The organism is Actinoplanes siamensis (genome assembly GCF_016862395.1).
Taxonomy (GTDB): Bacteria; Actinomycetota; Actinomycetes; order Mycobacteriales; family Micromonosporaceae; genus Actinoplanes; species Actinoplanes siamensis.
Genome location: NZ_BOMW01000058.1, coordinates 1 through 57671 on the forward strand (window position 1 = coordinate 1; position 57671 = coordinate 57671).

At 71.3% G+C, this 57671-nt stretch carries 51 protein-coding genes and 1 pseudogene; 24 read left to right on the forward strand and 28 right to left on the reverse strand.

Annotated elements, in window-relative coordinates:
* Positions 1-258 precede the first annotated feature (258 nt).
* Entirely contained in the window at positions 259-474 is a 216-nt protein-coding gene (locus Asi03nite_RS27645; RefSeq protein ID WP_203683401.1) for a DUF3073 domain-containing protein, read from the forward strand.
* Positions 475-598: 124 nt separating this feature from the next.
* Here the strand turns inward: Asi03nite_RS27645 and amcA are convergent, their stop codons facing one another.
* From amcA to Asi03nite_RS27670, 5 genes are all read right to left on the reverse strand, one after another.
* Entirely contained in the window at positions 599-790 is a 192-nt protein-coding gene (amcA, locus tag Asi03nite_RS27650) for a multiple cyclophane-containing RiPP AmcA (RefSeq protein WP_203683469.1), read from the reverse strand.
* A 67-nt stretch (positions 791-857) separates the two neighbouring features.
* Positions 858-1961 (reverse strand): cyclophane-forming radical SAM peptide maturase AmcB, encoded by a 1104-nt coding sequence (amcB, locus tag Asi03nite_RS27655; protein ID WP_307834032.1) that lies wholly within the window; start codon positions 1959-1961, stop codon positions 858-860.
* A gap of 185 nt (positions 1962-2146) precedes the next feature.
* Positions 2147-3295, reverse strand: a complete 1149-nt coding sequence (purM, locus tag Asi03nite_RS27660) for a phosphoribosylformylglycinamidine cyclo-ligase (RefSeq protein ID WP_203683403.1) — start codon at positions 3293-3295, stop codon at positions 2147-2149.
* A 34-nt stretch (positions 3296-3329) separates the two neighbouring features.
* Positions 3330-4937: an amidophosphoribosyltransferase gene (gene purF / locus Asi03nite_RS27665; RefSeq protein WP_203683404.1), complete on the reverse strand. Its 1608-nt coding sequence runs from the start codon at positions 4935-4937 to the stop codon at positions 3330-3332.
* Between the two features lie 130 nt (positions 4938-5067).
* Entirely contained in the window at positions 5068-5430 is a 363-nt protein-coding gene (locus Asi03nite_RS27670) for a sterol carrier family protein (RefSeq protein WP_203683405.1), read from the reverse strand.
* A 360-nt stretch (positions 5431-5790) separates the two neighbouring features.
* Here Asi03nite_RS27670 and Asi03nite_RS27675 point away from each other — a divergent pair, with 360 nt between their 5' ends.
* The gene (locus Asi03nite_RS27675; protein ID WP_203683406.1) at positions 5791-7395 is read left to right on the forward strand and encodes a carboxypeptidase regulatory-like domain-containing protein; all 1605 of its coding nucleotides are present in this window, start codon (positions 5791-5793) and stop codon (positions 7393-7395) included.
* A gap of 103 nt (positions 7396-7498) precedes the next feature.
* On the opposite strand, the gene purL is transcribed toward Asi03nite_RS27675, so the two are convergent.
* From purL to purS, 3 genes are read right to left on the reverse strand one after another with little or no spacing between them, the layout of a single operon-like run.
* Positions 7499-9898: a phosphoribosylformylglycinamidine synthase subunit PurL gene (gene purL, locus Asi03nite_RS27680; RefSeq protein ID WP_203683407.1), complete on the reverse strand. Its 2400-nt coding sequence runs from the start codon at positions 9896-9898 to the stop codon at positions 7499-7501.
* Positions 9895-10605, reverse strand: coding sequence for a phosphoribosylformylglycinamidine synthase subunit PurQ (purQ, locus tag Asi03nite_RS27685; RefSeq protein WP_089298002.1), 711 nt, complete (start codon positions 10603-10605; stop codon positions 9895-9897). Before purQ ends, purL begins: the two co-directional genes overlap by 4 nt.
* Complete coding sequence (purS, locus tag Asi03nite_RS27690; protein WP_203683408.1) at positions 10602-10853, reverse strand: phosphoribosylformylglycinamidine synthase subunit PurS; 252 nt, start codon at positions 10851-10853, stop codon at positions 10602-10604. Before purS ends, purQ begins: the two co-directional genes overlap by 4 nt.
* Positions 10854-11096: 243 nt before the next feature.
* Between purS and Asi03nite_RS27695 the strand changes: the two genes are divergently transcribed.
* Positions 11097-11777 carry a S1 family peptidase gene (locus Asi03nite_RS27695; RefSeq protein ID WP_203683409.1) on the forward strand — a complete coding sequence of 227 codons (681 nt, stop codon included), beginning with the start codon at positions 11097-11099 and terminating at the stop codon, positions 11775-11777.
* A 60-nt stretch (positions 11778-11837) separates the two neighbouring features.
* Here the strand turns inward: Asi03nite_RS27695 and purB are convergent, their stop codons facing one another.
* From purB to Asi03nite_RS27710, 3 genes are read right to left on the reverse strand one after another with little or no spacing between them, the layout of a single operon-like run.
* Positions 11838-13259, reverse strand: a complete 1422-nt coding sequence (gene purB, locus Asi03nite_RS27700) for an adenylosuccinate lyase (protein ID WP_203683410.1) — start codon at positions 13257-13259, stop codon at positions 11838-11840.
* On the reverse strand, positions 13256-14506 hold the full coding sequence (locus Asi03nite_RS27705) for an MFS transporter (protein WP_203683411.1): 1251 nt from the start codon (positions 14504-14506) through the stop codon (positions 13256-13258). Before Asi03nite_RS27705 ends, purB begins: the two co-directional genes overlap by 4 nt.
* Positions 14503-14997: an ArsR/SmtB family transcription factor gene (locus Asi03nite_RS27710; RefSeq protein ID WP_203683412.1), complete on the reverse strand. Its 495-nt coding sequence runs from the start codon at positions 14995-14997 to the stop codon at positions 14503-14505. The genes Asi03nite_RS27705 and Asi03nite_RS27710 overlap by 4 nt, the downstream gene beginning before the upstream one ends.
* A gap of 131 nt (positions 14998-15128) precedes the next feature.
* Between Asi03nite_RS27710 and Asi03nite_RS27715 the strand changes: the two genes are divergently transcribed.
* Positions 15129-15578, forward strand: a complete 450-nt coding sequence (locus Asi03nite_RS27715) for an SCP2 sterol-binding domain-containing protein (RefSeq protein ID WP_203683413.1) — start codon at positions 15129-15131, stop codon at positions 15576-15578.
* Positions 15579-15892: 314 nt separating this feature from the next.
* Here the strand turns inward: Asi03nite_RS27715 and purD are convergent, their stop codons facing one another.
* Positions 15893-17134 (reverse strand): phosphoribosylamine--glycine ligase, encoded by a 1242-nt coding sequence (gene purD / locus Asi03nite_RS27720; protein ID WP_203683414.1) that lies wholly within the window; start codon positions 17132-17134, stop codon positions 15893-15895.
* A gap of 97 nt (positions 17135-17231) precedes the next feature.
* Between purD and Asi03nite_RS27725 the strand changes: the two genes are divergently transcribed.
* On the forward strand, positions 17232-18524 hold the full coding sequence (locus Asi03nite_RS27725; protein WP_203683415.1) for an adenylosuccinate synthase: 1293 nt from the start codon (positions 17232-17234) through the stop codon (positions 18522-18524).
* Positions 18521-19471, forward strand: a complete 951-nt coding sequence (locus tag Asi03nite_RS27730) for a diacylglycerol kinase family protein (RefSeq protein WP_203683416.1) — start codon at positions 18521-18523, stop codon at positions 19469-19471. The genes Asi03nite_RS27725 and Asi03nite_RS27730 overlap by 4 nt, the downstream gene beginning before the upstream one ends.
* Before the next feature lie 18 nt (positions 19472-19489).
* Here Asi03nite_RS27730 and Asi03nite_RS27735 read toward each other — a convergent pair whose 3' ends face one another.
* Both Asi03nite_RS27735 and Asi03nite_RS27740 read right to left on the reverse strand, forming a co-directional pair.
* A complete protein-coding gene (locus Asi03nite_RS27735; RefSeq protein ID WP_203683417.1) occupies positions 19490-19912 on the reverse strand; it encodes a DUF3151 domain-containing protein in 423 nt (140 codons plus the stop codon).
* A gap of 221 nt (positions 19913-20133) precedes the next feature.
* Positions 20134-21126 (reverse strand): ADP-ribosylglycohydrolase family protein, encoded by a 993-nt coding sequence (locus Asi03nite_RS27740; RefSeq protein ID WP_203683418.1) that lies wholly within the window; start codon positions 21124-21126, stop codon positions 20134-20136.
* 135 nt (positions 21127-21261) lie between these two features.
* Between Asi03nite_RS27740 and Asi03nite_RS27745 the strand changes: the two genes are divergently transcribed.
* Entirely contained in the window at positions 21262-22449 is a 1188-nt protein-coding gene (locus Asi03nite_RS27745; protein ID WP_203683419.1) for an LOG family protein, read from the forward strand.
* Between the two features lie 44 nt (positions 22450-22493).
* Positions 22494-22850 (forward strand): hypothetical protein, encoded by a 357-nt coding sequence (locus Asi03nite_RS27750; protein ID WP_203683420.1) that lies wholly within the window; start codon positions 22494-22496, stop codon positions 22848-22850.
* 73 nt (positions 22851-22923) lie between these two features.
* On the opposite strand, the gene Asi03nite_RS27755 is transcribed toward Asi03nite_RS27750, so the two are convergent.
* Positions 22924-23445 carry a hypothetical protein gene (locus Asi03nite_RS27755; RefSeq protein WP_239102972.1) on the reverse strand — a complete coding sequence of 174 codons (522 nt, stop codon included), beginning with the start codon at positions 23443-23445 and terminating at the stop codon, positions 22924-22926.
* Between the two features lie 130 nt (positions 23446-23575).
* On the reverse strand, positions 23576-24601 hold the full coding sequence (fbaA, locus tag Asi03nite_RS27760; RefSeq protein WP_203683421.1) for a class II fructose-bisphosphate aldolase: 1026 nt from the start codon (positions 24599-24601) through the stop codon (positions 23576-23578).
* 318 nt (positions 24602-24919) lie between these two features.
* Between fbaA and Asi03nite_RS27765 the strand changes: the two genes are divergently transcribed.
* The 4 genes from Asi03nite_RS27765 to Asi03nite_RS27780 all read left to right on the forward strand — a co-directional run bounded on the left by Asi03nite_RS27765 (position 24920) and on the right by Asi03nite_RS27780 (position 30055).
* Positions 24920-25147, forward strand: a complete 228-nt coding sequence (locus tag Asi03nite_RS27765; protein WP_203683422.1) for a hypothetical protein — start codon at positions 24920-24922, stop codon at positions 25145-25147.
* A 120-nt stretch (positions 25148-25267) separates the two neighbouring features.
* Positions 25268-26629: a 3' terminal RNA ribose 2'-O-methyltransferase Hen1 gene (locus Asi03nite_RS27770; protein WP_203683423.1), complete on the forward strand. Its 1362-nt coding sequence runs from the start codon at positions 25268-25270 to the stop codon at positions 26627-26629.
* Positions 26626-29118, forward strand: a complete 2493-nt coding sequence (locus tag Asi03nite_RS27775) for a polynucleotide kinase-phosphatase (RefSeq protein WP_203683424.1) — start codon at positions 26626-26628, stop codon at positions 29116-29118. Before Asi03nite_RS27770 ends, Asi03nite_RS27775 begins: the two co-directional genes overlap by 4 nt.
* A gap of 118 nt (positions 29119-29236) precedes the next feature.
* Positions 29237-30055, forward strand: a complete 819-nt coding sequence (locus tag Asi03nite_RS27780) for a DedA family protein (protein WP_239102973.1) — start codon at positions 29237-29239, stop codon at positions 30053-30055.
* 500 nt (positions 30056-30555) lie between these two features.
* Here the strand turns inward: Asi03nite_RS27780 and Asi03nite_RS27785 are convergent, their stop codons facing one another.
* The 5 genes from Asi03nite_RS27785 to Asi03nite_RS27805 form a co-directional block, all read right to left on the reverse strand.
* A complete protein-coding gene (locus tag Asi03nite_RS27785; protein WP_203683425.1) occupies positions 30556-31233 on the reverse strand; it encodes a class II aldolase/adducin family protein in 678 nt (225 codons plus the stop codon).
* 96 nt (positions 31234-31329) lie between these two features.
* Positions 31330-31707, reverse strand: a complete 378-nt coding sequence (locus Asi03nite_RS27790) for an ArsR/SmtB family transcription factor (protein WP_014440216.1) — start codon at positions 31705-31707, stop codon at positions 31330-31332.
* Positions 31708-31991: 284 nt separating this feature from the next.
* Positions 31992-32156, reverse strand: a complete 165-nt coding sequence (locus Asi03nite_RS27795; RefSeq protein WP_203683426.1) for a hypothetical protein — start codon at positions 32154-32156, stop codon at positions 31992-31994.
* Between the two features lie 393 nt (positions 32157-32549).
* Positions 32550-34061 carry a hypothetical protein gene (locus tag Asi03nite_RS27800; protein ID WP_203683427.1) on the reverse strand — a complete coding sequence of 504 codons (1512 nt, stop codon included), beginning with the start codon at positions 34059-34061 and terminating at the stop codon, positions 32550-32552.
* 156 nt (positions 34062-34217) lie between these two features.
* Positions 34218-35825, reverse strand: coding sequence for a hypothetical protein (locus Asi03nite_RS27805; RefSeq protein WP_203683428.1), 1608 nt, complete (start codon positions 35823-35825; stop codon positions 34218-34220).
* 347 nt (positions 35826-36172) lie between these two features.
* Here Asi03nite_RS27805 and Asi03nite_RS27810 point away from each other — a divergent pair, with 347 nt between their 5' ends.
* Positions 36173-36349 carry a hypothetical protein gene (locus Asi03nite_RS27810; protein WP_203683429.1) on the forward strand — a complete coding sequence of 59 codons (177 nt, stop codon included), beginning with the start codon at positions 36173-36175 and terminating at the stop codon, positions 36347-36349.
* Between the two features lie 45 nt (positions 36350-36394).
* Here Asi03nite_RS27810 and clpB read toward each other — a convergent pair whose 3' ends face one another.
* Positions 36395-38980, reverse strand: coding sequence for an ATP-dependent chaperone ClpB (gene clpB / locus Asi03nite_RS27815; RefSeq protein ID WP_203683430.1), 2586 nt, complete (start codon positions 38978-38980; stop codon positions 36395-36397).
* Positions 38981-39137: 157 nt separating this feature from the next.
* Here clpB and Asi03nite_RS27820 point away from each other — a divergent pair, with 157 nt between their 5' ends.
* The 4 genes from Asi03nite_RS27820 to Asi03nite_RS27835 all read left to right on the forward strand — a co-directional run bounded on the left by Asi03nite_RS27820 (position 39138) and on the right by Asi03nite_RS27835 (position 42744).
* Positions 39138-40340 (forward strand): sugar efflux transporter, encoded by a 1203-nt coding sequence (locus Asi03nite_RS27820; protein WP_239102974.1) that lies wholly within the window; start codon positions 39138-39140, stop codon positions 40338-40340.
* Between the two features lie 42 nt (positions 40341-40382).
* Positions 40383-40880: a cation:proton antiporter regulatory subunit gene (locus tag Asi03nite_RS27825; RefSeq protein ID WP_203683431.1), complete on the forward strand. Its 498-nt coding sequence runs from the start codon at positions 40383-40385 to the stop codon at positions 40878-40880.
* Positions 40881-40889: 9 nt separating this feature from the next.
* Positions 40890-42077 (forward strand): cation:proton antiporter, encoded by a 1188-nt coding sequence (locus tag Asi03nite_RS27830; protein ID WP_203683432.1) that lies wholly within the window; start codon positions 40890-40892, stop codon positions 42075-42077.
* Between the two features lie 220 nt (positions 42078-42297).
* On the forward strand, positions 42298-42744 hold the full coding sequence (locus Asi03nite_RS27835; RefSeq protein ID WP_203683433.1) for a hypothetical protein: 447 nt from the start codon (positions 42298-42300) through the stop codon (positions 42742-42744).
* Positions 42745-42797: 53 nt separating this feature from the next.
* On the opposite strand, the gene Asi03nite_RS27840 is transcribed toward Asi03nite_RS27835, so the two are convergent.
* From Asi03nite_RS27840 to dnaK, 4 genes and pseudogenes are all read right to left on the reverse strand, one after another.
* Positions 42798-43241 (reverse strand): heat shock protein transcriptional repressor HspR, encoded by a 444-nt coding sequence (locus Asi03nite_RS27840; protein ID WP_203683434.1) that lies wholly within the window; start codon positions 43239-43241, stop codon positions 42798-42800.
* Positions 43242-43262: 21 nt separating this feature from the next.
* Positions 43263-44462 carry a molecular chaperone DnaJ gene (dnaJ, locus tag Asi03nite_RS27845; RefSeq protein ID WP_203683435.1) on the reverse strand — a complete coding sequence of 400 codons (1200 nt, stop codon included), beginning with the start codon at positions 44460-44462 and terminating at the stop codon, positions 43263-43265.
* A gap of 73 nt (positions 44463-44535) precedes the next feature.
* Positions 44536-44973 (reverse strand): annotated as a pseudogene (grpE, locus tag Asi03nite_RS27850) (nucleotide exchange factor GrpE); the annotation flags it as partial.
* A gap of 161 nt (positions 44974-45134) precedes the next feature.
* The gene (gene dnaK / locus Asi03nite_RS27855; protein ID WP_203683437.1) at positions 45135-46988 is read right to left on the reverse strand and encodes a molecular chaperone DnaK; all 1854 of its coding nucleotides are present in this window, start codon (positions 46986-46988) and stop codon (positions 45135-45137) included.
* Between the two features lie 354 nt (positions 46989-47342).
* On the opposite strand from dnaK, the gene Asi03nite_RS27860 reads away from it, so the two are divergent.
* From Asi03nite_RS27860 to Asi03nite_RS27870, 3 genes are read left to right on the forward strand one after another with little or no spacing between them, the layout of a single operon-like run.
* Positions 47343-49109, forward strand: coding sequence for an ABC transporter (locus tag Asi03nite_RS27860; protein WP_203683473.1), 1767 nt, complete (start codon positions 47343-47345; stop codon positions 49107-49109).
* Entirely contained in the window at positions 49106-50773 is a 1668-nt protein-coding gene (locus Asi03nite_RS27865; protein WP_203683438.1) for a GTPase family protein, read from the forward strand. The genes Asi03nite_RS27860 and Asi03nite_RS27865 overlap by 4 nt, the downstream gene beginning before the upstream one ends.
* A 35-nt stretch (positions 50774-50808) precedes the next feature.
* Positions 50809-52014, forward strand: a complete 1206-nt coding sequence (locus Asi03nite_RS27870) for a hypothetical protein (RefSeq protein WP_203683439.1) — start codon at positions 50809-50811, stop codon at positions 52012-52014.
* Between the two features lie 139 nt (positions 52015-52153).
* Here the strand turns inward: Asi03nite_RS27870 and Asi03nite_RS27875 are convergent, their stop codons facing one another.
* Together Asi03nite_RS27875 and Asi03nite_RS27880 are read right to left on the reverse strand one after the other, a co-directional pair.
* On the reverse strand, positions 52154-52408 hold the full coding sequence (locus Asi03nite_RS27875) for a hypothetical protein (RefSeq protein ID WP_203683440.1): 255 nt from the start codon (positions 52406-52408) through the stop codon (positions 52154-52156).
* A complete protein-coding gene (locus Asi03nite_RS27880) occupies positions 52405-53124 on the reverse strand; it encodes a hypothetical protein (RefSeq protein WP_203683441.1) in 720 nt (239 codons plus the stop codon). Before Asi03nite_RS27880 ends, Asi03nite_RS27875 begins: the two co-directional genes overlap by 4 nt.
* A gap of 412 nt (positions 53125-53536) precedes the next feature.
* Here Asi03nite_RS27880 and pdhA point away from each other — a divergent pair, with 412 nt between their 5' ends.
* The 4 genes from pdhA (at position 53537) to Asi03nite_RS27900 (ending at position 57410) form a co-directional block, all read left to right on the forward strand.
* A complete protein-coding gene (gene pdhA / locus Asi03nite_RS27885) occupies positions 53537-54694 on the forward strand; it encodes a pyruvate dehydrogenase (acetyl-transferring) E1 component subunit alpha (protein WP_203683442.1) in 1158 nt (385 codons plus the stop codon).
* Positions 54691-55680 (forward strand): alpha-ketoacid dehydrogenase subunit beta, encoded by a 990-nt coding sequence (locus Asi03nite_RS27890; RefSeq protein ID WP_203683474.1) that lies wholly within the window; start codon positions 54691-54693, stop codon positions 55678-55680. Before pdhA ends, Asi03nite_RS27890 begins: the two co-directional genes overlap by 4 nt.
* A gap of 5 nt (positions 55681-55685) precedes the next feature.
* Complete coding sequence (locus Asi03nite_RS27895) at positions 55686-57074, forward strand: dihydrolipoamide acetyltransferase family protein (protein ID WP_373872175.1); 1389 nt, start codon at positions 55686-55688, stop codon at positions 57072-57074.
* Positions 57075-57272: 198 nt separating this feature from the next.
* Positions 57273-57410, forward strand: a complete 138-nt coding sequence (locus Asi03nite_RS27900; protein WP_203683444.1) for a hypothetical protein — start codon at positions 57273-57275, stop codon at positions 57408-57410.
* The last annotated feature ends 261 nt before the right edge of the window (positions 57411-57671 follow it).

Genomic DNA, 57671 nt, shown 5'->3' on the forward strand with positions numbered 1-57671 from the left:
CCGACCGCCTTGCCCGCCGCGTCCCCGCCGACCGGCCTGCTCCGGCCTGGTCGCACCCCCGGCCAGCTCCCGAAATAGGCGCTTTGGGGCACGCCGCGTCACGCCTTTCAAGAACAACCGCGACGCGCGGCAGTGTCACACGCAACCCGAGGTGCCGAAGACGGCATCGTCCATGTACCGTAAGACCCACGAGAGATGCCTGACGTCATCGGGGCCCGCCTTCGGGCTGCCCCGAATTCTGTGCGAGGGGGTCGAGCCATGGGGCGCGGCCGTGCTAAGGCCAAGCAGACGAAGGTGGCCCGGGAGTTGAAGTATCACTCCCCGAACACCGACCTCACCGCCTTGCAGCGCGAACTGGCCGGGACACGCCAGTCCGACCGTCATTTCGACGACGACAACGAAGAGTTCGTTGACGATGACGAGGATGACGCTGACGACGACCAGGATTCCTGGTCGCCTCCAAGGCGTATTTGACCCGTATTGCACAGAGCACGCGGCATGACCTGCGTGCTCTGTTGTGTCGTGGTCATGAACTCCTAGCGGTCACAGCTGGAGCCCACGCGGGCGATGTCCGCGTGGGCTTCGACCGAGCCTCGCTTCAGCGTGGCCGGTTGTTCCAGTTGTAGAACGTAGGAATGTTCTCGAAGTGGTTCCAGGCGCAGACCGCCGAGCCGCTGTCGGGCGAAGCCTCCTCGGCGCGCTGCCGTCGGGCCGTTTCCGCCTCCGCGATGAGCGCGGCCAGCCCGTGCCGGGTGTCGTGCACCCGGGACGTCACCGGATCCGCCTCCACGACCAGCGCGGCCAGCCCGTCCCGAGCGTCGTGCACCCGGGACGCCACCGGATCCGCCTCCACGTCGTCAGACAGCCGTGGGCTCGTGATCTCGGGCATGGTCCAGCACTCCCTCCAGTAGGCGAATCTTGCTGTTCCGGCAGTGGTTCGTCTCGGTGACGTCGAACCTGCCGTGCTCGAAGTAGCGGTTGGCCGCGTGGGCGCCGCCACAGAAGCCGAAGTACGGGCAGCTCTGCCGGCACGCCTCGACCCCGCGCAGGAATTCGCCGATCCAGGGCGTGTCCGCCGCGGTCGCCAGGATCCGCCGCAGCGGGGTGGTCAGGACGTTGCCGCTGGTGAAGTCGCCGTACCGGGGATCGTGGAAACCGGCCAGCTCGGGGGAGAGCAACACCACCGAGCCGTCGTACGCGATGGTCGGGATCGGATCCAGCCGACGGGGCAGCAACTCGTCGGCGGTGCCGTCGAGGACCGCCGCGGCGTACCGCAGCGTCCACTCCACCTCGCGCAGATGTATCCGGGGCGCCTTGCGCCACGCGCCGACCAGCTCGGCCCAGAAGGCGCTGACCGCTGCCGGGTCGTGCCGGTTGAGCCGGAGGTTGACCCCCTCCTGCTCTTCCACGTTGATGCCGAGCACCTCGCAGCCCAGATCCAGGAAGTACTCGTAGAGCTCGGTGGCCACACCGGGTCGCGGGTCAGGCACCACGCAGAGTGTGGAGAACGGGATGCCGTGCCGCCGCAGCGCGCCGATCCCCTTGGCGATCAGGTCGTAGGCCGGCTTGCCGGCCCGGTCCACCCGGTCGCCGTTGCGCACCGGCGGGCCGTCCACGCTCACGCTCACCCGGACGTCGTGCGCCCGGAAGAACTCGCACCAGGCGTCGTCGATCAGCGTGGCGTTGGTCTGCACGTGGTGCTCCACGCCTGCACCGAACGGCGCGAAGAGGGCGGCGAGGTGGGCCGCTCCGGCGGCCAGCGGCTCGCCGCCGTGCCAGACCACCGAGAAACGGCCGGCCCGGGCGTAACCGGCGACCTCGGCGGCCACCGCCTCGGCGACGGCCACCGGCATCCTCCGGTTCTCCCGGCGGAACGGCAGGTAACAGTATTTGCAGGCTAGGTTGCACAGAGTAGTCGGCTGCATGACGACGTAACCTGGTTCCGCCGAGATGCCCCGCATCCCGTTCCACGCGTCCGCCATCGCGCACCTCCGTCCGGCATCCGGCACCCGTGACACAGGGCCAGGCTAGGCCTCGCGGTCCACACTCCAATGCGAAAGATCCGCATGCGCCGGACATCGGCGCACGCGGATCATTTCACTTCCGCCCGTCGCGAACCAGGCTCGCGACAAGGGATCACCCAGCGTCAGCCCCGGGTGTACGAACCCATCATCTGCACCTCGCCGGCGCCCTCCACGACCTCGCCGACCTGCCACGCCTCCACGCCGCGGCCGGCCAGGTAGGCCATGGCCCGGTCCGCGTCGTCGGAGGAGACGATCGCGAACATGCCGACGCCCATGTTGAAGGTGGCCTCCATCTCCGTGTCCTCGATCCGGCCCTTGGCCTGGATCAGGTCGAAGATCGGCTGCGGGCGCCAGGTGGAGCGGTCCACCACGGCGTCCATGGTGCCCGGCAGCACCCGGTTCAGGTTGCCCGGGATGCCGCCGCCGGTGACGTGCGAGAACGCCCGGACGTCGGTCTCCTCGATCAGGCCCAGGCAGTCCTTGGCGTAGATCTTGGTGGGGGTGAGCAGTTCCTCGCCCAGGGTGCGCGAGGTGCCGAAGTCGTCGACCACCGTGTCCAGGCGCATCCGGCCGGCGCCCAGCAGCACGTGCCGGACCAGCGAGTAGCCGTTGGAGTGCAGGCCGGAGGAGCGCATCGCGATCACCGCGTCGCCCAGCTCGACCCGCTCCTTGCCGAGGATCTCACTCTCCTCGACCACGCCGACGCCGGTGGCGGAGACGTCGTACTCGTCCGGGCGCAGCACGCCGGGGTGCTCGGCGGTCTCGCCGCCGAGCAGGGCACAGCCGGCGTAGCGGCAGCCGTCCGCGATGCCCGCGCCGATCTCGGCGATCTTGTCCGGCACGACCTCGCCGCAGGCGATGTAGTCGAGCAGGAACAGCGGCTCGGCGCCGCAGGCGACCAGGTCGTCGACGACCATGGCGACCAGGTCGATGCCGATCGTGTCGTGGATGTCGAGCTGCTGGGCGATGACCAGCTTGGTGCCCACGCCGTCGGTGGACGAGGCCAGGATCGGGCTGGAGTACTTCGCGGTGTTCAGCCGGAACAGGCCGGAGAAGCCGCCCAGGTCACCCATCACCTCGGGCCGGGTGGTCTTCTTCACCTTGGACTTGAGCAGCTCGACCGCCCGATCGCCGGCGTCGATCGACACACCCGCCGCCGCGTACGTCGCGGAGCGCTTGCGCGGTCCACGAACGGCGCCCGCCGTCCACGGCTGTCGGTCGCCGCCCTCAGCGCCGTTCGATCCGGCACTGCGCTCGGACACGTGCGTCACGGTTCTCCCCTTAGCGGTTCTGCAGACAAAAAGATCACGGGTGGTGCAGCGCCGAGGCGCCGCCCGGACTGGCGACCAGCGGCGCCGGTGCCGCGTGGTCGTCCGGGTGCTCGCGGGCCTCGTAACCGGCCTCGAGCCCGGTGACGGCGGCCTCGGCCACCTCGTCCGAGGCGTTCGGCATGGCGACCCGCCGGCCGACACCCTCCAGCACGTGCTTGCCGATCAGATCGGCGGTCGGCAGCTCGATCGGGTACTGCCCGTCGAAGCAGGCCATGCAGAGCCGTGACTTCGGCTGCTCGGTGGCCTGGACCAGGCCGTCCAGCGAGACGTAGCCCAGGCTGTCGGCGCCGATCGAGCGGCGGATGCCGTCGATCTCCAGACCGTTCGCGATCAGCTCGGCGCGGGTGGCGAAGTCGATGCCGTAGAAGCACGGCCACTTCACCGGCGGCGACGAGATCCGCACATGGATCTCGAGGGCGCCGGCCTCGCGCAGCATCCGGATCTGGGCGCGCTGGGTGTTGCCCCGCACGATCGAGTCGTCGATCACCACGATCCGCTTGCCGCGGACCACCTCGCGCAGCGGGTTCAGCTTGAGCCTGATCCCGAGCTGGCGGATGGTCTGCGAGGGCTGGATGAAGGTACGCCCGACGTACGCGTTCTTCATGAAGCCGGCGCTGTACGGGATGCCGGAGGCCTCCGCGTAGCCGATCGCGGCCGGGATGCCGGACTCCGGCACGCCGATCACCAGATCCGCCTCGACCGGGTGTTCCTTGGCCAGCTTGCGGCCGACCTCGACCCGCGCGGCGTAGATGTTGCGGCCGGCGATCGTGGTGTCCGGGCGGGCCAGGTACACGTACTCGAAGAGGCAGCCCTTGGGCTCCGGGGCGGCGAACCGCGAGGAGCGCAGGCCGTGCTCGTCGATCGCGATGATCTCGCCGGGCTCCACCTCGCGGACGAAGCTGGCGCCGGTGATGTCCAGCGCGGCGGTCTCGCTGGCGACCACCCAGCCGCGCTCCATCCGGCCCAGCACCAGCGGGCGCACGCCCTGCGGGTCGCGCGCCGCGTAGAGCGTGTGCTCGTCCATGAAGACGAAGCTGAATGCCCCGCGCAGGGTGGGCAGCACCTCCAGCGCCGCGGCCTCGACCGACAGGTCCGGGCGGCCGGCCAGCAGCGTGGTGACAAGCATGGTGTCCGATGTCGCGTCGCCCACCTCGAGGCCGCGGCCGGCGACCTCCTTGGCCAGCTCGGCGGTGTTCACCAGGTTGCCGTTGTGGGCCAGGGCGATGGTCGTGCCGGCCGTGGTGGCCCGGATCGTCGGCTGCGCGTTCTCCCAGTTGGAGCCGCCGGTCGTGGAGTACCGCGCGTGGCCGATGGCCAGGTGGCCGCGCAGACTGGCCAGAGTGGGCTCGTCGAACACCTGGGAGACCAGGCCGACGTCCTTGTAGACCACGACACCGGAACCGTCGCTCACCGCGATGCCGGCGGCCTCCTGGCCCCGGTGCTGGAGTGCGTACAGCCCGAAGTACGTGAGTTTGGCGACCTCTTCCTCGGGGGCCCAGACACCGAAGACGCCACAGGCGTCCTGGGGGCCGCGTTCCTGGGGGTCGAGATCGTCGGTCAGTCGGCCGTCGCCTCGGGGCACCTGCTCGCTCCCTCATGTCGGATCTGCGCGAACTGCTCGAAGCGCCGACCAATCCGAACCGCTGGTCCGCCCGAACTCCGCTCGCTCCGATCGCCAAGTGTACGCGAGCCCAGTGGGACCCGGCCCGGGCTCATTCCGGGGTCAGCGGCAGGTAGTCGGTCAGATCGGTGCGGATTCCGCTGGCTCGGAGACGTCCGTCACGGACCGCTTCTGCCCATCCCACGCGCCCGGTGGCCACCAGCAGCCACGTCACCGGATCCGTTTCGACCACATTGGGCGGTGTGCCGCGGGTGTGGCGTGGACCGGGTACGCACTGAATCGCACCGAAAGGTGGAATCCGGACCTCAACCGATCGGCCAGGCGCTCGCCGGGACAACTCGGTCAACAGCGCTCGGACCGCGTCACGCAGGACCGTCCGGTCAAGTTCGGCACCCTGGTCCAGCGCGTCCAGCGCCGCGGACACCGGCTCGGATTTATTGTGCGCAGGCGACATGTCGGGACGATACGACGCGGTTCACCGACAACAGCACACGCCCCTGGGTCGCGCAAAAGGCGTGTGGCAAGGCATAGTGGCCGACGGCGTAAAAGTCGCGGGAGATCTCACGGGCGAGTGACCGGGGACCGCGCGACACGGAAGGCGGTGGACGTGACGACGCACCTACGAGGCCGGACAGCCCAGGCCGGTGCGTTCCTGGCGCTGGTCGTCGGCTTGGCGGCCGGTGTACCGACGGCTGCCCTGGCGGCCCCTCCAACCGTGACGGTCAACGCGTCATCGAACGACGCCAACTCCGGAAGTACTGTAACCGTGCGCTACACGGTCAGTAACCCGGGGGCCTCCACCGGAGGCGGCACCGTGGGCGGCAGCACGCCGGCGCCGAACGTGAACGTCTCGGTCTCGGTGAGTGGCGGCGCCACGTGTGCCGGCGACTGCGGGAACAACTCGGTCCCGGCGGGCGGCAAGGAGGGCACCTTCAGCGCCACCCTGACCCTGCCGAATGTCGCCGCGGGTCAGTCCAGGTCGGTCACCTTCACGGTGACCGCGGCCGGCGAGGAGACCACCACCCGGAGCACGACCATCAAGGTCAACGGCCCGGAGGCCCCGCAGAACGTCCGGCAGGTCTCCGGCCGGGTCAAGGACGGCTCGGGCAAGAGCCTGCCCGGCGCCACCGTGGGCATGTCGGACAGCAAGGGTCACCAGTACAGCACCACCACGAACGGCGACGGCGGCTTCTCCTTCACGTCCTCGGACGCGAACCCGATCGCCACCGGATCGATCACCGTCGGCGCGACGCTGGACGGCTACAAGGGCGCCAAGGCCACGGTCAACGGCAGCGCGGGCAAGAGCGTGACGGCGACGATCACGCTGAGGGCCTCGGCGGCCACCGCGTCGCCGTCGCCCAGCACGTCGGTGAGCGCCCCGGCCAGCGCCGAGGCGACCGACGAGGCCACCGACGAGGCCACCGACGAGGAGACCACCCCGGCGAACACGCAGGCCGCGGACACGTCGAACGCGTCGGACGACAGCGGCGGCAGCTCCTGGCTGCTGATCGTGATGGGCGGCCTGCTGGTCGCGGCCGGCGTCGGCGCGATGGTGCTGGTCTGGATGCGCCGCAAGAACGCGGCGAACAGCGATCCGTCGGAGACCGGCACCAGCATCGGCGGCCCGAACGGCAGCCCGGCCGGCCCCGGCCGGTTCGGCGGCGCGGACGCCACCCGGGTGGCCGCGCCGGTGGGCGCCGGCAGCCGTGGCAACGACGCGACGATGGTCGCCGGCGCCGGGATGGGCGGCGGTCTGGGCGACGCGCCTACGATGATCCACCGCCCGCCGGTCGAGGACGAGTTCCCCGATCCGTACGGCGCTCCCGTCCCGCCGCAGGGCGGCTTCCTCGGCGCGAACAACGGCCAGTGGGACGACCAGGGTGGCAACTACGGCGGCCCGCAGCAGGGCGGCGCCGCGGGCAACTACGGCGGCGCGACAGGCGTCTACAACGCCCAGGACGACGGTTACGGCCAGCCCCAGCAGGGCCAGCAGCGCTACGACGAGCGCACCGGCATGTACCAGCCGGACAACGGCGGGTACGACGACCAGGGCGGCTACGGCGGCTACGACCAGGGTTACGGCCAGCAGCAAGGCGGCTACGACCAGGGTTACGGCCAGCAGCAAGGTGGCTACGACCAGGGCGGATACGGCCAGCAGCAAGGTGGCTACGACCAGGGTTACGGCCAGCAGCAAGGTGGCTACGACCAAGGTGGATACGGCCAGCAGCAAGGCGGCTACGACCAGGGTTACGGCCAGCAGGGCTACGGCAACCAGGGCTACGACCAGGGCGGCTACGACCAGCAGCAGCACCAGCCGAACAACGGTTACGGGCGTCAGCAGGGCGGTTACGATCAGCGCGGCGGGGCGTACGGCGGCCAGCCGGACCCGACTCGCCGTAACCGCGAGTGGGACGAGTGACCTGATCCGAAAAAGGCCCCGCGCGATCCGCGCGGGGCCTTTTTTCAGATGGCACAAAAAAAGCCGGCCGGGGAGGATCTCCGCGGCCGGCTTCGCGATCGGATCAGGGCTGCGGCTTCGGCTCGATCAGCTCCAGCGTCACCGAGCGGACCTCGCCGCTCTCGTCCTGCGCCGGCGTGCCGAACAGCTTAGGCAGGGTGCCCGAGTACGACGCGCGCAGTTCGTCCAGCGGAATGGTGAACTGCCCGGTGACCTCCAGCGCCGCCGTCTCGGACGTGACGCCGATCTGGGTGTACGGAACACCGAACTCGGTCACCAGCGCCGTGAACGCCGCCTCGTGGGCGCGCGGCACGGCCACCAGGACCCGCCCCGCCGACTCGCTGAACAGCTGGACGAAGACGTCCTCCGGGAGAGTCACCTGGGCGCCGACCCCGTACCGCAGGGAGCTCTCCACCAGTACCTGCGCCAGACCGCCGTCGGAGAGGTCGTGCGCGGCGCTGACCACACCGGCCTGCGACGCCCGGGCCATCACCTTGCCGAGCGCCTGCTCGGCCGCGAGGTCGACCTTGGGCGGACGGCCGCCGAGGTGGCCGTGCGTCACCCAGGCCCACTCCGAGCCGGACAGCTCCGCCCGGGTCTCGCCGAGCAGGAAGAGCAGCTCGCCGCTGTTCTTGAAGCCCATCGGGATCCGCCGGGTCACGTCGTCGAAGAGACCCATCACGCCGACCACCGGGGTCGGGTGGATCGCCGCGGCGCCGGTCTGGTTGTAGAAGCTGACGTTGCCGCCGGTCACCGGGGTGCCCAACTGCTGACAGCCGTCCGCCAGACCGCGCACGGCCTGGGCGAACTGCCACATCACGGCCGGGTCCTCGGGCGAGCCGAAGTTCAGGCAGTCGGTCACCGCGATCGGCTCGGCGCCGGTCACTGCGACGTTGCGGTACGCCTCGGCCAGGGCCAGCTTGGCGCCCTCGTACGGATCGAGCCGCGCGAAGCGCCCGTTGCCGTCCACCGACAGCGCCACGCCGAGGTTCGTCTGCTCGTCGAGCCGCAGCACACCGGAGTCCTCCGGCTGGGCCAGCACGGTGTTGCCGAGCACGTAGCGGTCGTACTGCTCGGTCACCCAGGTCTTGTCGCACAGGTTCGGCGACGCCGCCATCCGCAGCACTGTCTCGCGCAGCTCGTCGCCGGTGGCCGGGCGCGGCAGCGTCTCGGCCCGGTCGGCCTGCAGCAGGATCAGGTCGGACGGCTCGCGCAGCGGCCGCTCGTAGACCGGGCCGTCGTCGGCCAGCGAGCCGGGCGGCACGTCCACCACGACGTGGTCGTTCCAGGTGATCACGAGGCGGCCCGGGGAGCCGTCCTCGCCCCGCGGGGTGACCTCGCCGATCGCGGTGGCCCAGACGCCCCACTTCTCGGCGACCTTGAGCACCGCGTCCAGGTTCTCCGGCGTGACGATCAGGAGCATCCGCTCCTGCGACTCGCTGGCCAGGATCTCGGTCGGCGACATCGACGCCTCGCGCAGCGGGACCCGCTCCAACCAGACCCGCATGCCGGTGCCGGCCGCCGCGGCGGTCTCGGTGAGCGCGCAGGTCAGGCCGGCGCCGCCGAGGTCCTGGATGCCGGTGACCAGGCCGGCGTCGTACAGCTCCAGGCAGCTCTCGATCAGCAGCTTCTCCATGAACGGGTCGCCCACCTGCACCGACGGGCGGCGCTGCTCGGCCTCCTCGTCGAAGGTGGCCGACGCCAGCACGGAGACGCCGCCGATGCCGTCGCGGCCGGTCCGCGCGCCGAGCAGCACGACGATGTTGCCGCTGCCGGTGGCTTCCTTCTTCTGCAGCCGCTCGACCGGCAGGACACCTATCGACAGCGCGTTGACCAGCGGATTGCCCTGGTAACACGGGTCGAAGACGATCTCGCCACCGATGTTCGGCAGGCCGAGGCAGTTGCCGTAGCCGCCGATGCCGGCCACCACGCCGGGCAGCACGCGAGCGGTGTCCGGGTGGTCGGCCGCGCCGAAGCGCAGCGGGTCCATCACCGCGATCGGGCGGGCGCCCATCGCCAGGATGTCGCGCACGATGCCGCCGACGCCGGTGGCCGCGCCCTGGTAGGGCTCCACGTAGCTGGGGTGGTTGTGCGACTCGACCTTGAAGGTCACCGCCAGGTCGTCGGAGACCTGCACGACGCCCGCGTTCTCCCCGATGCCGGCCAGCATCCGGGTGTTCTTCGGAACCTTGGCGACGAACTCGCGCAGGTGCACTTTGCTCGACTTGTACGAGCAGTGCTCACTCCACATGATCGAGTACATCGCGAGCTCGGACGCCGTGGGGCGCCGGCCCAGGATGTCCCGGATCTTCGCGTACTCGTCGTCCTTGAGGCCCAGGTCGGCGAAGGGCTGGAGCTCGTCCGGGGACTGCTCGGCCTTCTGGACGGTGTCCGGACCGTCCGCGAACTCGTTGGCCAGTACGTCGGTCGCAGCGAAACCGCTCTTGTCCTGCTGCGTCGTCACTGCTGTCCCCCTGCGAGCTGACCGCCCGCGGCCGCCCCCGCCAGGGCCCGCAGGACGGAGGTGAAGAAGCCGAGGCCGTCGAGCGACGGGCCGGTCAGCGCCTCCACGGCGTGTTCCGGGTGCGGCATGATGCCGACGACGTTGCCGGCCTCGTTGGTGATCCCGGCGATGTCGCGCTGCGAGCCGTTCGGGTTGCCGCGGACGTAGCGCGCGATCACCCGGCCCTCGGCCTCCAGCTTGTCCAGCGTGGCCGGATCGGCGACGAAACAGCCCTCACCGTTCTTCACCGGGATGAGGATCTCCTGACCGGGGGTGAAGCCGTTGGTCCAGGCGGTGTTCGTCGCCTCGACCTTGAGCCACTGGTCCCGGTTACGGAAGTGCAGATGCTGGTTCCGGGTCAGCGCGCCGGGCAGCAGGTGTGCCTCGCAGAGAACCTGGAAACCGTTGCAGATGCCCAGCACGGGCAGGCCGCCGCGGGCCGCGTCGATGATCGACTCCATGACCGGAGCGAATCGCGCGATGGCGCCGCAGCGCAGATAGTCGCCGTACGAGAAGCCGCCGGGCAGGACCACGGCGTCGACCCCGTGCAGGTCCGGGTCCCCGTGCCAGAGACGGACCGCCTCGGCGCCGGCGATCCGGGCGGCGCGGGCGGCGTCCCCGTCGTCCAGTGATCCGGGGAAGGTCACCACACCGATCCGCATGGTCAGGCGACCTCCGCCGCGCTCTCGACCCGGACCGCGTAGTCCTCGATCACCGGGTTGGCGAGCAGCTTGTCGGCGATCTCGCGAGCCCGATCCAGATCGGGTTCGCCATCGAATTCGATCTCGATCCGACGGCCGATGCGGACAGAGGAGACATCGGTGACGCCGAGCCTGGGCAGCGCATTCGCCACCGCCTGACCCTGCGGGTCCAGGATCTCCGGCTTGAGCATGACGTCGACCACGACGCGAGCCACGGGCACTCCTGACTGATAGGTGTAAGCACGTTGGAGCCTACCTGGTCAAGCCCGCCGCGACCTCGGGGGCCGGTGTCGGCAGACTGACGCAAACGTCACTGAGCTGCGATCTCCGGGTCATCACACGGTGATAGGGGCCGATTGGATGGTGGGCCACACGCCGGGTGTCCGGTAGTTTTCATCCATCGAATTCGATGCAATTCTCGCGCGCGCCATCCCCCACCACCTCGAAAGGAATCCGACGTGCGCATTCGACTCGTGGCCGCTCTCGCCGGCGTCGCCGCCGCCGTCCTCGCCGCGCCCGCCGCGGCTCAGGCCTCGGACGGCGTCACGCCGTACATCATCGGCGGCAGCACGGTCTCCTCGGCGCCCTGGGCCGCCGCGGTGTTCAGCAACGGCAGCTTCACCTGCTCGGGCACCATCATCTCGGCGAACTACGTGTTGACCGCGCGGCACTGCATCAGCGGCACCATGTCGGTCCGGGTCGGCAGCGTGAACCGCACGTCCGGCGGCGTCACCCGGACGGTGAGCAGCACCAGCACCCGCAGCGACCTGGCGCTGATGCGGCTGAGCAGCCCGGTGACCACCAGTTACATGCCGCTGTCGAGCTCCTACCCGCCGGTCGGCTCCACCAACTCGATCTACGGGTGGGGCATGACCTGTTACTCCGGCTGCGACGCCTCCGCCACCCTGAAGACCGCGACCGTCTCGGTCACCTCCACCAACGCGACCGACGCCTACGGCGGCCGGGCCATCGCCAGCACCGGGGTGAACGGCAACGCCTGGCGCGGCGACTCCGGCGGGCCGCAGGTCTACAACGGCGCCCAGGTCGGCGTGGCGTCGACAGCTGACGGCACCAGCCGTCAGTACTACGGCAGCGTGGCGTACAACCGGGCCTGGATCACGTCCGTCGCCGGCGTCTGACCCGGCCGTTCACGGTGGCCCGTGCCGAACCGGCACGGGCCACCGGTCGTACCGGGCGGGTCAGAGAATCGGCGCGGGAGCGTAGGCCGCCGCCGACGGGTGCCGCTCGACGATCCCGGCGACCCGCTCCGCCACCGCGCGGACCTGGGCCGGCGCGGCGCCCACGAACGCGGCCCGGTCGGCGACCAGAGTGTCGATCTCGGCGCGGGTCAGCCCGAGCCGGCCGTCCTCGGCGAGCCGGTCGAACAGGTCGTTGACCGCCACGCCCTTCTCCCGCATGGCCAGCGCCACGGCGACCGCGTGCTCCTTGATCACCTCGTGCGCGACCTCCCGGCCGACGCCCTTGCGCACCGCCGCCACCAGCAGCTTCGTGGTGGTCAGGAACGGCAGGAAGCGGTCCAGCTCGCGGGCGATCACGGCGGGGTACGCCCCGAACTCGTCGAGCACCGTGAGGAACGTCTGGAACAGCCCGTCGGTGGCGAAGAACGCGTCGGGCAGGGCCACCCGGCGCACCACCGAGCAGGAGACGTCACCCTCGTTCCACTGGTCGCCGGCCAGCTCGCCGACCATCGAGAGGTACCCCCGGACGATCACGGCCAGGCCGTTGACCCGCTCCGACGAGCGGGTGTTCATCTTGTGCGGCATCGCCGACGAGCCCACCTGGCCCGGCTTGAAGCCTTCGGTCACCAGCTCCTGGCCGACCATCAGGCGGATCGTGGTGGCCAGCGAGGACGGACCGGCGACGATCTGGGCGAGCGCGGAGACCACGTCGAAGTCGATCGAGCGCGGGTAGACCTGGCCGACGCTGTTCAGCACTCGGGCGAAGCCGAGGTGCTCGGCGACCTTGGCCTCCAGCTCGGCCAGCTTCTCGAACGAGCCGTCGAGCAGGTCGAGCTGGTCGGCCGCGGTGCCGACCGGGCCCTTGATGCCGCGCAGCGGGTACCTGCCGATCAGGTCGTCCAGCCGCTCGTACGCGATCAGCAGCTCCTCGGTCGCCGAGGCGAACCGCTTGCCCAGCGTGGTGGCCTGCGCCGCGACGTTGTGCGAGCGGCCGGTCATCACCAGGTCGGAGTGCTCCACGGCGAGCGCGGTGAGCCGGGCCAGGGCCGCCACCACGCGGTCCCGGATCAGCTCCAGCGACGCCCGGACCTGCAGCTGCTCGACGTTCTCGGTGAGGTCGCGGGAGGTCATTCCCTTGTGGATCTGCTGGAAGCCGGCGAGCTCGGAGAACTCCTCGATGCGCGCCTTCACGTCGTGCCGGGTGATCCGCTCGCGGGCCGCGATCGACGCCAGGTCCACCTGGTCGAGAACGGACTCGTACGCCTCGACGGCGCCGTCGGGAACCGAGACACCGAGGTCACGCTGGGCCTTCAGGACCGCCAGCCAGAGCCGGCGCTCCATCCGGATCTTCTCCTCCGGCGACCAGAGAGTGACGAGTTCGGCGGAGGCGTAGCGGCTGGCAAGCACGTTCGGGATGGTCACGGCACCGATTCTTCCATGGTCCCCGGTTCCGTCCTTCGCAGCCGGTGACGCAGGGTGCGGACCTCCGAGCTGCTCAGCATCGCCAGGACGGCGGCCACCACGACACCGGCCGCGGCGAGCAGGGTGGGCTGCAGGCCGAAGCGGTCGGCGACCGGCCCGGCCGCGATCTCCCCGGCCGGGATCGCGACGAAGGAGCCCACCATGTCGTACGAATACACCCGGGCCAGCCGGTCCGCCGGGATGTGCTCCTGCATCGACGTCTCCCAGGCGACGGTGAACTGCTCCAGCGCGACCCCGGCCAGGAACGCGGCGACGGCCAGCGGGATCAGGCGCGGGGTCAGGCCGAGGACGAGCAGCGGGCCGGCCAGCACGAGGAGGGTGATCGCGCCGTACCGGAGCATGCGCCGCGGCCGCAGCCGCATCGCGACCAGGCCGCCGACGATCATGCCGGCGGTCTGCGCGGCCAGCACCAGGCCCCAGGCCCGCCTGCCGATCGTGGTGTCGGCGAGCGCGGGGGCGAGCACGTGCATGCCGCCGGCCCAGGCCAGGTTCGCCACGCAGGCGCAGGCGACCACGACCCAGAGCCAGGTGTGCGCGCGGAATTCGGTCCACCCGGCGCGCAGCTCCCGCAGCACGCCGGCCCGGGCCGGACCCGGCGGGACCGCCGGGCCGGGCAGGCGGATCAGCGCGAAGCAGACCGCCGAGACCACGAACGTGCCGGCGTCGGCGGCGAGGCCATAGCCGGGGCCGACCGAGGCGACCAGCACCCCGCCGAGCGGCGCGCCGAGGATCATCGCGCCGCTCAGCGCCAGCCGGTTGAGCGCGATGGCCGGCTGCCGCTCGTCCTCGGCCACGGTGCGCGGCAGCAGCGCCGCGCTGGCCGGCATGGCGACCGCGGCCACCGCGCCGTTCACCGCGGCCAGGCCGACCAGCAGCGGGACGGTGGCGGTATGGGTGAGCACCAGGGCGGCGATCACCGCCTGGGTGAGCGCGGCGGCCAGGTTCGCCCCGACCATCAGCAGGTGTTTCGGCAGGCGATCGGCGAGGACCCCGCCGAAGAGCAGGAACAGCACGTTGAGCAGGGTCCGGACGCCGACCACCAGGCCCAGGTCACCGGCCCGGCCGGTCAGGTCGAGGACCGCGAAGGCGAGCGCGATGGGGGCCAGCGCGTTGCCGAACGCGTCCACCGCGCGGCCGGCGAGCAGCCGCCGGAACGCCGGGCGGCGCAGGGCGCCCCGGGCGCTCACCGCGGATCGTCCATCTCGAACAGGGCCACCGTGACGCTGGTGCGGATCGTGCCCGCGGCGCCGGGTGGCCGGGACGCGGCGTGCAGGTCGTGCAGCGCCGCGGCGATCCGGTCGCGGACGTCCCGCCAGACCGCCGGCTCGATCCAGACCTCGGCGACGCCGAGCACGCCGGCGCCCCCGGGCCGGCCCTCCGCGCGCCGGGTCAGCTCGCCGGCGGCGGCGGGACAGGCCTGCTCCGGGGTGAACTTCCCGGGCTCGTAGCGATACCGCTTGGCGAGTCCACCGCGGATCTTCTCCTCGCCGGCGGCCACGATGAGCCCGCTGGCGAACAGGTTGCGCAGGTGGTAACTGGCGTTGGCATGCGTGATGCCGAGCTCCCGGGCCACCTCTGCGGCGGTCAACGAAACGCCGGTGAGCAGCGACAACATCCGCAGCCGGACCGGATGCGCGAGCGCCCGGAGCGAGGCCCGCCCATCCTCCCCCACAGACATGCCGGGGAGTCTATGGCTGTCCGGGCCAACCGTCCAACAGTTGTTGGAGAGTGGCAGACTGCACGAAAAGGCGGCATCCTCGCTAAGGTTACCGGCGAGTAGGTTCGACGCTCATTCCGAAAGGTCCATTGATGACTGAATTCAGCCCCGAGTCGCTCTCCGCGATCGGCCCGAAGGAGTTCGCTCAGCTCGTCAAGTCCACTCCGGACTCCAAGATCAGCGAGATCATGGCGTCGGACGCGCGCGACAAGATCCTCGACGAGGTCTTCAACCGCATGCCCACGTTGTTCCGCGCCGAGAAGGCCGGCGACACCCAGGCCGTCATCCACTGGATCATCACCGGGCCGAACGGCGTCTCGAACACCTACGAGACCGTGATCGAGAACGGCGCCTGCACCGTCACGAAGGAGCCGGTCCGCGAGCCGAAGCTGGCCATGACCATGGACGCGGTCACGTTCCTCAAGGTGGTCGCGGGCGACGGCAACCCGATGATGCTGTTCATGACCGGAAAGATCAAGGCGAAGGGCGACCTGGCGCTGGCCGCGAGCATCGCCAAGCTCTTCGACATCCCCAAGGCCTGATCAGGGCCGGGTTCGTCGTGGGCGGGGTGTGCGGCCCGGTCGCGGTCTCCGCGGCCCGGCCACACACCCTTTCCCTGGTACGCCGGAAGAGCCGCCCTCCCGGGTCAGATCATCCCGCGCCCACCCCGCCGCGGAACCCCGCTCTTCCGAGGCGCCCCGCGGACCAGCCGGGCCGGGAGCGGCTGGCTTTCCGGGTGTCTCGCGGCCTTCGAGGCACCGGGAAAGCCAGCCGGGAGCGGGGGCCGGCCGGAGGCAGGGCGGTGTGGCGCGGCCCGAGTGGCGGGGGCTGCGCTCCGGCCGTACCCCAGCGGGTCTCAGATTTTGATCCGGTGGTCGACCGCGCGCAGCGCGATGTCGGTGCGGAACTGCGCGCCGGGCAGCGACACGCCCGCCACCAGCGCATAGGCCGCCTCGCGAGCCGCGGCGAGATCCGCGCCGGTGGCCGTCACGCTGAGCACCCGGCCGCCGGCGGAGACCAGCTCGCCGGCGTCGTTGCGCGCGGTGCCGGCGTGAATCACCCCGGGCACCTCGGCGCCCGTGATGACGTCTCCGGTGCGCGGCGTGCCGGGGTAGTTGTGGCCGGCCACGACCACCGTGACCGCCGAGCCGTCGTGCCAGCGCAGCGGCGGGTGCCCGGCGAGCGTGCCGGTGGCCGCCGCCTTCAGCAGACCGGCCAGCGGCGTCGCCAGCAGCGCCAGCACCACCTGGGTCTCCGGGTCTCCGAAGCGGGCGTTGAACTCGATGACCTTGGGACCGTCCGGGGTGAGCGCGAGCCCGACGTAGAGCAGCCCGGCGAACGGGGTGCCGCGCCGGCGCATCTCGGCCAGGGTGGGCTCGACGGTCTCCCGCAGCACCCGCTCGGTCAGGTCGGCGGGGGCCCAGTCCAGCGGGGCGTAGGCGCCCATGCCGCCGGTGTTCGGACCCTCGTCGCCGTCCTTGAGGCGCTTGAAGTCCTGCGCCGGCATCAGCGGGGCGACAGCGGTGCCGTCGGTGACCACGAACAGCGAGACCTCGGGGCCGGGGAGGAACTCCTCGATGACCACCTTGCCGCACTCCTCGGCGTGCCGGATCGCCGCTTCCAGCGAGTCCGTGACGACGACGCCCTTGCCGGCCGCGAGGCCGTCGTTCTTCACCACGTAGGGGGCGCCGAACTCGGCCAGCGCGGCCCGTGCCTCGTCGGCGGTGGTGCACGCGAACGACCGCGCGGTCGGCACGCCCGCGGCGGCCATCACCTCGTTGGCGAACGCCTTGGAGCCCTCCAGCCGCGCGGCCGCGGCGGACGGGCCGAAGCAGGCGATGCCCTCGGCCCGCACCGCGTCGGCGACGCCGGCCACCAGCGGCGCCTCCGGGCCGATCACGACCAGGTCGGCGCTCAGCTCGACGGCGAGCGCGGCGACCCCGGCCGGATCGGTGGCCGTCACCGGATGCAGCTCCGCCACCTGCGCTATCCCGGGGTTGCCCGGAGCGGCGGCGAGGAAGTCGACGGACGGGTCGGCGGCGAGGCCGACGGCGAGCGCGTGCTCGCGCCCACCGGAGCCGATCAGAAGTACGCGCACGACGGCTGATCCTACGTCGCGTAAACTTCGGCAGTACCCGGGCTCCTCCAGGTACGACCGTGGGGCAGGGCTGATCTAGAAGCGAGGCAACACTCCAGTGCCGGTGATCGTGTTGGTCGGCGCCCAGTGGGGCGACGAGGGCAAGGGCAAAGCCACGGACCTGCTGGGTGACCGGCTCGACTACGTGGTCAAGTTCAACGGTGGCAACAACGCGGGCCACACCGTCGTCATCGACGGCGAGAAGTACGCGCTCCACCTGCTCCCGAGCGGGATCCTCTCCCCGAACGTGATACCGGTGATCGGCAACGGCGTCGTCGTCGACCTGAACGTGCTGTTCCAGGAGATCGACGGCCTCCAGGCCCGCGGCATCGACACGTCCCGGCTGCGGATCAGCGCGAACGCGCACGTCATCGCGTCGTACAACAGGTCGCTCGACAAGGTCAGCGAGCGTTTCCTGGGCGCCCGCCGGATCGGCACCACCGGCCGCGGCATCGGGCCGACCTATGCGGACAAGATGAACCGCGTCGGCATCCGTGTGCAGGACCTCTTCGACGAGTCGATCCTGCGGCAGAAGGTGACCGCCGCCCTGGCCTTCAAGAACCAGGTGCTGTCGAAGATCTACAACCGCAGCGCGGTCAAGGTCGAGGAGGTCGTCCAGGAGCTGCTGTCCTACGTCGACCGCCTCCGGCCCTACGTCGCGGACACCGCCCTGGAGCTGGCCCAGGCCATCGACCAGGAGAAGGTAGTGCTCTGCGAGGCCGGCCAGGCCACCCTGCTGGACGTCGATCACGGCACCTACCCGTTCGTGACCAGTTCGAACGCGACGTCCGGCGGCGCCTGCACCGGCTCCGGCATCCCGCCCACCCGGATCGACCGGGTCGTCGCTGTGCTCAAGGCGTTCACCAGCCGGGTCGGCGAGGGCCCGTTCCCCACCGAGCTGCACGACAAGTGGGGCGACTACCTGCGCGAGGTCGGCCACGAGTACGGGACGACCACCGGCCGCCCGCGCCGCATCGGCTGGCTGGACCTGGTGATCGGCCGGTACGCGCAGCGCATCAACGGCGTCACCGACTTCGCGCTCACCAAGCTGGACAACTACGACGGGCTCGACGAGATCCCGGTCTGCGTGGCCTACGAGGTGAACGGCGTCCGCCACGACGAGATGCCGATCAACCAGACCGATTTCCACCACGCCAAGCCGATCTACGAGACTCTGCCCGGCTGGAAGCAGGACATTTCCGGCTGCCGCAAGTTCGACGACCTGCCGCCCGAGGCGCAGGACTTCGTCGAGTTCGTCGAGGCCCGGATCGGCGCGCGGATCTCGATCGTCGGCGTCGGCCCCGGCCGTGAGGCGGTCATCGAGCGGCACTCGGTGCTGAGCGCGGGATGACCCCCGTGGACGTGGTCATTCTCGGTCTTGCCGAGGGGTCTGGCGACTCGTGCGGCTCCGGCTGCGGTGGGTGCGGCGCGGCCTGCGCCACTCCGCGGACCCCGGTGCTGGCCTGCGCGGACGTGCTCCGCGAGGCCGGCGCGCGGGTGGAGACCGTGCAGGCCGGCTCGGATGCCGAGATCGACGCGGTGCTGGCCCGGTTCGACGGCCCGGCCCGCCCGGACGGCCTGACCTGGCCCTCGTCCTCGGCCGACCGGCGCCTGGTGGTGGCCTCCGCCACCGACGCGCAGCTGCGTGCCGTGCTGCGCCGGATGGTCCGCCGCTGGGCTCCGGCGCCCAGCAGGCGCCCCGGCGACCTGGCCGCCGACCGGACCGTGCCGGACCTGCCGCCGCTGGCCATCCTGCCGCTCGACCCGGACAACCGCGCCGATCTCGCGGCGCAGCTGGGCCTGCCGCGCACCCCGGCCGAGGTGGCGAAGGCGGTGCTCGCCGGCTCGCCGCGACGACTGGACCTGCTGCGCAACGACGGCGGCTCGGTGACCCTGGACGGCGCGCTGCTCGGCGGCGCTGACGACCGGGGCGCGGCGGTGCCGTGGCGGGGCCGGGTCGAGGTGGACGACAGCGTGCTGACCGCGGGCGAGGAGCCGATCCTGGCCTGCGTGATCGGCAACGGCGGTGGTTACGCCGAGTTCGACGGCCTGCGGTTGCTGGCCGAGGGAAATCCGGAGGACGGCCGGGTCGAGGTCGCTGTCGCCGTCCCGGTGGTGGTCAAGCAGCGGTTCAGGGGCACGCGGGTACGGGTCGAGGTGCGCCGGGCCCGGGGGCGCGCGGTGTCCGTCCTGCCGCGTGAGGGCGAGCTGCAGTTCCTCGACGACGGAGTGGCCGGATCGACCAGCCGCAAGCGGTCCTGGTGGACCGAGGCCGGGGCCTGGGCGGTCTACGCCTGACCCCGGCCGGTCCGTGGCTCAGGAGAGGGCGTCGGCTGCGGCCGGGTCGCTGTCCCGCAGGAACTGGGCACAGCGGGCGGCCTCGTCGGCCTCCCCGATCGTCGCGGCGGCCTGCGACAGCGCGTGCAGGCAGCGGAGGAAGCCCTGGTTCGGCTCGTGCGACCAGGGCACCGGGCCGTGGCCCTTCCAGCCGTTGCGGCGCAGCGCGTCGAGGCCGCGGTGGTAGCCCGTACGGGCATAGGCGTAAGCGGTCACCGGCTCGCCGGCGGCCAGGGCGTTCGTGGCCAGCGGGGCCCACACCGCGCTGTACGCCGGATACTTGGCCGCGACCGTCTTGAACGCCTCGTCGGTGCCGGCGATCGCGGCGGCGGCGAGGGCCTGGTCGGCTTCGGCGTCGGCCGGCAGCCGGGTGGCGGGCGGCTCGGGTAGGAGGTTCTGCATGACCTCATTCAACCTGTTGCCCCGACCGTTTTGTTTCAGCCCTCCTCATTCGTACGGCGGCCTCTTCCGCTCACAGCCCAAGCCCAGCCTCCGGCGCGGCCGGCTCCACGCCGCTCAACCATCCGGCGCGGCCGGCTCCACGTGCCTCAATCCGCGGCACGGGCGGCTCCACGCCGCTCGATGCCCGGCACGGCCGGCTCCTTCCACCGGCTCCGCCGGGCTCAGTCCCAGGCGGTGCCCAGCCTCAGGAGGCGGTCCGCGTACTCGATCTGGGTCTGCCATCCCGCCGGCCAGGCCGCCAGGCCGAGCGCGGCGCCGGCGAACGCCCCGGCCAGGCAGGCGATCGAGTCCGAGTCGCCGGACGAGGCGGCGGCCCGGCCCAGCGCCGCGACCGGCTCCCCGGGTGAGATCAGGTAGCAGTAGAGCGCGGTGGCCAGCGCCTCCTCGGCGATCCAGCCGGCGCCGGTGACCAGGCACGGGTCACCGGCGAAACGACCCGCGGCGAGCCCGGCGGCGACCTTGTCCAGCGCGCCCGCGCACTCGTCCCAGCCCCGCGCGATGAACGCCTCCGGCGAGTCGGTCATCGGCTGGCGCCGCCACAGCTCGCCGAGCCAGTCCCCCCGATAGATCTTGCGCTGCTCGTCGCAGCGGTTCCGGAGGGCGGCGAGGAGGTCCGCCGGCGCCAGGCCGTCGCGGAGCCAATGGACGGCGTACGCGGTCAGCTCGCTCGCCGCCAGACCTGTCGGATGCCCGTGGGTCAGGGCGGCCTGGAACTGTGCCACGCCGGCCCGCTGGTCGTCGCTCAGCCCGGGGACCAGACCGACCGGGGTGACCCGCATGTTCGCGCCGCAGCCCTTGGAACCGGCCTGGGTCGCGTGGATCCACGGACCGCCCCCGGCCAGCGCGCCGATCGCCCGCAGGCAGGTCAACCCCGGCGCGCGGTCGTTCTCCGGACTGTACGCCCAGGCCAGGAACCGCCGCCGGAGCACCGGTTCGAGCCGCTCGGCGGTCGGGTCGCGGACCTCGAGCAGCGCCTCGCCGACCGCCAGCGCCATCTGGGTGTCGTCGGTCACCAGGGCCGGCTCGCCGGTCAGCTCCCTCGGGCCGCCCGGCCCGTAGCGGGACACGATCGCCGGGTAGTCCATGAACTCGGTGGGTTTGCCCAGCGCGTCGCCATAGGCCAACCCGAACATCGATCCCGACGCAGCACGCATGGTGCAACTCTAGGGGGTGGCCCGGGGTGTCGCGTGAGTGCGAGGGGGCACGCGCAACCGTGGGTCCGGCGGTCCCCGGACCACGACGGGCGGGCCGCCTGCCGGCCGATCGCATCGCCGGAGCACCATGTACGGATGCCGGATCCCCTGCAACCGGTCCTCGGCGGCGACGTGCCGTTCGACGCGACCGCGTTCGAGATCGAGTCTCGCGAGGAGCTCGACACCCACCTCCTCAGGAACACCCTGGCCGGCCTGATCGTTCTCGGTCTCCGGCTGGACCGCCACCCGCCCGACCTGTCCTCTGTCGACGTGCGCGACACCCTGTTCGTCGGGTGCCGGTTCGTCTCCCCCGAGGTGGAGATCGACCTGATCCGGCGGGGCGCACACGTGGTCCCGCCGTTCCGCACGCTGCCGTACCCGACTCATCCCGCCCTGCTCTACACCCCGGAGGACCTGGCCGCCGGGTTCGGCGAGGGTGGCTTCGAGGCGATGTACGACACGGTCGTCTACCGGCACTTCGTGGAGCGCGGCGGGGCGGTGCCGGACGTCCGCGAGGCGATCGCGCAGCGGCTGCACGACGCCGGGATCGACAACGCGCTGGGCAAGGCGCTGGCCGCCTGGGCGGCGGCGCACGGCGCCGCGGGCGCGGTAGGGATCATGGGCGGGCACGCCGAGCCGCGCGGCTCCGAGGCGTACCGGATGGCCGCGACGCTGGCCCGGCGGCTGGCCACGAGCGGCCGGCTGATCGTGACCGGCGGCGGGCCGGGCGTGATGGAGGCGGCCAACCTCGGGGCCTACTTCGCCGCCCGGACCGAGCCGGAGCTGGCCGCGGCGATCGACATGCTGGCGCCGGCCCCGCACTTCCTGGACCACGAGCCCTACACGGCCGCGGCGCTGGGCGTGCGCGCCACCTATCCGTTGCCGGCGGTGGACCTCGCCGACCGGCTGCGCTTCGGCGGCCTGGCGCTGCCCACCTGGTTGTACGGCCACGAGCCGGCCAACCTGTTCGCCGGGCAGATCGGGAAGTACTTCTCGAACGCCGTCCGGGAGGACTCCATCCTGCGCCTGTCCCGGGGCGGGATCGTCTTCGCGCCCGGGTGGGCCGGCACGGTGCAGGAGGTCTTCCAGGCCGCCACGAAGACGTTCTACCGGACCGACGGGCCGTCCGGGTCGTTCGTCTTCCTCGGCGTCCAGCACTGGGCCGGACTCCCGGTGGTGGAGCTGCTGGGCACGCTGCTGGCCCGCTCGCCGCACGGCGACCAGTCCGGATTGATCGTGGTCACCGACTCCCTCGACGAGGCGATGGCCGCTCTCTGTCGATAATCGCCTGGTCACCGGCTATTGGCAGCGGGGCGCACACTGCCGACATGGCATTCGTGTTGCTGGTCTTCGCAGCGTTCCTGCTGATCATTGTTCTTGCGGTACTGACCGGGCGACGTCGCGGCCCGGGTCCTCGCCGGCGGTACGGCGAGGACCCCGCCGGGACGGCCTACTACCGTACGGGCGCCGCCTACCCCACGGCGGACACCGGCGCCTCGGACTCCTCCCCGGACTCGTCGGGCGGCCACGACCGCGGCCACAGCGGCCATGGGCATCACGGCCACCACTCCGGGCATTCCGACTCGGGGCACTACCATTCCGGACACCACGACAGTGGCGGCTCGTGGGGCGGCGACAGTGGCGGCTCGTCCTTCGGCGGCGACAGCGGTGGCGGCGGCTACTGACGTGCCCCGGCGGCGCCGTGCCCGGCCTTCCTCCGGCACGGGCCCGGTTCTCTCGGGCACGAGCCCGGCTCCCTCAGGCGATGTGGATGCGTCGCCAGTGCGCCACCGGAAGGTCCGCTTCCGGTACGTCGGTGAGCCCGTTCTCGTCCATCGCGTTGTAGACCGCGAGCCGGGCGCCGTCGAACAGGAACTCGATCGCGTGCAGCATCCGCGGCCGCCAGTCGGCCCGGGTGGTCCGCTCGATGATGTTGACCGCGCGCAGCGGCCGCCCGCGGGCGTTCCGCAACGCGGCGTGCGGGTCGGGGCGCCAGTCGAAGTGCTCGTACATGTCGATCGGCACGGACATGTCGATCTGCTCCCAGGTGACCGCGCACTCGTCGAACTTGCGATGACTGATCTCCACACGGGTCAGTCCGAAGTCGAGGATCACCGGGCCGTCGGCGAACCACCCGCGCTCGGCCACGTCCCAGAGCAGCCAGCTCGATCGCAGTCTGCGCCCGACGAGTCGTACGAACATGTGCCGGTGGGTGGCGGCGAGGGCCTCGGCATCGTGATGCCACTCGGGTTTCCAGCCCTCGATAGCGAGCACGATCACCGTCCCTTGATCAAGACCGCACGATCGTACCCAGGTGGCTGTGCGGCCACGCAAGACGACAACGGCCGGTCCCCGCCATCGGGGGCCGGCCGCGGCCGATCGGCTTACTTCGGCAGAGTGGTTCCCCGGCTCACTTGGCGAGCGTGGTGCCGGTCGAGCGCAGGTGCTCGCAGGCCTCGACGACGCGCTTGGCCAGACCGTTCTCGGCCAGCTTGCCCCACGCGCGCGGGTCGTACGCCTTCTTGTTGCCGACCTCGCCGTCGATCTTCAGCACGCCGTCGTAGTTCTTCATGACGTGGTCGACGACCGGGCGGGTGAACGCGTACTGCGTGTCGGTGTCGATGTTCATCTTCACCACGCCGTAGTCCAGGGCGCCGTGGATCTCCGAGAGCAGCGAACCCGAACCACCGTGGAAGACCAGGTCGAGCGGCTTCTCCTTGCCGTACTTCGCCCCGATCGCGTCCTGGATCTCCTTGAGGATCTCCGGGCGCAGCTTGACGTTGCCGGGCTTGTAGACGCCGTGCACGTTGCCGAAGGTCAGGGCGGTCAGGTAGCGGCCCTTCTCGCCCAGGCCCAGCTTGGCGACGGTGGCCAGGCCGTCCTCGACGGTCGAGTACAGCTTGTCGTCGATCGCGGCGGAGACGCCGTCCTCCTCGCCGCCGACGACGCCGACCTCGATCTCCAGGATGATCTTGGCGGCCGCGGCTTCGGCCAGCAGCTCCTCGGCGATCTGCAGGTTCTCGTCCAGCGGCACGGCCGAGCCGTCCCACATGTGCGACTGGAACAGCGGGGCGAGGCCCTTGGCGACGCGCTCCTTGGAGATCGCGAGCAGCGGCCGGACGTACTTGTCCAGCTTGTCCTTCGGGCAGTGGTCGGTGTGCAGCGCGATGTTGACCGGGTAGTTCTTGGCGACCTCGGTGGCGTACTCGGCCAGCGCGACCGCGCCCGTGATCATGTTCTTGACCGTCGGGCCGGAGGCGTACTCGGCGCCGCCGGTGGAGATCTGGACGATGCCGTCGCTGCCGGCCTCCGCGAAGCCCTGCAGGGCCGCGTTGAGGGTCTGCGAGGACGTCACGTTGATCGCCGGGTAGGCGAACGCGCCGGCCTTGGCGCGATCGATCATTTCGGCGTAGACCTCGGGGGAAGCGATAGGCATCGTGCGCTCCTTGCTCTTTCGAACGGGCAGAGGGCAGGACCGCGCTGTCCTCCAGCAGGCAGTATTCCGCAGTTGCGGTGCGTAGCGGAAATCACCCCGAAACTCGCGCCCCGAACCTCCCCGGCGCGGGGTCATGTCCGTCCGTCTCCACCATATCGCCCTGGTGGACGTCACTCTCCGCGGTGGCGGCCGGCGGACACGCTCGGTGATCAGGAGCCGAGGCCCCCGACCGGTGGACCGGTGCCGGTTTGTGCCGCGTCCGGATGGGCAAGCGCGCACCATGGGACAGCAACCGGCGACACGAGAAGGGAGCCGAGGATGACCCGTCTGATGGACGAAGCGGACCTGGAGACACCCGAGGTGGACGCCGCCGAACAGGCGACGAACGCGGTTCCGGCCTGGCCGGAGGAGGATCTCGACGAGGTCCCGGACCGGACCGGACCGGCGGCCGGCAACGGGCCCATGACTCCCGCCTTCGCCGAGGCCAGCGAGTGGGACGCCGAGGAACAGAACCGCGTCGTCGAGTTCGACGACGACTACCGCTGACATCCCGGTCCGGGCCCCCGGGCCCGGACCACCCACTCGTGCGCCGCCCGGCTCCCGGGTCGTCCACAGGGCGCGCTATTTCGATCGCACCGGACCGCCGGCGCTGTCACCATCGACGGCGTGCTGCTGACCGTGACGACGACCCACCGCCCCGCGACCGATCTGGGATACCTGCTGGTCAAACATCCTGACCGGGTCCACCAGTTCGACATGCCCACCGGCACCGCCTTCGTCATGTACCCGGAGGCCACCGACGACCGGTGCACCGCCGCGCTGCTGCTCGACGTCGATCCGCGACGGCTGCGCGCCCGCGCCGACGCCTTCGAGCTGAGTCAGTATGTGAACGATCGGCCGTACGCCGCCTCCAGTCTGCTGGCCAGCGCCCTCGCCAAGGTCTTCCGCAGCGCCCTGCGCGGCGCCTGCAAGGAGCGACCCGAGCTGGCCGCCGAGGCGATCCCGCTGGAGATCCGGGTGCCCGTGCTTCGCGGCGGAGCCGAGCTGGTCACGCGCCTGTTCGCCCCGCTCGGGTGGACGGTGACCGCCACCGCGATCCCGCTGGAGCCGCAGATCGGCGGCGACAGCCGGTACGTCGACCTCCGGCTGGCCGGCACGCACCGGCTCGCCGACGCGCTGAACCATCTCTACGTGCTGCTCCCCGTCCTCGACGACGGCAAGCACTACTGGGTCGCCCCGGACGAGATCGAGAAACTGCTCCGGTCCGGCGCCGGCTGGCTCGCCGGCCACCCGGAGAAGGTGCTGATCGCCCGCCGCTACCTCGCGCACCGCAAGTCGCTGGCCACCACCGCGCTGGAGCTGCTCGACGCGGATCAGCCGGTCACCGAGGAGGAGTCGGAGCTGCCGGTGGCGCGCAAGGCGCCGCTCGCCGGGCAGCGCCGGGACGCGGTGATCGCCGCGCTGGCCGAGGTCGGCGCGACCCGGGTGCTCGACCTGGGCTGCGGGCCGGGCGCGCTGCTCGGCGCCCTGCTCAAGGAGTCCCGGTTCACCGAGATCGTCGGCGCCGATGTCTCCGCCCGGGTGCTCGAGCAGGCGGCCCGCCGGCTGCGGCTGGAGCGGATGCCGCAGCGCCAGCGGGACCGGATCAAGCTGATCCAGACCGCGCTCACCTACCACGACGCCCGCCTCGGCGGCTACGACGCGGCAGTGCTGATGGAGGTGATCGAGCACGTCGACCTGCCCCGGCTCCCCGCCCTGGAGGCCAGCGTGTTCGGCGGCGCCCGGCCCGGCGCGGTCGTCGTGACCACGCCGAACGCGGAATACAACGTGCACTACCCCGGGCTCACCGGGATGCGGCACTCGGACCACCGCTTCGAGTGGACCCGCGCCGAGTTCGCCGCCTGGGCACACCGCGTCGCCGAGCGCTACGACTACGCGGTGACCATCCGCGGCGTCGGTGATCCGGACGAGACCACCGGCGCGCCCACCCAGCTCGCCCTCTTCACCAGGACGGAGGTGACCGCATGATCGACATTCCGGAGCTCAGCCTGGTCGCGCTCGTCGGCATCTCCGGATCCGGCAAGTCGACGTTCGCGCGCACCCACTTCGCGCCCACCCAGGTGCTCTCCTCGGACTTCTTCCGCGGCCTGGTCGCCGACGACGAGAACGACCAGTCCGCCTCCGCCGAAGCCTTCGACGCGCTGCACTACGTCGCCGGCAAGCGGCTGGCCGCCGGCCGGCTCACCGTGGTGGACGCGACAAACCTGCAGCCGCACGGGCGGGCCGCGCTGATCAAGCTGGCCCGGGAGTTCGACGTGCTGCCGGTGGCGATCGTCCTGGACGTGCCCGAGTCGCTGGCCTGGGAGCGCACACAGGCCCGGCCGGACCGCACGTTCGATCGCCGGGTCCTCACCCGGATGCAGCGTGACCTGCGGCGTTCGCTGGGCCAGCTGGCCCGCGAGGGGTTCCGCAAGGTGCACGTGCTGCGCGGCCCCGAGGAGATCGCCGCCGCCGGGATCCGCTACGAGAAGCTGTTCAACGACCGGCGCGACGAGCACGGGCCGTTCGACATCGTCGGCGACGTGCACGGCTGCCGCGCCGAGCTGGAGACGCTGCTCGGCAAGCTGGGCTGGGAGCTGGTCCGCGACGACGCGGGCCGCCCGGTCGACGCCGTGCACCCGACCGGCCGCACCGCCGTCTTCGTCGGTGACCTGGTCGACCGCGGGCCGGACTCGCCGGGCGTGCTGCGGCTGGTGATGGGCATGGTGGCGGCCGGCCACGCGATCTGCGTGCCGGGCAACCACGAGCAGAAGCTGGCCCGCAAGCTGAACGGGCGCAACGTCCAGCTCACCCACGGCCTGCCGGAGACGCTGGAGCAGCTCGCCGCCGAACCGGAGGAGTTCGTCCAGCGGGTGCGGACCTTCATCGAGGGACTGGTCAGCCATTACGTGCTGGACGACGGCAAGCTGGTGGTCGCGCACGCCGGGCTGAAGGAGGCGTACCAGGGGCGGGCGTCCGGCCGGGTGCGCAGCTTCGCGCTGTACGGCGAGACGACCGGCGAGACCGACGAGTACGGCCTGCCCGTGCGCTACCCGTGGGCGCAGGAATACCGCGGTTCCGCCACCGTCGTCTACGGCCACGTCCCCACCCCGCGCCCGGAGTGGATCAACAACACCATCTGCCTGGACACCGGCTGCGTCTTCGGCGGCGCGCTGACCGCGCTCCGCTGGCCCGAGCGCGAGCTGGTCGACACCCCCGCCGCGAAGGAGTACTACGCGCCCGTCCGGCCGCTCCTCACGGCCGGGGCCGAGCCCGACCGCGGGCTCGACATCGCTGATGTCACCGGCCGCAAACACCTCGATTACGGGTACGGGCGGACCACCGTCCCCGCCGAGAACGCCGCGGCCGCCCTGGAGGTGATGGGTCGGTTCGCGGTCGACCCGGAGACCCTGGTGTGGCTGCCGCCGACGATGGCGCCGTGCTCCAGCTCGACAGTCGAGGGGTTCCTGGAGCACCCGTCGTCGGCCTTCGCCGACCTGCGCGAGGCCGGAGTCGACCGGGTGGTCTGCGAGGAGAAGCACATGGGCTCCCGGGCCGTGGTGCGGATCTCGGCGTCCGGCGCCGGCGACGCGATCTGGACCCGGACCGGGAGGCCGTTCTTCGGGCCGGAGCTGGACCAGCCGCTGCTGGCCCGGGTGCGGACCGCGATCGGGCCGATCCTGGCCGAGCTGGAAACCGAGTGGCTGCTGCTCGACGCCGAGCTGCTGCCCTGGTCGGCGAAGGCGGGCAGCCTGATCCGGGACCACTACGCCGGCGTGGGGGCGGCCGGCCGGACCGCGCTGCCGGCCGTGCTGGACGTGCTGCACCGGTCGGCGGCACGCGGGCTGGACGTCGCCGCCCTGCGGGACCGGATCGAGCTGCGCTCCTCGGAGATCGACTGTTACTCGGCGGCCTACCGGTCGTACGTGAAACCGACCGAAGGTCTGCGGGGCGTCACGCTCGCGCCGTTCGCGGTGCTGGCCGGCGCCGGGGTCTCGTTCGCCCGTAAGGATCACGGCTGGCACCTGGGGATCGCCGACCGGCTCGTCGCCACCGACCCGGACCTGTTCACGCCGACCCGGCGGATGGTGGTCGACCTGGCCGACCCGGCTGCCGAGGCGGAGGCCACCGAGTGGTGGCTGACGCTGACCGGGACCGGTGGCGAGGGCATGGTGGTGAAGCCGTACTCCGGCCTCGCCGCGGTGGACGGCAGGGGCCGGTTGGTGCAGCCGGGCGTGAAGTGCCGCGGCCGGGAGTATCTGCGGATCATCTACGGCCCGGAGTACACCCGCCCCGAGCTGCTGGACCAGCTGCGCCGGCGCAACCTGGGCCGCAAGCGCAACCTGGCCCTGCGCGAGCACGGGCTGGGCCTGGCGGCGCTGGACAGGCTGGCCGAGGGCGCGCCGGCGTGGCGGGTGCACGAGCTGGTCTTCGCGATCCTGGCGGCCGAGTCGGAGCCGGTCGACCCGCGTCTCTGAGCACCTCACCGGGCGCCGGCCGAGCACCGGCCGGCGCCCGGTCCCTCGTCCGTGCGCACCGGGTATCCACAGCTGTCGTACAGGTTGGGCCCGCCGCCGGGCCGGTACCCTGCTACCCGTGGACATCCGTGCGCTCACCGAGCAGCTCGCCCTGAACCCGATGGACCCGAAGGACCTGCTGCACACCTTCGGGCTGTACGGGGTGTGGGCCATCCTCTTCGCGGAGACCGGCCTGCTGGTCGGCTTCTTCTTCCCAGGTGACTCGCTGCTGTTCCTGGCTGGCATCGCCGCGTCCCCGGTGGCCGACGCGATCTTCGGCGACGGCACCCGGATGTCGCTGACCGGCCTGCTGATCGGCGCCCCGGTCTGTGCGATCGCCGGCGCCCAGTTCGGTCACTGGCTCGGCGCCCGGTACGGGCGGAAGATGTTCGAGCGCCCCGACTCCAAGCTGTTCAAGCGGGAGCACGTGGCCAAGGCGGAGTACTACTTCCAGAAGTTCGGCCCGGCCAAGGCGGTGGTGCTGGCCCGCTTCATCCCGATCGTCCGGACGTTCCTGAACCCGGTGGCCGGGACGTTGGGCATGCCGGCCCGCCAGTTCTTCCTGTGGAACGTGATCGGTGGCATCCTCTGGACCGACGGCGTGCTCCTGATCGGGTACGCGCTCGCCAAGCAGATCTACGACGCCATCGGCGACAAGATCGACCACTACATCCTGCCCGTCGTGGTGATCATCGTGCTGCTCTCGGCGCTGCCGATCTTCATCGAGATGCTGCGGGAGCGGAAGGCGAAGAAGAACGGCACGCACTCCGGCCCGCAGCCGGCCGCGGCGGTCGGCGTGGTCGCCGCCGCCAGCATCGCCGGCCTCGCCGAGGCGGCGGCCCACCACGATGACGACGAGAACGACCGGAACCGGCGGCCGCGTTCGCACCGCGCCTGATTCGCAGTCCACCACTCGGCCGGCTCTGGAGCCTCCAGGGCCGGCCGACGTGTTCCCGCCCCGGCGCGATCCGGACGCCTCGCCGTTGCCCTTCTCCGGGCCGTCTGCTCGCCGAGAGCTCGGCACGCGGCGCCGCCCGAGCTCGATCCGTGCCCGCGGGCCGACTCACGGCCGGGTCCTCCCGGCTTGGCCTGCCCTGCCGGGCGGTGCCCCGGATTCTGGGTCTTCCGGCTTCCGGACCTTCTTTTCCCTCTTTCGCGCGATCTCGGAAACGAAAAGAGCCCGGCCAGGGGCCGGGCTCAGGTGACTCCAGCGAGCCGCCGCGGTCCGCGCTCGGGAGGACGCGGCGCAACCGGCCGGGCGCCGTTCTCGGGGGAGGCGATCCAGCCGGCTGGCGGCCGATCTCCAGGGGACCCGATCCAGTGGGCCGGTGGCCGGGCTCGGGCGACGCGATCCAGCCGGCCTCAGGGACGGCCGGCTGGCAGCGTCTGCGGGTCCGCTCAGACGGTGGTGACCGCGGCAGGCCCGGAAATCCGGTCCAGGAACTCCTCCGGGCAGTCCCGGAGGTTCTCCAACCGGCCGGCGACCAGCGCCTGGTACGTCAGCGCGGCCGCCTCCTCGAGGTTGCGGGCGCGCTTGTGCGCCAGTTCCACCGAGTCGCCCATCACCACGCAACCGTGCTGGCTCAACACCAGGCAGTCGGTCCCGTCCGCGGCCATGGCCGCGGTCAGCGCGGCGAGCTCGGTAGTGCCCGGCAGCCGGAACGGCACTGTCGACACACGCCGCAGGTAGAACGCGTGGTCGGTGGTGACGATCCGGATGTGCTCACCCAACGCGTCCAGCAGCAGCGCCGTCTGCGGGTGCAGGTGCACCACGGCGTTGACGTCCGGGCGGGCACGGTAGAGCGCGAGATGCAACGCCAGCTCGCTGGTCGGCTCGATGCGCGGCGGCGGCAGGGCGCCGATCGTCGCGAGCTCGCCGTCCGTGACGCGAACCGGCGCGAAACTGGCCCGGCTCAGCCGGTCGAGCCAGGCGCCACTCGCGGTCACCCAGATGGCGTCCTCGTCGGGAATCCGGGCGGACAGATTGCCGCCGGAGCCGCAGACAAGTCCGGCCTGGACCACGTCGTAACCCACGTGCGCGAGCTGATCACGCAGGTCACCGGGCACGTAGTTCACCTGTTCCTCCTCGTTTCGCCAGGGGTGGCCAGGGAAGAGGTCCTCGGCCTGGCGTCACGCCCCCATGTTCCAGTGACGCCAGGCAATGCCCACCGATCAGCGCGCCTTCTTGGTCGCCCGCTTGCGGGGCGGCGTCAGCAGGTCCGCGATGGTCGCGATGGCGGTCGGCACCAGGCGGTAGTACGCCCAGACTCCCCGCTTCTCGCGCTCCAGCAGACCCGCCTCGGTCAGGATCCGCAGGTGGTGACTCACGGTCGGCTGCGACAGCCCCAGGGGAGCTGTCAGGTCGCAGACACAGGCCTCACCGTCCGTCGCGGACTGAATAAGGCTGAGCAGCCGCAGCCGTGCCGGGTCGGCGAGCGCCTTCAGCACTCCCGCCAGGCGCTCGGCGTCGGCGCGTTCAATCGGCTCGCCGGCAAGCGGCGAGATCTGAGGCATCGTCATTTCCGCCAACGCAGTTCCCACGATCTCCATCCTTCCACCAACTGCATCGATTCTCCTGCATGTGAGCAGGAACGAACCGGCTAACTTTCAGGCCGTAAGGCCGACATCGAGCACCGTGTCGGTCAACCGCCGACGCGGGCCGGAACCCCGTACCGCGTCACCCATCCGATCAACCTTTCCGCCCGCACCGACTTCGGTCTCTGCCTCCTGCAACGCCTCAGCCGCCACTTGGTCGCTACCCATCCGTGTCGAGCTCTCGATCCCCTTCTCGGGAGTGAGCCAACCCACATTGTCAATTCATCGATTGTTTCGGTTCACCGATCCAGGCGATGACTCGGCACGGAACGCGTCGACACCATCACGCCACGCTGCGCGATCAACGGGTCGCTACGCGCCTCACGACCCGATGAAAGCACGACGCCACGCTGTGCGACGGGCAATTCAGTGATGAATTTACCCAGGTCGTGCCGTGCCTCCATGACATCGAGCGTACTGGCTTGAAGGAAACCGGAATCTTTCGCCCCGCCGGGGCGGAACGGAACTATTGACCCAGGGCTCTACATGGCTCTGTAAAGAAGGTTTACCGATCGGACAACGGATCTCGACCTTTCCGGCGACCATAGATGCAGCTCAAAGCAGCCAACACCGCCACGGTACCCATCCGCCCCTCAAGATGACCTGGTAGCCGCGCTGTGAGACTGCTGTGAACCCCGCCAATCACGTTTGTCCGTCCAGGCGAAAACACCCACCGGACGGCCGATCTCGTGCTATCCGGACAGCCGATCGAGTGAAGGCGAAGGAAACCGTCTGTACCCGTTCGAGTGACCCACAGTTGTCGATACCGATCCGGATCTAGGCAGGCTTCCGCATGGTCACTCGGGGGGCCGCCGCCAGTATTCGTCATCGGATCCAGGGGCGGGCCGGTTCGCCGCCCGATCACCCGGCCGCGAAGCCTCCCCGATGTGTCCTTGCCCACTCTCCGTAGCCGGCTCGGGGTCCGCGACGCTTCCCGAACCCTCCGTCACACCGGTTGGCGATCGGTCTCCGGCGGCCGGCGCCCACTGCTGGGCGGCCGGAGGTCGCTCAGTGGACGGGTGATCAGCGGGCCCACCCGTCGGGGAACCGACAGCGGACGATGCCTCTGGCCGGCTCCCCTCAGCCGGGGCAATCGGAGCCGGCCCCGGCGAGCTCGGGACAGGCCTGGCGGCCTCAGCCGGTGGAGTGGCCGCGGGCGACGCAGCCGGGAAGCCGCCGACGGGCGGGTAGGCACCCGGTGATCCGGGAGGCGGGTAGGCGGACAGGTCGTCGGGCGACGGCACGTGCGCCGACGGCGGCACGGGCGGGGCGAACCCGGATGGGCCAGCCGAGGCGTACGGGGAGGTTTGCATCGGCGGTGCGTACCCCCGAACAGGCGTCGGTGAACCACCTGCGGCAAGCCCGGAATGCGGCGCGCCGGAGGGCGCGCCCGAAGTCGCTCCGGGAGGAGCCGCCGGCGGCGCTCCAGGAACCGTGCCGAAGGGCGCACCCACCGGCGATCCGGGGGCCGCACCGAAGGGCGCACCTGACGGTGAGCCGGGAGCCGCGCCGTAGTGGGCGCTCGACGGCGTCCCGGAGGCCGCGCCGTAGGGGGCGCCTGACGTCGGGGACGGCGATCCGAACGGCGCGCCCGGCGGCGGGGCGTAGGGCGAGCCGATGGGCACACCGTGAGCGCCCGGCCCTCCGTGGAAAGCGCCCGGGGCGCCCGGAGCCCCGAACGGGCCGGGACGCTGCGCGAAGCCGGGGTGGCCGGGAGCGCCGTGCGGGCCGAACGGCGGGCCGGCGGGAGACGGCTGGGGGGCGTAGCCGAAGAACGTGCGCGGGGCGGCCAGCAACATGGCCCCGACGGCGAGGTAGGCGAGGACCTGGAGGCCGGTCACCACGACGTTCAGGCCGATCCACCCGTCCGGGTAGGCCGAGCCGAGCGCGTCGCTGATCGAACCGGGCACCGGGTCGCCGGAGCGCTGGGCCAGCACCGTGACGAACGAGCCGAGGCCGCCCAGGACGCCCAGCACGCAGAAGACCAGCGAGGCCACCCGGGCCACCCGGCTGCCGCGGCGCAGCCCCAGCCCCAGCACCACGAAGAGCGCGAAGAACAGGATCGACAGCACCGCGGCGAGCGCGGCGTCGAGCCAGACCACGGTGACGAAGTTGTCCGCCTCGGCGCCGCCGGCCGCGTCGCGGAAGCGGCTGACCGTGCCGGGAGCGATGGCGACAGTGACGATGGCATAGACCAGGCCGGCCGCGCCCATCAGCCAGAGCAGGGCGGATGCGGCCGTCACGGCGGGCGGGCGGCCGCTGCTGGGCGGCGCGGGCGCGGTGACGGGTGGCACGGCTGCGTAGGACATCGATGGCTCCCGCGGTGTTCGGTTGGCAGGAAACCTACCGCGTAGCCGGGCCCCGTCGCGGACGGACCGCAAGGCCTGTGGACAAGCGAACCGGCCCGCCTGTGGACAGGCGGACCGGTTCAGGAATTCTCGGGCAGGATGGGCGGGCGCCGGTCGTCAGGCCGGATCCCGCGGCGGCCGCTGCTCGTCGGCGGGCGGCGCCGAAGCCGGAGCCGAGTCGGAGCCGGACGGCACTGCCGGGTGAGGAGGAGACGACGCCGGATCAGTAGCGGACGGTGCTCCCGGGTGGGGAGGCGCCGGATGAGAAGCGGGCGGCGCCGATCGGGGAGCCGCCGAGTCGGGTGCCGGAGGAGCCGTAGCCGGCGGCTCGCCCGGACGGCCGCCCGAAGCGGAATCCGGTTCGGCGGGCGTGGGCGGTAACTGCCACGGGTCGCTCGGCGGACCGAACTCTTCCGGCGAGGCGGGCGGCTGCGAGGCCGGGAAAGGCGGCGGGTAGGTGCCCGCTCCGCTGGGCGGACCGGGATAGTGACCGGGGTACGGCGTGGGCTGTCCCGGATAGGCCGGCTGTCCGGGATAGGCAGGCTGTCCCGGATAGGCAGGCTGTCCGGGATAGGCCGGCTGTCCCGGATAGGTGGAGTGGCCCGGGTAGGGCGGCAGTCCCGGCGCCGGTTGTCCGGGCGCCGGTTGTCCGGGCGCCGGTTGTCCGGGCGCTCCGTAGGAGGGCTGACCCGGGTAGGGCGGCAACCCCGGCGCCGGCTGCCCGGGCTGCCCGAAGGACGGCTGACCGGGCGATCCGGACGGCGGCTGCGCACCGTGTGGCGAACCCGCCTGCCCGAAGGCCGACGGACCGCCCTGCGGTGAACCGGGAGGCCCCCAGCCCGACTGGCCACCCTGCTGCGGCGAACCCGGCTGGCCAGGTCCGAGCGGCCGGTAAGCGGACTGATCCCCGTGCGGCGAGCCGGAGACGCCGGAGACGCCAGGCGCTCCGGGCCCGCCGGGAACTCCCGGAGCGCCAGGGATTCCCGGAGCGCTTGTGAATCCAGGAGCCGCTGGGAATCCGGGAGCGCCGGGCTGCCCGTACCCACCCGGATACGGCTGCCCGTACATCGGCTGCTGATAGCCACCCGGATATCCGGGCTGCTGGTACGGCCCCCACCCGGAAGCCACCCGCCACCGGAAGAACCGGTTCGACGGCGGCACCGCGAGCAGAACGATCACCGCGATCAGCGCCGCCAGCGCGAAGAGCGTGAACCAGACCGCGATCGAGTCGAACCACCCCGGCACCACGCCTTCCAGCCGGGCGTCCAGCTCCGCCTGGGTGGGCAGCCGGCCCGACCCGTTCGCGCCGGTGTCCCCGACCACCGTCGCGAAGTCGGTCACCAGCGCCAGCGCCGTCGACGGGATCACCACCGCGCAGCACATCAGCAGGCCGGAGACGATCCACGTGATCACCCGCGACGGCTGCTTGCCGCGCAGGTTGAACACCCCGAGCAGGGTCAGCCCGACCGCCACGATCAGATAGAGCACGATCAGCATCACGGCGACCGCCCTGATCCCGCCGGCGATGTTCTCGAACTCGGTACCGCCGTACGCCTGCTCGTACACCTCCCCGGCCTTGTCCAGCGCGGCGTAGGCCAGGAACGTGTAGATCACCTGAACGGCGGCGACCAGGAAGAGCAGCGCCGACGAGATCGTCACGGTGGCCGGCCGGCCCGGTGGTGGCGGAGCCGCCGGATAGTGCGGCGGATATGTGGGAACGGTCACAGCGCCCTCCTCTAGATCCATTCACGGTATCGGCCGGCGACCAGGTCCGGCGACCGGCACGCACACCGCGGCGCTGCGGCAACATCGGGCGACGATGACGCGAACGGCCGCGCGAGGGGTCGCTCGTTCGAGGGGCGGCGTCGCTGGACGCCACCACCTAGACTTCCATGACATGGCGTCCGGCAGGCACCAGAGACCTCCAGCGACGCCCGCTGCCCGCACGAGTCGCCCGCCCCGCTCACCCATCGCCGGGGCCGAGGCAGACCGATCCCGGGCCCTCTCCCGATTGCGCGGGCCGCGTGACCACACCGCGGCCGCCCCAGACCTGACAAGGACCGGTGAGTCCCATGCCCCACGCAGACACCCTGACCGTCGTGCACCATGACGACACCTGGACCCGATTCGAAGACGTCCGATATCAGCTCCACCGGGACGGCATCCGGATCTGGTCCGCCGAAGGCGAGCACGCCATCACCGATGTCCTGATGACCCACGCGTACCGGCAGCGCGAAGCGGCCTCGTAGGAAGAACGGCCCCGGGGAAACCCGGGGCCGTTGCGCTGAGCACCGTTATCCGCGCCGGACCGCCAGCCCGTCGAGCGAGTCGTTGATCGAGACCACCACGGTGTCCCCGTCCTGGATCTCCCCGGCCAGCAGCGCCTTCGCCAGCAGGTCCCCGATCGTGGCCTGGACCAGCCGGCGCAGCGGTCGCGCGCCGTAGATCGGGTCGTACCCGTGCTCGCCCAGCCAGTCCACCGCCTGGTCGGTGACGAACAGGGTGAGCCGGCGCTCGGCGAGCCGGCTCCGCAGCCGGCCGAGCTGGATGTCCACGATCTGGGTCAGGTCGTCGCGGGTGAGCGCGTGGAACACGACGATGTCGTCCAGCCGGTTCAGGAACTCCGGCTTGAAGTGCGCCCGGACCGCGGCCAGCACCTCGTCGTGCCGTTCCTCGTCGCTCATGGTGAAGTCGGCGGCCGACGAGCCCAGGTTCGACGTCAGCACCAGGATCGCGTTCCGGAAGTCGACCGTCCGGCCCTGGCCGTCGGTGAGCCGGCCGTCGTCGAGCACCTGCAACAGCACGTCGAAGACGTCCGCGTGCGCCTTCTCCACCTCGTCGAGCAGGACCACGCTGTACGGCCGGCGGCGCACCGCCTCGGTCAGCTGGCCGCCCTCCTCGTACCCGACGTATCCGGGCGGGGCGCCGACCAGCCGCGCGACGGAGTGCTTCTCCCCGTACTCGCTCATGTCGATCCGGACCATCGCCCGCTCGTCGTCGAAGAGGAAGCCGGCCAGCGCCTTGGCCAGCTCGGTCTTGCCGACGCCGGTCGGGCCGAGGAACAGGAAGCTGCCGGTCGGGCGGTCCGGGTCGGCGATGCCCGCGCGGGCTCGCCGGACGGCGCCGGCCACCGCGGCCACCGCCTCGCGCTGGCCGATCACCTTGGCCTGCAGGGTCTCCTCCATGCGGAGCAGCTTGGCGGTCTCGCCCTCCATCATCCGGCCGGCCGGGATGCCGGTCCACGAGGAGATCACCTCGGCGATGTCGTCCGCGCCGACCTCCTCCTTGACCATCGGCGGCTCGGCGCTCTCCTCCTCGGACGCGGCCGCCGCGTCCATCTCCTTTTCCAGGCCCGGGATCACCTCGTAGAGCAGGCGGGAGGCCTGCAGCAGGTCGCCGTCGCGCTCGGCCCGCTCCTGCGCCGCCCGCGCCTCGTCGAGCTGCTTCTTGAGCTCGCCGACCCGGTTCAGGCCGCCGCGCTCGCGCTCCCAGCGGGCGTTGAGCGCGGTCAGCTCCTCGGTCTTGTTGGCCAGGTCCTCACGCAGCCGGGCCAGACGGACCCGGGACGCCTCGTCCGACTCGTTCTGCAGGGCCATCTCGTCCATCCGCATCCGGTCGACGACCCGCTGCAACTGGTCCAGCTCGACCGGCCGGGAGTCGATCTCCATCCGCAGCCGGGAGGCGGCCTCGTCGATCAGGTCGATCGCCTTGTCCGGCAGGAACCGGTCGCTGATGTAGCGGTCGGACAGGGTGGCGGCGGCGACCAGCGCGGCGTCGGTGATCTGCACCCGGTGGTGCGCCTCGTAACGTCCCTTGAGGCCGCGCAGGATGCCGATGGTGTCCTCGACCGTCGGCTCGCCGACCACCACCGGCTGGAAGCGCCGCTCCAGCGCCGGGTCCTTCTCGATGTGCTCGCGGTACTCGTCGAGCGTGGTCGCACCGACCATGCGCAGCTCACCGCGGGCCAGCATCGGCTTGAGCATGTTGCCGGCGTCCATCGAGCCCTCGCCCTTGCCGGCGCCGACCACCGTGTGCAGCTCGTCGAGGAACGTCACGACCTGGCCGTTGGAGCTGCGGATCTCCTCCAGCACGCTCTTGAGCCGTTCCTCGAACTGACCCCGGTACTGCGCGCCGGCGACCATGGCGCCCAGGTCGAGGGAGACCAGCTTCTTGTCGCGCAGGGTCTCCGGCACGTCGCCGGCCACGATGCGCTGGGCCAGGCCCTCGACGATCGCGGTCTTGCCGACGCCGGGCTCGCCGATCAGGACCGGATTGTTCTTGGTACGCCGGGACAGCACCTGCACCACGCGGCGGATCTCCGCGTCGCGCCCGATCACCGGGTCGATCTTGCCCTCGCGGGCCAGCGCGGTCAGGTCGACGCTGTACTTCTCCAGCGCCTTGTACGTCTGCTCGGGATCCGCGTTCGTCACCTTCCGGTCGCCGCCGCGCACCTGCGGGAACGCGGCGACCAGGCTCTCCTCGGTGGCGCCTGCGGCCTTGAGCGCCTGGCCGACCGCCCCGCCGACCCGGGCCAGGCCGGCCAGCAGGTGCTCGGTGGAGACGTACTCGTCGCCGATCGGCTTGGCGATCAGCTCGGCCTCCCCGATCGCGTTGACGAACTCGCGGGAGAGGCTGGGCTCGGCGGTGCTGGAGCCGCGCGCGCTGGGCAGCTGCTCGACGGCACGGGCCGCGGACCGGCGGACGTCCGCGGGGTTGGCGCCGACGGCGCGCAGCAGCGCCGGTGCGGTGGACCCGGCGGTGTCCAGCAGTGCCAGCAGCATGTGCCACGGCTCGACGGTGGCGTGCCCGCTCTGTGCGGCGGTGGCCACGGCGCCCTTGATCACGTCGCGGCTCTTGGTGGTCAAACGTTCGGCGTTCATGAGCTCCCCTGATCGGCGTCCCACCGGGTGTAACCCAACAGACTTGAGCCTATTTCACTCAACTTTAACTTGCTCGGGGAAGGCGGCCGGAAAGCAGGGGGTGACGGTCACCACCGACGAGAGCGCTCTCCCACGGAAGCGCCGTAACGTACGAGAAGTGACGCGCCTCCTGTCGCGGCGGCTGCTTCCGCTCGGCTTCATGTTTCTCGCCTCCGGGATCGCCACCGCGGTGGTCGGCCCGTTCCTCGGCCTGTTCCTGAGCACCGCGGTGCACGCCGGTCCGGTCCAGGTCTCCGCGTTCCTGATCGTCGCCTCGCTCTCCGGCGTGGCCATGTCCCAGGCCCTCGCCCGGATCTCGGACCGGCGCCCGATGCGGCGGACCCTGCTCCTCGCCGCGGCCCTGGCCGGCTGCGCCGGCACCGGGCTGACCTCGGTGGTGCGCAATTACTGGATCCTGTTGGCGCTCACGGTGACCGCGACGGCAGTCGCCGGCTCGCTCTACCCGCAGTCCTTCGCGTACGCACGCCAGGTGCTGACCAGCGACGATCCGGCCCGCGCCGCGATGGGGATCAGCGCGCTGCGAACGGTGTTCTCGATCGCCTGGGTCGGCGGCCCGCCGCTGGCCGCGATCCTGCTGGACCGGACCGATTTCCGGTACGTGTACGGCACGGCCGCCGTCCTCTACCTGATCGCCGCCCTGATCACCACGCGCTGGCTGCCCGAGATCGAGGCGCCCGCCCCGGGATCGTCCGGCGGACTCGACGACGGCCGGACGCCGCGCGCGATGTACCCGATCATCGGCGGCTTCGTCCTGCTCACCACCACCATGGTGCTCGGCGTGCAGGCGATGTCGCTGTTCGTCAGCGAGGACCTGCACGGCACGGTCGGCGACTCCGGCCTGGTCCTCGGGCTGTGCGCGGCGCTGGAGATCCCGTTGATGCTCGGCTTCGGCGCGCTGAGCACCCGGATGCCGCTGCGCCGGCTGATCCTGTTCGGCGCCGTCTGCGGGGTGGCCTACCAGGCGCTGGCCGCGACGGCCCAGGCGACCTGGATGCTGGCCGCCGCCCAGGTGCTGAACGCCATGTTCATCGCGGCCAACTCCGGCCTCGGCATCTCCTACGTGCAGGACATGATGCCGCTGCACCCGGGACGGGCCACGACGCTGTTCACCAACACGTTCCCGCTCGGGCAGATCCTCGCCGCTCCGCTCTTCGGCGTGGCACAGGAGTTCGACTACCGCCTCGCGTACGTCATGAATCTGGGTCTGGCGGTCCTGGGTCTGTTCCTCCTGCTGGTGGCGAAGCCACCGGCCCGCACCGTGCCGGAGCAGGTGCCGCGGATCGGCGCCGAGAAGATGTGACGCTGCGGCAAAAGTCACTCACCGCGGGCTAACGTGGTGCTCGTGCGCGTACGGGTGGAACAGACTCCGCTGCCAGGAATCGGCGTCCGACACGACCTGGTGACGTCCTCCGGGCGTACGGTCGGCGTGGTCTCGCATCGCAACGGGCGGCGCGATCTGGTCCTGTACGACGTCGACGACCCGGACTCGTGTCTGGCCTCGATCCCGCTCACCGACGACGAGGCGGAGGCCCTGGCCGACGTCCTCGGCGCGTCGCTGATGCTGGGCCAGCTGGCCGGACTGCGCCAGCAGGCCGCCGGACTGCTCACCGAGCAGATCGCGCTGCCGGCCGGCTCGCCGTTCGTCGGCCGGCAGCTCGGCGACACCCGGGCCCGCACCCGCACCAGCGCGTCGATCGTGGCGGTGCTGCGCGACCGCGAGGTCATCCCGTCTCCCGGCCCGTCCTTCCGGTTCGAGGCGAACGACGTGGTCGTCGCGGTCGGCACCCGCCACGGCCTGGACGGCGTCACCGCCATCCTGGCCGGCGACACCGACGGCTGAGGCCGGCTCGTGCATGACACGACGGTCCTGCTCATCGAGTTCGGCGCGCTGCTGTTCGGCCTCGGCATGCTGGGCCGGGTCGGCCGCCGGTTCGGGCTCTCGCCGATCCCGCTCTACCTGCTGGCCGGCCTCGCCTTCGGGCAGGGCGGCCTGGTCCAGCTCTCGGCGAGCAACGATTTCACCGCGATCGGCGCGCAGATCGGGGTGATCCTGCTCCTGGTCATGCTGGGGCTGGAGTACTCGGCCGACGAGTTGGTCGGCAACCTGCGCTCGGCGGCCCCGGCCGGGATCATCGACATGCTGCTGAACACGGTGCCCGGGGCGCTGTTCGCGCTGCTGCTGGGCTGGGACGCGAAGGCGGCGCTGGTGCTGGCCGGGATCACCTGGGTCTCCTCGTCCGGGGTGATCGCCAAGGTGCTCGGCGACCTGGGCCGGCTCGGCAACCGGGAAACCCCGGTGATCCTCTCGGTACTGGTGATCGAGGACCTGGCGATGGCGTTCTACCTGCCGATCGTGACCGCGGTGCTGGCCGGCGTGGGTCTGCTGGGCGGCCTGAGCACGCTCGGCGTCGCGGTCGTCACGGTGGTCGCGGTACTGGTGGTGGCGATCCGGTACGGCGGCCCGATCAGCCGGTTCATGTCGGTGAAGGACCCGGAGGCGCTGCTGCTCAGCGTCTTCGGGCTGACCCTGTTCGTCGCCGGGGTGGCGGCCGAGCTCAAGGTCTCCGAGGCGGTCGGCGCGTTCCTGGTCGGCATCGCGCTCTCCGGGCCGGTCGCACACCACGCCACCCAGATGCTCTCGCCGCTGCGGGACCTGTTCGCGGCGGTGTTCTTCGTCTTCTTCGGGCTCTCCACCGACCCGGCCGACATGCCGCCGGTGCTGCTCCCGGCGCTGGGCCTGGCCGTGCTGACCATGCTGACCAAGGTGGCCACCGGATACCTGGCGGCCCGGCGGTCCGGGATCGCACTGCCCGGCCGGCTGCGAACCGGGTTCGCGCTCACCCCGCGTGGCGAGTTCTCCGTGGTCATCGCGGGGCTCGCGGTCGTCTCCGGGGTGGATCCCCAACTGGCGCCGCTCGCCACCGCGTACGTGTTGATCACTGTCATCTCCGGGCCGGTGCTGGCCCGCCTCCCGGACTACTCCTGGTTCAAGAATCTGCTCCGCCGGCGCATGGCCGCCCAGAGATCTACGGCCTGACCCGGGTCCACAGTTGAGTGATCTGGATAACGCCACGACCTCACCTCGGCGCCAGCCAAAAGTTACTGTCCAGTATCTGAATGTGAACTCTTGACACTTCCGTTCACTCGTTCATCGCGCTACCGTTGCGCCGCGGCGACTCTGTGTATTGGGACGTTCGACACGTGCGACGGACGGTGTGATTCCCGTCGCAGGCGAATGGGTGAATAAGGCGGCGGCGTTGAGTGTGCGAGAGGCGACTTTCATCGGGTTCGGCAACCCGGTCGATCCCCGGCCGGGCGAGCTGGAGGCATGGGCCTATCATCCCGAGGCGGTACCGCTGAGCGCGATGCCACGGGACTGGGATCTGCTGATCTCCGGCGACGTGCTCGGCCCGACCCTGTTCGAGCTGGCCATGGACCGGCAGTGCCCGGCCCGCCGGTTCGCGCAGCACTGCATGTACATCTATGCGGCGGACGGTGTCCGGCAGAACGCGACCAGCCAGCGCAAACGACGGTTGAAGAAGTTCATCGAGCGCGCCGAGGAGGTCGGCGACGAGCCGATGCAGATCTGGGCGCACAACTGCCGGGTCCTGATGACCCGGCAGGAGCTGTTCGACCATCACGACTGGATGGAGGGCGGCCTGGTGCGCAATCCGCGCCGGATAGGCCTCTTCAACCGTCGGTAATCGACAAATCACTACATGCAGTAACGGCGGCCCTCCATCGGAGGGCCGCCGTGCTATTTGTCCGGGGAGCGGCGTGGGCGCCAGACCACCAGCGCGGTGGACTGGGTCTCCTGCCGGACCAGATCACCCCGGCCGGCGTACGGATTCATCGCCTCCAGCTGGGCGATCCGCGCGTACGCGTGGTCCAGCTGCTGCTCCAACTCGGCGACCTGCTGCTGCAGGTCGCCGACCAACTGCTCGAGCCCGATGATCCGCTTTATGCCGGCCAGGTTGACGCCGTCCTCCTGGCTGAGCCGCTGCACCTCGCGGAGCAGCGCCACGTCCCGCTCGCTGTAGCGCCGACCGCCACCGCCGGCCCGGCCGGGCTGCACCAGGCCGAGCCGGTCGTACTGCCGCAGGGTCTGCGGGTGCATCCCGGCCAGCCGCGCCGCCACGGAGATGATCAGGACCTTCGCGTCGGAGGCCTGTTCCACCGAGATGCTGATCTCTTCATACACGTGCCACCTCCGGAAGGGTCCCTAGACGGTCTTGCGCAGGCGCGCGTCGAGCCGGTCCCGCCCCGCGGGCGGGGTGAGTTTCGCGAACTTCTCCAGCGCGTCCCGGGCCTCGCCGGTCACGCCGGACGGGATCTGCACCTCGACCGTGACGATCAGGTCGCCGGACTGCCCCTCCTTGCGGGTCACCCCCTTGCCCCGGGCCCGCAGCTTGCGGCCGCTCGGCGTCCCCGCCGGCACCCGCAGCGTGACCGGGCTGTCCAGGGTGGGCACCCGCAGGTCGGTGCCGAGCACGGCCTCCGCCACGGAGATCGGAACAGTCAGCGTGAGGTCGTCCCCACTGCGCCCGAACAGGTCGTCGGGACGCACCTTGACCTGCACGTACAGGTCGCCGGCCGGGCCGCCCCGGTCGCCCGGCTCGCCGCGGCCGGACAGCCGGATCCGCTGTCCGTCCGCGACGCCGGCCGGGAACCGGACATTGATCGTCCGGCTCTTGGTGACGCCACCGGTGCCCCGGCACTCAGGGCACTTCTCGTCCACGATGCTGCCCGAGCCCTGGCACTCCCGGCACGGCTCGGAGAAGCTGAACGAGCCCTGGTTGCTGGAGATCAGGCCCGAGCCGTGGCATTTCGGGCAGGCGCGCGGCATGGTGCCGGGCTTGGCCCCGTTGCCGTGACAGGTGTCGCAGGCGCCGGGGGTGCGCAGCGTAAGCGGCAGGGTGGTGCCCCGCACGGCCTGCGTGAAGTCCAGCGTCACCTCGGTCTCCACGTCCCGGCCGCGCTGCGGGCCACGCCGCCCGGCCGGGTTCCCGGCGCCACCGCCGCCGGAGAAGATCGAGCTGAAGATGTCGGAGAAGCCGGTGCCGCCGAACCGGCGGTCGGCGCCGCCACCACCCGCGCCCGCCCCGCTGAACCCGCCGAACAGGTCGGACGGGTCGAACTGGGCGCCGCCGCCGGGCCGTCCCGCGCCGCGGCGGAACGCTCCGGAGCCGAACAGGGAGCGCATCTCGTCGTACTCTTTGCGCTTCTTGTCGTCGGCCAGCACGTCGTACGCCTCGGACGCGGCCTTGAACTTCTCCTCCGCTTCCTTGTTCCCCGGATTGCGGTCGGGGTGCAGGTCGCGAGCGAGCTTCCGGTAGGCCTTCTTGATCTCGTCGGTTGAGGCCGACTTGGTCACGCCGAGCACGGCGTAGAAGTCCTTCTCGAGCCAGTCCTTCGAGCTCACTCGGCCTCCCTCCTCGACTGACGGGTGAGGTCCCGCCCACCGGCGAGCCGGTGGGCGGGACCGGAAAGGAATCTCACTCCGGATCGGCGACGGCGACCATCGCCGGGCGCAGCAGCCGCTCGCCCAGCGTGTAACCGCGGCGCATCACCTCGACGCAGGTCGGCTCCGTCACGTCCGCGGACGTCTGGTGCGCGACCGCCTCGTGGCGGTTCGGGTCGAACGGGTCGCCCTTCTCGCCGAACGCGACCAGGCCGAGCTTGCCGGTCGCCGCGGTGAGCTGCTCCGCCACCGAGGCGAACGGCCCGACCAGGTCACCGTGCTCACGGGCCCGGTCGATGTCGTCCAGCACCGGCAGCAGCGCGGTGAGCACCGCACCCGTGGTCTGCTCCGCGGCCGCACCCCGGTCGCGGTCCACCCGCTTGCGGTAGTTGGCGTACTCCGCGGTCACCCGCTGCAGGTCGTGGGTCCGCTCGTCGAGCTCGCCACGCAGCGCCGACAGCTCAGCGCCGAGGCCGGGCTTGGCCTCCTCGACCACCGGAGTCGTCTCCTCCTCCTCGGGCGCGCGGTGTGCGCCGCGCTTCTTCTGGGGAGCCTCGTCGGTCGTCGCGTCGGTCTCGCCCTGGATGACTTCGCGCTCGGTCGCCGGACCGCCGGTCTCGTCGTCCTTGGCACTCACTTCTTGTCGTCCTCCACGATCTCGGCGTCCACGACGTCGTCGCCGCCGGCTGCCGGGCCCTGACCGGTCGCGCCACCCGGCGCGCCCTCGCCCCCGGGGCCGGCCTGCGGGGCCTCGCCCTGCGAGTAGAGCAGCGAGCCGGCCTCCTGGGAGACCTGCGACAGCCGCTCGTGCGCCGACTTGATCTTCTCGATGTCGGTGCCGCCGAGCGCGCCGCGGAGCTCGCCGAGCGCCTCGCCGATCTTGTTCTTGCTGTCCTCGGGGAGCTTGTCGCCGCTCTCCGCCAGGAACTTCTCGGTCTGCCACTGGAGCTGCTCGGCCAGGTTGCGGGCCTCCGCGTCCTCACGCCGCTTCTTGTCGTCCTCGGCGTGCGACTCGGCGTCGCGCATCATCCGCTCGATGTCCTCCTTCGGCAGCGCGGAGCCGCCGGTGATGGTCATCTTCTGCTCCTTGCCGGTGCCCAGGTCCTTGGCGGACACGTGCACGATGCCGTTCGCGTCGATGTCGAAGGAGACCTCGATCTGCGGAACGCCGCGCGGCGCCGGCGCGATGCCGGACAGCTCGAAGGTGCCGAGCTTCTTGTTGTACGCCGCCATCTCGCGCTCACCCTGGTAGACCTGGATCAGCACGGAGGGCTGGTTGTCGTCCGCCGTGGTGTAGACCTCGGAGCGGTGCGCCGGGATGGTGGTGTTGCGCTCCACCAGCTTGTGCATGATGCCGCCCTTGGTCTCGATGCCCAGCGACAGCGGGGTGACATCGAGCAGCAGGACGTCCTTGACCTCGCCCTTGAGCACGCCGGCCTGCAGGGCGGCGCCGACCGCGACGACCTCGTCCGGGTTGACGCCCTTGTTCGGCTCCTTGCCGGTCAGGCTCTTGACCAGCTCGGTCACCGCCGGCATACGGGTCGAGCCACCGACCAGGATGACGTGGTCGATGTCGGCCAGCTTGACGTCGGCGTCCTTGATCGCGGACTCGAACGGGCCCTTGCAGCGGTCCAGCAGGTCCTGCGTCATGCGCTGGAACTCGGCCCGGGACAGCGAGGTGTCCAGGTGCAGCGGGCCGTTCGCCCCGGCGGTGATGTAGGGCAGGTTGATGCTGGTGGTGGTGGCCGCGGAGAGCTCGATCTTGGCCTTCTCGGCGGCCTCGCGCAGACGCTGCAGGGCCATCTTGTCCTGGGACAGGTCGATGCCGTGCTCGCCGCGGAAGGTCTTCACCAGGTGGTCGATGATCCGCTGGTCCCAGTCGTCCCCACCGAGGTGGTTGTCACCGGAGGTGGACTTGACCTCGATGACGCCGTCGCCCAGCTCCAGCAGGGAGACGTCGAAGGTGCCGCCACCCAGGTCGAAGACCAGGACGGTCTGCTCCTTGGAGCCCTTGTCCAGGCCGTAGGCCAGCGCCGCCGCGGTCGGCTCGTTCACGATCCGCAGGACGTTGAGGCCCGCGATCTCGCCGGCCTCCTTGGTGGCCTGCCGCTGGGCGTCGTTGAAGTACGCCGGGACGGTGATGACCGCGTCGGCGATCTGCTCGCCCAGGTAGGCCTCGGCGTCGCGCTTGAGCTTCATCAGCACCCGCGCGGAGATCTCCTGCGGGGTGTACTTCTTGCCGTCGATGTCGATCGACCAGTTGGTGCCGACCTCCCGCTTGACCGAGCGGATCGTCCGGTCCGGGTTGGTGACCGCCTGGCGCTTGGCGACCTCGCCGACAAGCACCTCGCCGTTGCGGGCGAAGGCGACGATCGACGGCGTCGTCCGGGAGCCCTCCGCGTTGGCGATGACGGTGGGCTCGCCTCCTTCCAGAACGCTGACGCAGGAGTTCGTGGTGCCGAGGTCGATGCCGACCGCACGTGCCATGGTGTTCCTCGCTTCGTAACCGGCTTGGTACAGGGTTGAGTGGAACCGACTCAATGATGCCACGGGGTCGCGACCCCGCCAAATCAAAGTTGAGCCGAGGAGACGCAAGTCGAGCGCTGAACGCCCTTACCCCGCGGAAAACCTCTGTACCTGTCCGGTCACGGCACACCGGTACCCGTTGCTCGCCCTGGATAGATCGTGCACGCTTTATCCGTGACGACGCACGGAGAGGCGGTCGGTCCGTCGGCCCCATCCGCCGTCCCCGCCACAACGAACAAGAAAGATCAGGTCAACTCGGCTGCCGCAGGCGCCGGCCCGGCGCGAGCAGACATTGTTGATCGTACGGGGCAGGGCCTGACCCGTCCCGCGAACAAGGAGAACGGCATCACCGCACCGGTCGCACCTCCACCCGCCGTGGGCAGGCTCGCGGCGGCACTGAGCCGATTGCGGGCGGCACTCGGCACGGTCTCCTACCCGCTGCTGCTGCCCTCCGCCGAGGAGGCCCAGCGGGTCGGTTCCGCCCTGCTCGCCCAGATCGACGACTATCTGCTGCCCCGGCTCGCCCGGCTCGACGCGCCACTGCTCGTGGTGGTCGGCGGCTCCACCGGCGCCGGCAAGTCGACCCTGGTCAACAGCCTGATCCAGGAGACCGTGACGACGGCCGGCGTGCTGCGCCCGACCACCCGCTCGCCGGTGCTGGTCGCCCACCCGGAGAACCTGGGCTGGTTCGAGCAGCCACACCTGCTGCCCGGGCTGATCCGCACCGTCAAGACCAGCGACGACCCGAACTCGCTGCAGGTGATCGGCGCCCGGGGCATCGGCCCGGGTGTGGCCCTGCTCGACGCGCCGGACGTCGACTCGGTGGTCGACCACAACCGCAAGCTCGCCGCCCAACTGCTGGCCGCGGCCGACCTGTGGCTGTTCGTCACCACCGCCGCGCGGTACGCCGACGCGGTGCCGTGGGAACTGCTCAAGACCGCCCGGCTGCGCGGCACGGTGATCGCCCTGGTGCTGGACCGGGTGCCGCTGGACGCGGCGGCCGAGATCTCCGCGCACCTGGGCGAGATGCTGACCCAGCACGACCTCGGCTCCGCCCCGCTGTTCGTGCTGCCGGAGACCGAGCTGGACGCCCGCGGCCTGCTCCCGGCCCCGGTGATTCAACCCATGCAGCAGTGGTTCGCCCAGCTCTCGGCCGATCCGCAAGCGCGCGACGCGGTGGCCCGGCAGACCCTCGACGGGGCGCTGGCGGCACTGGTCCCGGCCGTGGAGGGCCTGGCCGAGGCGGCCGACGACCAGGAACGAGCGGCCCAGGCACTGGACGAGCGGGTCGACGGGGCCTACCGCACGGCCAAACGGACCGTCCGGGACGGCCTGGAGGACGGCCGGCTGCTCCGCGGCGAGGTGCTGGCCCGCTGGCAGGAATTCGTCGGCACCGGCGAGCTCGTGCGGACGCTGGAATCCCGGGTCGGCGCCCTCCGGGACAAACTCGTCGCCGCCGTCACCGGCCGCCCCGAGCCCAGCCGCAACCTGCGGATCGCGCTGGAGTCCCAGCTGGTCACCCTGCTGCGCGGGGTGGCGGCGGACGCCGCCGAGCAGGCCTACGCGGCCTGGCAGGCGTTTCCGGCCGGCGAGGCGCTGCTGCTGCCGGAGCTGAAGAGGGCCTCCGAGAGCCTGCCGAGTCGCGCCGACCGGATGGTCCGCGACTGGCAGAAATGGGTGCTGGACCTGGTGCGGCGGGAAAGCGGCGACAAGCGCTCGGTGGCCCGCGGCGCGGCGTACGCGGTGAACGGCGCCGGTCTGGCCGTGATGGTCGCGGTGTTCACCTCGACCGCGTTCATCCCGACCGGGCTGGAGGTCGCGGTCGGCGCCGGCACCACCGTCGCGGCGCAGAAAGTGCTCGAGGCGGTCTTCGGCGACCAGGCGATCCGTACTCTGGCGGCACGGGCCCGCACCGAGCTGGTCGCCCGCTTCGACGAACTGCTCGACGCCGAGGCGGAGCGGTACACGAGGCAGACCGCCGCCGTGCGCCGCGAGGCGGAACCCGGCACACTGTTGCGCCGAGCCGCCGCAGAGGTGGAGAGCGCCAGGAAGGACATAGCGTTGACCGGATCGGGGTCATGAGTCTGGTGGAAAAGGTGCGCGACACCGATCGGGTGGACGCCGAGGCGCTGACCCGGCGGCTGGAGGCGATGACCCGGTTCCTGCGGCTGGTCGACCCGTACCTGCCCGACAGCGAGTTGGTGACCGCGCACACCGTCGTGGAACGGGCCAGTGGGCGGCTCACCCTGTCGCTCGAGCACACCGTGGTGGCGCTCGCCGGCAGCACCGGCAGCGGCAAGTCCAGCCTGTTCAACGCGCTGGCCCGGTTCAAGCTGTCACCGGTCGGGGTGCGCCGGCCGACCACCGGCACCGCGCACGCCGTGGTCTGGGGCCCGCTGGAGCCGGCGAACCGGCTGCTCGACTGGATCGGCGTGCTGCCCCGGCAGCGGTTCGTCCGGGAGAGCGCGCTGGACGGTGACGACGAGGCCGCGCTGCGCGGGCTGGTTTTGCTCGACCTGCCGGACTTCGACTCGGTCGAGCGCGCCCACCAATTGGAGGTGGACCGGCTGCTCGGGCTGGTCGACCAGATCGTCTGGGTGGTCGACCCGCAGAAGTACGGCGACCGGATCCTGCACCAGGCCTACCTCTCCCAGTTCAGCACGCACGCCGGGGTCACCATCGTGGTGCTGAACCAGGCCGACCGGCTCAACGCGCCGGACACCGAGATGGTGCTGCGCGACCTGCGGCGGCTGCTGGACGAGGACGGGCTGGCCGAGGCGCCGGTGCTGGCCTCCTCGGCGAAACAGCCCGGCATGCTGGGCGATCTGCGCGACGCCCTGGAGTCGACAGTGGCCGACCGGCAGGCCGCGCTGCGCCGCCTCGCCGCCGACCTGGACGCGGCAGGTGAGGATCTGGCCGCCATGATGGGCCCCCCGGCCGCCGAGGACGAGGTGGACCGGGCGACCGTGCGGCAGCTGACCGACGCGCTCGCGGCCTCCGCCGGCGTGCCCGCGGTGGCCGACGCCGCGGCCGCGGCATACCGGCGCCGTGCCGCCGTGGCCACCGGCTGGCCGCTGGTCCGCGGCCTGCGCCGGCTGCGCCCCGACCCGCTGCGCAAGCTGCACCTCGGGACGAAGCCGGAGACCGACGCGGTCTCCACGGACATCGTCCCGCGTACCTCCCTGCCGGAGGCCGACGCCGCACAGAAGTCCGCGGTGGGCCTCTCGGTACGCGCGGTCGCCACCCGCGCCGCGGCGCCGCTGCCCGAGATCTGGGCGCCCGCGCTCAACGACGCCGCCCGTTCCAAGGCCGGCGACCTGCCGGACGCGCTGGACAAGGCGATCGCCCGGACCGACCTGGACGCCGAGAGGCATCCGCTCTGGTGGCGGGTGGCCGGCGCGCTGCAGTGGGTGCTGCTCGCCGCCGCCACGGCCGGCCTGATCTGGCTGGTGCTGGGATACGCGATGAGCGCCCTCCGACTGCCCGACATCGGCGGCCCCGAGGTCGGCTCGGTGCCCCTGGCGACCGTGCTGCTGCTCGGCGGGCTGGCCGCCGGGCTGCTGGTCTGGCTGCTGCTGAAACCACTCGTCGAGGCCGGTGGGCGGCGCGCCCGCCGGCGCGCCGAGCAGCGGTTGCGGGCCGCGGTCACCGACGTCGGCCGTGAATACGTGGTCGCGCCGGTGCGTGAGGTGCTGAACGCGTACGCCCAGGCTCGCGAGGCGCTCGGCGTGGTGCGATCGGAGTAGTTCGGTGAACCTGCCGCGAGCGGTAGGCTCGCGGCATGCCGGCACCCCAGAGCGTGTACGAGGCGGTGCTGCACGCGGCCCGCGACGTGATCAAGCTGGGCAGCGCGCTGGACGCCGAGATGCTCGGAACAGCGCTGCTGGGCAGCGTCTACGCGGTCGCTCCGGGCGACCGGGCGACAGCTGTCCGGGACTTCGTGGGTGACTTCCTGGCCGCCACCGAGCAGCGGCCCGAGCCGGCCACCACGACCATCCGCGACGTGTTCGCGACCCTGGTGCCGGACGCGCCCGGCGCCGACCGGGTGAGACACGACCCGCGAGGCCCGTCCTGGGCCGGGCAGCTGGGACGGGTCCGGCCGACCGGGTGTCACGCCTACGGCGACGTGTACGGGGACCAGACGTCGTACCTGGTCACCTTCGCCTACGAGGACGACGACCAGGGCGGTCCCGAACACGCCGTGGTGGTCCTGATCGACCACAACATCGGCATCGTCAAGGACGTCTTCGTCGCGGCCTCCGCCGACCGCATCCTCGACCAGGTGCGCACGGTCTGCGAGCAGGACGAGCTGACCTGGTTCCGGGACGAGGACCCGGGCCGGCTGCGCGACGAGGTGGACCGGCATCTGGAGTTCACCGACGAGCTCGGCGAGCTGCCCGCGGACGGCTCGCTGGCCACCGACCGGGCGCTGGCCGCGGCCCGCCTGGGGCTGCTGCCGGCGCCCACCGTGCCGCCGCTCGCCGAGCCGGCCGGGCCGAACGCGGCCGAGCTGATGCGCGACTTCCTGGCCTCGCCGGAGGCCGCCCGTGCCGGGCTGAGCGGGCCGGACGCGGACCAGCCCTCGCTGCAGTTCTGCCTCGGCCTGCTGTTCGACCACGCGGCCACCCTGCCCGGCGGCGACCCGCTGCACTGGAGCCCGGCGGTGGCCGGCCTGTTCCTGCTGGACTGGGTGCACCGGCGGGCGGTGCTGGACATCGACGACGCGGCGATGCTGCCCCGGGTGGTGCGGGCCTGGTCGGCCTATGCGACCTGGCGGCGCGGTCTGCCGCCGGCCGCGGTGGCGGAGACCGAGGCCGAGGTGGAGAAGCTGGTGCCGGAGTTCGCCCGGCTCTACAGCACGGGTGAGCGGCGCAGCCCGGCTACCGCGGCGGTGGCGCAGCTGATCGCCGAAGGCGTGGACCCGAACGACTCGGACGCGATAGACGCCTGGCTGCAGGCCAACCGCGACCGTCTCGGCGACGACTGACGCTCCTGCTCCCACGCGCCACGAGGCCGGCCTGCGCCGGTCAAGGGCGACGAGCACCGGCCCGAGCCGTCCAGCTGGGCCTGGTGGTGGTCATGGAGCACTTCCACAGCCGCCACTGTGGAAAGCCCGCGCGCCCGAGCTATCTGTGATTCGCCTGGTACTCGTCCGCATGGTGGTCGGCATGGTGGCGTCCCACCCGCGAACTCCGCTGCCGCGCCGGAGTCTGCTCGTCGTGCAGCGTGTGTTCGGCGCGATGGTGTCCCCGGTACGGCCGGTTGGCGATCCGGTTCTCCTCGGAGCGCGGCTGGGTCATCGAGTGGCGGACGTTGCGGCCACCCGGGTAGCCGTGGTCGAGGGTGGGGACGGGGTTGGCGTTGTACGGGCGATCGGTCACCGCTGACCTCCGGCTGGGCTGGGACCGGCGGCAGGGCCGGTCGGAGATGGTGGTACGGAAGGCGGCTTCGCGCTCTTGGTGCGTGGAGTCGCCGACTGGCCGGCGGACGTGTCGCCACGCCACCCGCCGGGGTCGTCGTCATCTGAGATATCCGGTTCGTCCACCGCGGAGAGCTCGAACCGGGCCGGCCCGGCCGGCGGGATCTCCCAGTCGTCGGGGACCGGGGGAAGACCGGGAACTGTCGGGAACACCGTGATCGTGTCCGGGCGGGGGCGCGGCGGGGACGGCACGTCGTCCGGCACCCGGGGCAGGCCGGGGACGGTCGGCACCCGGTTCGCGCCCGACGGTCGGTCACCCGTTCGGTCCGGCCGCGACACGCCGGGAGGCTGGGCGGGCCGGGCGCCGGAATCGGACGGCGGGCGGCCCGGATCGCCGTACCGGGAATGGTTGGAAGGCCGCACCCGGCTGCTGGCCGGGGGTGGCCGGAACGGCGCGTCCAGTGCACGGTCGTGCCGGTTTCCGGCGATCTCGCTGGTCCCCGCGGTGATCACGGCGAGGGTGGGCAGCGAGGCCAGGCCGACCAGCATCGCCACCATCAGCAGGTAGCGCCGGGTCGGACCGGAGAAGCCGTGGTCCTCGCGGTATACGCCGTTGAACCGCTTGCGGAGCACCTTCAGGGGCGGCTCGTAGCCGTCGTCGTCGGGCAGGTGCGGCACGCGGGTGTCCCTTTCGAACCAAAGATCAAGTTGGATCCGTCTCGGTCAAAGGGGTGAACGACGCATGCTCCGTTCGGCATCGGCAGACTCGGGCTATTCGTACGGTAGTGACCGCCCGAAAACTACTAAAATCGGACAAATACCCTTAACGATATGTCAGCAGAAAATCTCTATTCGTGATCCATGCACTCTGTAACGTCCCTCACTACCTCTGTCAGGATGGTGGCGACGGCACCGCCGCCGTCGCCTTCCGCCGACCAGCGGGGCAACGGCGGGCCGTCCCGGCAGGGGCTGGGTCCCGGCCGGAACGTCGCGCGGCAGCCTCACCCGGCACATGCGCGGCTACCCCAGTGGTCCGCCGCGTGGCCGGGCGACACCCGCCGCGGGCGCAGAGAGATACAGGGAGACACGGATGGCGAAAGGCAAAGCCGCGGCGGCACCCCCCTCGGGAGGGGGCAGTGATGCTCCGGCGGGCGGCTTCGTCCAACTGCTCACGCCCGACGGCGAGCACGTCGGCAGCGTCACCACAGCGGACGGAACCACGTACTCGGTCGACTTCACCGACGAGGAGTACCGCGGGCTCTACCGCGACCTGGTGACCGTGCGCCGGCTCGACGCCGAGGCGACCGCTCTGCAGCGGCAGGGCGAGCTGGGGCTGTGGGCCAGTCTGCTGGGTCAGGAGGCGGCTCAGGTCGGCTCGGGCCGGGCCCTGCGTACGCAGGACATGGCTTTCCCGACCTACCGCGAGCACGGCGTGCTGTACTGCCGCGGCATCGACCCGATCATGCCGTTCGGCCTGTTCCGCGGCGTCGATCAGGGCGGGTGGGACGCGAACGAGCACAAGTTCAACAGCTACACCATCGTGATCGGCTCGCAGACGCTGCACGCGACCGGGTACGCGATGGGCGTCACCATGGACGGCAAGACCGGCAGCCCGGACGGCGAGGCGGTGATCGCGTACTTCGGTGACGGCGCGACCAGCCAGGGCGAGGTCAACGAGGCGTTCGTCTGGTCCGGGGTGTTCAACGCCCCGATCGTCTTCTTCTGCCAGAACAACCAGTACGCGATCTCCGAGCCGCTGGAGCGGCAGACCCGGATCCCGCTGTACCGGCGGGCCGCGGGATACGGCTTCCCCGGCATCCGGATCGACGGCAACGACGTGCTGGCCAGCTACGCGGTGACCCGTGCCGCGCTGGACAACGCGCGCAACGGCCAGGGCCCGACCCTGATCGAGGCGTACACCTACCGGATGGGCGCGCACACCAGCTCGGACGACCCGACGCGGTACCGGATCGCCAGCGAGGTCGAGTCGTGGAAGGCCAAGGACCCGATCGCCCGGGTCAAGGCGTTCCTCACCAAGCAGAAGCTGGCCGACGACACGTTCTTCGGCGAGGTCGACGAGGACGCCCGCAAGCTGGCCCTGGACCTGCGCGAGCGGGTGCTGGCGATGCCGGACCCGCAACCGGTCACGATGTTCGACCACGTCTATCCGAACGGCTCGCCGGAACTCGATGAGCAGCGCAAGGCGTTCACCGAGTACCACGCGTCGTTCGAGGGGAGTGGGCACTGATGGCCGAGACGATCACCCTGGGCAAGGCTCTCAACCACGGCCTGCGCCGTGCCCTGGAGAACGACCCGAAGGTCGTGATCATGGGAGAGGACGTCGGCAAGCTCGGCGGCGTCTTCCGGATCACCGACGGCCTGCAGAAGGACTTCGGCGAGGACCGGGTCATCGACACCCCGCTGGCCGAGGCCGGCATCGTCGGGACCGCGGTCGGCCTGGCCATCCGCGGTTACCGCCCGGTCTGCGAGATCCAGTTCGACGGGTTCGTCTTCCCGGCGTACAACCAGATCGTCGCCCAGGTGGCGAAGATGTTCTACCGCTCCAAGGGCAAGGTCCGGGTGCCGATCGTCATCCGGATTCCGTACGGCGGCGGCATCGGCGCGGTCGAGCACCACTCCGAGTCCCCCGAGGCGTACTTCGCGCACACCCCCGGTCTCAAGGTGGTGACCTGCTCGAACCCGGCCGACGCGCACACGATGATCCAGCAGGCGATCGCCTCCGACGATCCGATCGTGTTCTTCGAGCCGAAACGGCGTTACTGGGAGAAGGGCGAGGTCGACCTGGAGGCGCCGGTGAGCGGGGCGTTCCCGCTGCACTCGGCGCGGGTGGTGCGGCCCGGGACGGACGCGACGCTGCTGGCGTACGGCCCGATGGTCCGGGTGGCCCTGGACGCCGCGGCGGCCGCCGCCGAGGACGGCCGCAACCTCGAGGTCGTCGACCTGCGCTCGCTGTCGCCGGTGGACTACCCGGTGCTCGTCGAGTCGGTCAAGCGGACCGGCCGTGCGGTCGTGGTGCACGAGGCGCCGGGCAACATCGGCCTGGGCGCCGAGCTGGCCGCCCGGATCACCGAGGAGTGCTTCTACTCGCTCGAGGCCCCGGTGCTGCGGGTGACCGGTTACGACATCCCGTACCCGGCGGCCCGTTCCGAGGAGGAGTACCTCCCGGATCTGGATCGGCTCCTGGACGCCGTCGACCGTTCGTTCGGCTGGTGACGCGGATGTCCCGGATCAAGGAGTTCAACCTGCCCGACCTGGGCGAGGGGCTGACCGAGGGCGAGATCCTGACCTGGCTGGTGAAGGTCGGCGACACGATCGAGCTGAACCAGCCGATCGTCGAGGTGGAGACGGCGAAGGCGGCGGTGGAGATCCCGGCGAAGTGGGCCGGGGTGGTCACCCGGATCTTCCACGAGGCCGGTGTCACGGTCGAGGTCGGCAAGCCGATCATCGCGATCGACACCGACCCGGGCGCCGGCGATCTTCCGGTGCCGTCGGCCGAGTCGCTGGCCGCGGTCCAGGTGGCGCCGGCCGAGGGGGCCGTCGAGCCGGGCATGCTGGGTTCACCGGCGCCGATGGCGAACCGCACACCGGTGCTCGTCGGTTACGGGGTGCGAGAGGGAAGTGCCAGAAGGCGACCCCGCGTGGGTACGACGTCAGCCCCGGCTCCGGCCGCTGCCCCCGCTCCCGTGGCTCCGGCCCCGGCCGTCCCCCCGGCGGCACCGGTCCGGAGCGGTCCGGTGCTGGCCAAGCCCCCGGTGCGCAAGCTCGCCCGGGACCTGGGCGTCGACCTCGCCACGATCGTGGGGAGCGGGCCGCTGGGGTCGGTGACCCGGGAGGACGTACAGCGCAAGGCCGCCGAAGGCGCGGAGAAGCCGGCGGTCGCGCCGGCAGCGGCCTTCGACGGGGCTCGCGAACGGCGCGTGCCGGTCAAGGGTGTCCGGAAGCTGACCGCGGAGAACATGGTGGCCTCCGCGTTCACCGCCCCGCACGTCACCGAGTTCCTGACCGTCGACGTCACCCGGAGCATGAAGGCGTTGGAGAAGCTGAGGGGTCGGCGCGACTTCGCCGATCTGCGGATCTCCCCGCTGCTGCTGGTGGCGAAGGCGGTGCTGCTCGCGGTGCGGCGGCACCCGATGGTCAACTCGTCCTGGTCGGCGACGACCAACGAGATCGTGGTCAAGGAGTACGTGAACCTCGGGATCGCCGCGGCGACCGAGCGCGGGCTGATCGTGCCGAACATCAAGGACGCCGGCCGTCTCAGCTTGCGGGAGCTCGCCGAGGCGCTCGACGAACTGGTCCGGACCGCGAAGTCGGGCAAGACGCCGCCGGCCGACATGGCGCACGGCACGCTCTCGATCACCAACGTGGGTGTGTTCGGCGTCGACACCGGGACCCCGATCCTTCCGCCGGGCGAGTCGGCGATCCTGGCGTTCGGCGCGATCCGGCCGACCCCGTGGGTGCACAAAGGCAAGATCAAGGTGCGCCAGGTCACCACGCTGGGGCTCTCCTTCGACCACCGGATCATCGACGGTGAGCTGGGCTCGAAGTTCCTGCGGGACATCGGCGAGTTCCTCACCGATCCGGAAGCGGCCATCCTGGCCTGGACCTGAGTTAACGAGGGTGACGTACGGGAATCACCTTTGATTGTTAGGCGAATGATCGGGATCACCATCTGAATAGTTGGCATGATCCACCGCGAAGGCGGACACTGAAGGCACACCAGAGATGTGCGCCGACGGTGTCCGCCACGAGCGGAACCGGGCGGCACGTCGTGAGACCGGCCACCGCCGGGGAAACGAGCAAGTGCAGTGAACGTGATCGACCGCATCCGCCGCCGCCGCCAGATCAGCCGCCAGCACCGCGCCATCGACCGCGCCATGCAGGCCGCTCCCACCCAGGCCACACGCGACGAGATCGCCTTCTTCAGCCAGCGTCAGCCCTTCTAGGTCCAGCGCTCATCGACCGGCCCGCCCGCAATCACCCGGGCGGGCTGATTCGTATCGGCGACCGTTCCGACACCCCGCGTGGCATTCCCTCACTGGCGTACACCGGGATTTTCTCCGCAGGGAACGCCCGGTACGGTTGGGCACTGGTTCCCAACCCGGCACGGCCGGTCGGGGTGGGCTACCGGGGCTCGACTGCGCCCCAGCACGGCCAGGCCGGAAAGCTGGCACGGCCCTCGGCGGTGAGTCGCGGAGGGGTCGCGT

Bases quoted from the DNA above. Each gene is read 5' to 3' on its own strand.
- pdhA (WP_203683442.1), top strand. From the start codon at position 53,537: ATGGCGAAAGGCAAAGCCGCGGCGGCACCCCCCTCGGGAGGGGGCAGT.
- Asi03nite_RS27870 (WP_203683439.1), top strand. From the start codon at position 50,809: ATGCCGGCACCCCAGAGCGTGTACGAGGCGGTGCTGCACGCGGCCCGC.
- Asi03nite_RS27750 (WP_203683420.1), top strand. From the start codon at position 22,494: ATGGCATTCGTGTTGCTGGTCTTCGCAGCGTTCCTGCTGATCATTGTT.
- Asi03nite_RS27865 (WP_203683438.1), top strand. From the start codon at position 49,106: ATGAGTCTGGTGGAAAAGGTGCGCGACACCGATCGGGTGGACGCCGAG.
- Asi03nite_RS27800 (WP_203683427.1), bottom strand. From the start codon at position 34,061: ATGTCCTACGCAGCCGTGCCACCCGTCACCGCGCCCGCGCCGCCCAGC.
- Asi03nite_RS27795 (WP_203683426.1), bottom strand. From the start codon at position 32,156: ATGGAGGCACGGCACGACCTGGGTAAATTCATCACTGAATTGCCCGTC.
- Asi03nite_RS27740 (WP_203683418.1), bottom strand. From the start codon at position 21,126: ATGCGTGCTGCGTCGGGATCGATGTTCGGGTTGGCCTATGGCGACGCG.
- clpB (WP_203683430.1), bottom strand. From the start codon at position 38,980: ATGAACGCCGAACGTTTGACCACCAAGAGCCGCGACGTGATCAAGGGC.
- Asi03nite_RS27765 (WP_203683422.1), top strand. From the start codon at position 24,920: ATGACCCGTCTGATGGACGAAGCGGACCTGGAGACACCCGAGGTGGAC.
- Asi03nite_RS27730 (WP_203683416.1), top strand. From the start codon at position 18,521: ATGACCCCCGTGGACGTGGTCATTCTCGGTCTTGCCGAGGGGTCTGGC.
- fbaA (WP_203683421.1), bottom strand. From the start codon at position 24,601: ATGCCTATCGCTTCCCCCGAGGTCTACGCCGAAATGATCGATCGCGCC.
- Asi03nite_RS27775 (WP_203683424.1), top strand. From the start codon at position 26,626: ATGATCGACATTCCGGAGCTCAGCCTGGTCGCGCTCGTCGGCATCTCC.
- Asi03nite_RS27810 (WP_203683429.1), top strand. From the start codon at position 36,173: ATGCCCCACGCAGACACCCTGACCGTCGTGCACCATGACGACACCTGG.
- Asi03nite_RS27790 (WP_014440216.1), bottom strand. From the start codon at position 31,707: ATGGAGATCGTGGGAACTGCGTTGGCGGAAATGACGATGCCTCAGATC.
- amcB (WP_307834032.1), bottom strand. From the start codon at position 1,961: ATGCGGGGCATCTCGGCGGAACCAGGTTACGTCGTCATGCAGCCGACT.
- Asi03nite_RS27895 (WP_373872175.1), top strand. From the start codon at position 55,686: ATGTCCCGGATCAAGGAGTTCAACCTGCCCGACCTGGGCGAGGGGCTG.
- Asi03nite_RS27710 (WP_203683412.1), bottom strand. From the start codon at position 14,997: ATGTCTGTGGGGGAGGATGGGCGGGCCTCGCTCCGGGCGCTCGCGCAT.
- Asi03nite_RS27745 (WP_203683419.1), top strand. From the start codon at position 21,262: ATGCCGGATCCCCTGCAACCGGTCCTCGGCGGCGACGTGCCGTTCGAC.
- Asi03nite_RS27735 (WP_203683417.1), bottom strand. From the start codon at position 19,912: ATGCAGAACCTCCTACCCGAGCCGCCCGCCACCCGGCTGCCGGCCGAC.
- Asi03nite_RS27645 (WP_203683401.1), top strand. From the start codon at position 259: ATGGGGCGCGGCCGTGCTAAGGCCAAGCAGACGAAGGTGGCCCGGGAG.
- Asi03nite_RS27670 (WP_203683405.1), bottom strand. From the start codon at position 5,430: ATGTCGCCTGCGCACAATAAATCCGAGCCGGTGTCCGCGGCGCTGGAC.
- Asi03nite_RS27715 (WP_203683413.1), top strand. From the start codon at position 15,129: ATGACTGAATTCAGCCCCGAGTCGCTCTCCGCGATCGGCCCGAAGGAG.
- dnaK (WP_203683437.1), bottom strand. From the start codon at position 46,988: ATGGCACGTGCGGTCGGCATCGACCTCGGCACCACGAACTCCTGCGTC.